Source organism: Flintibacter sp., from assembly GCF_046973065.1.
The window spans coordinates 1-44,666 of record NZ_JBKVXZ010000029.1 but is presented as its reverse complement, the minus strand read 5'-3'; the positions used below and the strand labels follow the sequence as shown (position 1 = coordinate 44,666).

40 protein-coding genes, 5 tRNA genes, 1 pseudogene and 1 riboswitch are annotated in these 44,666 nt (G+C 52.4%); of the genes and pseudogenes, 24 read left to right on the top strand and 22 right to left on the bottom strand.

Going from position 1 to position 44,666, the window contains the following annotated elements; translation table 11 throughout:
- Positions 1 to 181: 181 nt before the first annotated feature.
- Positions 182 to 685, bottom strand: coding sequence for a shikimate kinase (locus tag ACLTXB_RS11255; protein WP_428227040.1), 504 nt, complete (start codon positions 683 to 685; stop codon positions 182 to 184).
- A gap of 161 nt (positions 686 to 846) precedes the next feature.
- On the opposite strand from ACLTXB_RS11255, the gene ACLTXB_RS11250 reads away from it, so the two are divergent.
- The 3 genes from ACLTXB_RS11250 (at position 847) to ACLTXB_RS11240 (ending at position 3,111) form a co-directional block, all read left to right on the top strand.
- On the top strand, positions 847 to 1,218 hold the full coding sequence (locus ACLTXB_RS11250; RefSeq protein WP_428227039.1) for an AEC family transporter: 372 nt from the start codon (positions 847 to 849) through the stop codon (positions 1,216 to 1,218).
- A gap of 15 nt (positions 1,219 to 1,233) precedes the next feature.
- Positions 1,234 to 1,764, top strand: a complete 531-nt coding sequence (locus tag ACLTXB_RS11245; RefSeq protein ID WP_428227038.1) for an AEC family transporter — start codon at positions 1,234 to 1,236, stop codon at positions 1,762 to 1,764.
- A 32-nt stretch (positions 1,765 to 1,796) separates the two neighbouring features.
- A riboswitch (Fluoride riboswitch) is annotated at positions 1,797 to 1,871 on the top strand.
- A gap of 49 nt (positions 1,872 to 1,920) precedes the next feature.
- Positions 1,921 to 3,111, top strand: a complete 1,191-nt coding sequence (locus ACLTXB_RS11240; protein ID WP_428227037.1) for a cation:proton antiporter — start codon at positions 1,921 to 1,923, stop codon at positions 3,109 to 3,111.
- Positions 3,112 to 3,180: 69 nt separating this feature from the next.
- Here ACLTXB_RS11240 and ACLTXB_RS11235 read toward each other — a convergent pair whose 3' ends face one another.
- The 4 genes from ACLTXB_RS11235 to ACLTXB_RS11220 form a co-directional block, all read right to left on the bottom strand.
- Positions 3,181 to 3,750: a chromate transporter gene (locus ACLTXB_RS11235; protein WP_008980047.1), complete on the bottom strand. Its 570-nt coding sequence runs from the start codon at positions 3,748 to 3,750 to the stop codon at positions 3,181 to 3,183.
- Entirely contained in the window at positions 3,747 to 4,361 is a 615-nt protein-coding gene (locus tag ACLTXB_RS11230) for a chromate transporter (protein ID WP_235397203.1), read from the bottom strand. Before ACLTXB_RS11230 ends, ACLTXB_RS11235 begins: the two co-directional genes overlap by 4 nt.
- A gap of 43 nt (positions 4,362 to 4,404) precedes the next feature.
- Positions 4,405 to 6,327 carry an NAD(+) synthase gene (locus ACLTXB_RS11225; protein WP_110441223.1) on the bottom strand — a complete coding sequence of 641 codons (1,923 nt, stop codon included), beginning with the start codon at positions 6,325 to 6,327 and terminating at the stop codon, positions 4,405 to 4,407.
- A gap of 131 nt (positions 6,328 to 6,458) precedes the next feature.
- Positions 6,459 to 7,337 carry an Ig-like domain-containing protein gene (locus ACLTXB_RS11220; protein ID WP_020989486.1) on the bottom strand — a complete coding sequence of 293 codons (879 nt, stop codon included), beginning with the start codon at positions 7,335 to 7,337 and terminating at the stop codon, positions 6,459 to 6,461.
- Between the two features lie 267 nt (positions 7,338 to 7,604).
- Between ACLTXB_RS11220 and ACLTXB_RS11215 the strand changes: the two genes are divergently transcribed.
- The 4 genes from ACLTXB_RS11215 (at position 7,605) to ACLTXB_RS11200 (ending at position 11,971) form a co-directional block, all read left to right on the top strand.
- Positions 7,605 to 9,032 carry an AAA family ATPase gene (locus tag ACLTXB_RS11215; protein WP_428227036.1) on the top strand — a complete coding sequence of 476 codons (1,428 nt, stop codon included), beginning with the start codon at positions 7,605 to 7,607 and terminating at the stop codon, positions 9,030 to 9,032.
- A complete protein-coding gene (gene mtaB, locus ACLTXB_RS11210; RefSeq protein ID WP_428227035.1) occupies positions 9,029 to 10,321 on the top strand; it encodes a tRNA (N(6)-L-threonylcarbamoyladenosine(37)-C(2))-methylthiotransferase MtaB in 1,293 nt (430 codons plus the stop codon). Before ACLTXB_RS11215 ends, mtaB begins: the two co-directional genes overlap by 4 nt.
- Positions 10,322 to 10,407: 86 nt before the next feature.
- Complete coding sequence (gene ychF, locus ACLTXB_RS11205) at positions 10,408 to 11,505, top strand: redox-regulated ATPase YchF (RefSeq protein WP_428227034.1); 1,098 nt, start codon at positions 10,408 to 10,410, stop codon at positions 11,503 to 11,505.
- Positions 11,506 to 11,800: 295 nt separating this feature from the next.
- A complete protein-coding gene (locus ACLTXB_RS11200) occupies positions 11,801 to 11,971 on the top strand; it encodes a hypothetical protein (protein WP_020989485.1) in 171 nt (56 codons plus the stop codon).
- 12 nt (positions 11,972 to 11,983) lie between these two features.
- Here ACLTXB_RS11200 and ACLTXB_RS11195 read toward each other — a convergent pair whose 3' ends face one another.
- Genes ACLTXB_RS11195 through ACLTXB_RS11180 form a run of 4 tightly spaced genes read right to left on the bottom strand, consistent with a single transcriptional unit; the run spans position 11,984 to position 14,339 of the window.
- Positions 11,984 to 12,706 carry a permease prefix domain 1-containing protein gene (locus ACLTXB_RS11195; protein WP_428227033.1) on the bottom strand — a complete coding sequence of 241 codons (723 nt, stop codon included), beginning with the start codon at positions 12,704 to 12,706 and terminating at the stop codon, positions 11,984 to 11,986.
- A 54-nt stretch (positions 12,707 to 12,760) separates the two neighbouring features.
- Positions 12,761 to 13,423 (bottom strand): permease prefix domain 1-containing protein, encoded by a 663-nt coding sequence (locus tag ACLTXB_RS11190; RefSeq protein ID WP_428227032.1) that lies wholly within the window; start codon positions 13,421 to 13,423, stop codon positions 12,761 to 12,763.
- On the bottom strand, positions 13,420 to 13,752 hold the full coding sequence (locus ACLTXB_RS11185; protein WP_008980037.1) for a PadR family transcriptional regulator: 333 nt from the start codon (positions 13,750 to 13,752) through the stop codon (positions 13,420 to 13,422). The genes ACLTXB_RS11190 and ACLTXB_RS11185 overlap by 4 nt, the downstream gene beginning before the upstream one ends.
- A gap of 35 nt (positions 13,753 to 13,787) precedes the next feature.
- Complete coding sequence (locus ACLTXB_RS11180) at positions 13,788 to 14,339, bottom strand: putative ABC transporter permease (protein WP_428227031.1); 552 nt, start codon at positions 14,337 to 14,339, stop codon at positions 13,788 to 13,790.
- Between the two features lie 188 nt (positions 14,340 to 14,527).
- Here ACLTXB_RS11180 and pyrB point away from each other — a divergent pair, with 188 nt between their 5' ends.
- The 15 genes from pyrB (at position 14,528) to ACLTXB_RS11105 (ending at position 27,379) form a co-directional block, all read left to right on the top strand.
- Entirely contained in the window at positions 14,528 to 15,586 is a 1,059-nt protein-coding gene (gene pyrB / locus ACLTXB_RS11175) for an aspartate carbamoyltransferase (protein ID WP_008980035.1), read from the top strand.
- A gap of 283 nt (positions 15,587 to 15,869) precedes the next feature.
- Positions 15,870 to 17,204 (top strand): hemolysin family protein, encoded by a 1,335-nt coding sequence (locus tag ACLTXB_RS11170; RefSeq protein WP_151075485.1) that lies wholly within the window; start codon positions 15,870 to 15,872, stop codon positions 17,202 to 17,204.
- 108 nt (positions 17,205 to 17,312) lie between these two features.
- Positions 17,313 to 17,386, top strand: a tRNA-Gly gene (locus tag ACLTXB_RS11165).
- A gap of 3 nt (positions 17,387 to 17,389) precedes the next feature.
- Positions 17,390 to 17,466, top strand: a tRNA-Arg gene (locus ACLTXB_RS11160).
- Between the two features lie 44 nt (positions 17,467 to 17,510).
- Positions 17,511 to 17,587 (top strand) — tRNA-His (locus ACLTXB_RS11155).
- 78 nt (positions 17,588 to 17,665) lie between these two features.
- Positions 17,666 to 17,740, top strand: a tRNA-Gln gene (locus ACLTXB_RS11150).
- A gap of 9 nt (positions 17,741 to 17,749) precedes the next feature.
- A tRNA-Lys gene (locus ACLTXB_RS11145) sits at positions 17,750 to 17,825 on the top strand.
- Positions 17,826 to 18,324: 499 nt separating this feature from the next.
- Positions 18,325 to 18,831: a hypothetical protein gene (locus ACLTXB_RS11140; RefSeq protein ID WP_428227030.1), complete on the top strand. Its 507-nt coding sequence runs from the start codon at positions 18,325 to 18,327 to the stop codon at positions 18,829 to 18,831.
- Positions 18,832 to 18,907: 76 nt separating this feature from the next.
- Positions 18,908 to 19,372: a hypothetical protein gene (locus ACLTXB_RS11135; protein WP_428227041.1), complete on the top strand. Its 465-nt coding sequence runs from the start codon at positions 18,908 to 18,910 to the stop codon at positions 19,370 to 19,372.
- A gap of 70 nt (positions 19,373 to 19,442) precedes the next feature.
- Positions 19,443 to 19,646 carry an antitoxin VbhA family protein gene (locus tag ACLTXB_RS11130; protein ID WP_428227029.1) on the top strand — a complete coding sequence of 68 codons (204 nt, stop codon included), beginning with the start codon at positions 19,443 to 19,445 and terminating at the stop codon, positions 19,644 to 19,646.
- Entirely contained in the window at positions 19,639 to 20,415 is a 777-nt protein-coding gene (locus ACLTXB_RS11125) for a Fic/DOC family protein (protein ID WP_428227028.1), read from the top strand. The genes ACLTXB_RS11130 and ACLTXB_RS11125 overlap by 8 nt, the downstream gene beginning before the upstream one ends.
- A gap of 6 nt (positions 20,416 to 20,421) precedes the next feature.
- On the top strand, positions 20,422 to 21,345 hold the full coding sequence (locus tag ACLTXB_RS11120) for a DUF3991 and toprim domain-containing protein (protein WP_428227027.1): 924 nt from the start codon (positions 20,422 to 20,424) through the stop codon (positions 21,343 to 21,345).
- Between the two features lie 12 nt (positions 21,346 to 21,357).
- Complete coding sequence (locus tag ACLTXB_RS11115) at positions 21,358 to 22,647, top strand: hypothetical protein (protein ID WP_428227026.1); 1,290 nt, start codon at positions 21,358 to 21,360, stop codon at positions 22,645 to 22,647.
- Entirely contained in the window at positions 22,550 to 25,648 is a 3,099-nt protein-coding gene (locus ACLTXB_RS11110) for a DUF4474 domain-containing protein (protein WP_428227025.1), read from the top strand. Before ACLTXB_RS11115 ends, ACLTXB_RS11110 begins: the two co-directional genes overlap by 98 nt.
- Before the next feature lie 3 nt (positions 25,649 to 25,651).
- The gene (locus ACLTXB_RS11105; protein ID WP_428227024.1) at positions 25,652 to 27,379 is read left to right on the top strand and encodes an ankyrin repeat domain-containing protein; all 1,728 of its coding nucleotides are present in this window, start codon (positions 25,652 to 25,654) and stop codon (positions 27,377 to 27,379) included.
- Between the two features lie 354 nt (positions 27,380 to 27,733).
- Here ACLTXB_RS11105 and ACLTXB_RS11100 read toward each other — a convergent pair whose 3' ends face one another.
- The 10 genes and pseudogenes from ACLTXB_RS11100 to ACLTXB_RS11055 form a co-directional block, all read right to left on the bottom strand.
- Complete coding sequence (locus tag ACLTXB_RS11100) at positions 27,734 to 28,924, bottom strand: IS256 family transposase (protein WP_428227023.1); 1,191 nt, start codon at positions 28,922 to 28,924, stop codon at positions 27,734 to 27,736.
- Positions 28,925 to 29,282: 358 nt separating this feature from the next.
- Positions 29,283 to 29,420 (bottom strand): annotated as a pseudogene (locus tag ACLTXB_RS11095) (IS256 family transposase); the annotation flags it as partial.
- Positions 29,421 to 29,647: 227 nt separating this feature from the next.
- Entirely contained in the window at positions 29,648 to 31,285 is a 1,638-nt protein-coding gene (locus ACLTXB_RS11090; protein ID WP_428227022.1) for a recombinase family protein, read from the bottom strand.
- 77 nt (positions 31,286 to 31,362) lie between these two features.
- Complete coding sequence (locus tag ACLTXB_RS11085; RefSeq protein WP_428227021.1) at positions 31,363 to 31,866, bottom strand: hypothetical protein; 504 nt, start codon at positions 31,864 to 31,866, stop codon at positions 31,363 to 31,365.
- 916 nt (positions 31,867 to 32,782) lie between these two features.
- The gene (locus tag ACLTXB_RS11080) at positions 32,783 to 33,076 is read right to left on the bottom strand and encodes an autorepressor SdpR family transcription factor (RefSeq protein ID WP_298734214.1); all 294 of its coding nucleotides are present in this window, start codon (positions 33,074 to 33,076) and stop codon (positions 32,783 to 32,785) included.
- Positions 33,077 to 33,092: 16 nt separating this feature from the next.
- Positions 33,093 to 33,788 carry an ATP-binding cassette domain-containing protein gene (locus ACLTXB_RS11075; protein WP_298734217.1) on the bottom strand — a complete coding sequence of 232 codons (696 nt, stop codon included), beginning with the start codon at positions 33,786 to 33,788 and terminating at the stop codon, positions 33,093 to 33,095.
- Complete coding sequence (locus ACLTXB_RS11070) at positions 33,772 to 35,187, bottom strand: hypothetical protein (protein ID WP_298734219.1); 1,416 nt, start codon at positions 35,185 to 35,187, stop codon at positions 33,772 to 33,774. The genes ACLTXB_RS11075 and ACLTXB_RS11070 overlap by 17 nt, the downstream gene beginning before the upstream one ends.
- 8 nt (positions 35,188 to 35,195) lie before the next feature.
- Entirely contained in the window at positions 35,196 to 35,522 is a 327-nt protein-coding gene (locus ACLTXB_RS11065) for a hypothetical protein (RefSeq protein WP_298734221.1), read from the bottom strand.
- A complete protein-coding gene (locus tag ACLTXB_RS11060; protein WP_298734226.1) occupies positions 35,476 to 36,642 on the bottom strand; it encodes a helix-turn-helix domain-containing protein in 1,167 nt (388 codons plus the stop codon). Before ACLTXB_RS11060 ends, ACLTXB_RS11065 begins: the two co-directional genes overlap by 47 nt.
- Positions 36,643 to 37,160: 518 nt before the next feature.
- Positions 37,161 to 37,706 carry a PadR family transcriptional regulator gene (locus ACLTXB_RS11055; protein ID WP_008980030.1) on the bottom strand — a complete coding sequence of 182 codons (546 nt, stop codon included), beginning with the start codon at positions 37,704 to 37,706 and terminating at the stop codon, positions 37,161 to 37,163.
- A 186-nt stretch (positions 37,707 to 37,892) separates the two neighbouring features.
- On the opposite strand from ACLTXB_RS11055, the gene ACLTXB_RS11050 reads away from it, so the two are divergent.
- Complete coding sequence (locus ACLTXB_RS11050; protein ID WP_428227020.1) at positions 37,893 to 39,164, top strand: DUF6198 family protein; 1,272 nt, start codon at positions 37,893 to 37,895, stop codon at positions 39,162 to 39,164.
- Positions 39,165 to 39,220: 56 nt separating this feature from the next.
- On the opposite strand, the gene ACLTXB_RS11045 is transcribed toward ACLTXB_RS11050, so the two are convergent.
- From ACLTXB_RS11045 to ACLTXB_RS11035, 3 genes are read right to left on the bottom strand one after another with little or no spacing between them, the layout of a single operon-like run.
- Positions 39,221 to 41,107, bottom strand: coding sequence for an ABC transporter ATP-binding protein (locus tag ACLTXB_RS11045; RefSeq protein WP_428227019.1), 1,887 nt, complete (start codon positions 41,105 to 41,107; stop codon positions 39,221 to 39,223).
- Between the two features lie 17 nt (positions 41,108 to 41,124).
- A complete protein-coding gene (locus ACLTXB_RS11040) occupies positions 41,125 to 42,864 on the bottom strand; it encodes an ABC transporter ATP-binding protein (RefSeq protein ID WP_428227018.1) in 1,740 nt (579 codons plus the stop codon).
- A gap of 16 nt (positions 42,865 to 42,880) precedes the next feature.
- A complete protein-coding gene (locus ACLTXB_RS11035) occupies positions 42,881 to 43,330 on the bottom strand; it encodes a MarR family winged helix-turn-helix transcriptional regulator (protein WP_008980022.1) in 450 nt (149 codons plus the stop codon).
- A 163-nt stretch (positions 43,331 to 43,493) separates the two neighbouring features.
- On the opposite strand from ACLTXB_RS11035, the gene ACLTXB_RS11030 reads away from it, so the two are divergent.
- A complete protein-coding gene (locus ACLTXB_RS11030; protein WP_428227017.1) occupies positions 43,494 to 44,390 on the top strand; it encodes a LysR family transcriptional regulator in 897 nt (298 codons plus the stop codon).
- Positions 44,391 to 44,666 lie beyond the last annotated feature (276 nt).

Sequence of the window (44,666 nt, the reverse complement as noted above, 5' to 3'; positions counted from 1 at the left end):
GGAATGGCCTGCTCCTGGATGGGAGAGGGCTTTTCATAGCCCTCCTCCTTCAGAGCAGCCAGGATTTGGGGACACAGCCCCAGATCTTCAAATGTCATGGTGTTCGTTCCTTCTTTTCATTCGGCAGCGGTGGGGAGACGCCCCGAGGCGGCCGGCCCGCGGTTCCCTGCGGGCTGGGGTGTCACTGCGCCGAGACCAGTTCCAGTACCTGGGCTACACTCTGGGCCAGCTCCTGTCCAGGGAGGGCATCTACAATGTAGTCGGCATAGGTCTCATAGAGAGGGGCGCGGATGGTGAGGATATCGTCCAGCGTCTGACCGGGCTCCAGGGCGATGCCCCGGGAGTCCAGATTGTGGATGCGGCGCTTGAGTTCCTCCAGAGGCACCCGGAGATAAATCACCGGGCCCATGGCCTTCAGATGGGCCATGGCTCCCTCCCGGCAGACCACGCTGCCGCCCGGGGCAATGACGTGGTGGTCACACCGGACCGAGCACACAGCCCGCTCCTCTGCGTCCAGAAAATAGGGTACGCCCCGGCGGTCCAAAATATCCTGAAGCAGGGCTCCTTCCTGCTGCTGAATAACCAAATCGGTATCCAAAAAGCCAAAGCCCAGGGCCTTGGCCAACAAAACACCCACGGTGCTCTTGCCCGAACCGGGCATTCCGATCAAGGTAATATTGTACACAGTCTGTTCCCTCTCTTGGCGAAATTCATAACATTAAAAGTTTACCACATCTTTGTGGAAAAAGGAAGGGGGACACATCCCAGAGGCGTTCCTTTTTTTCCATGTCGGTGCTATAATGAACCAAGAGAGAAGAAAACCGACCGATATGAAGGAGGCAGGCCATGGAATTACTGGAGCTGTTCAACATCCAGGGAACCCTGTTTTTGATGATTTTAGTGGGCGCTCTGGTCAAAAAGCTGGGCATCGTGGATGAGGCGGGTCGACGGTGCCTGACCGATCTGTGCGTCAATGTGATCATCCCCTGCAATATCTTGAAATCCTGTTTGATTGACCTGGACTCCTCCGTACTCCGCGCCTGCGAGATTCTGGTGGTCGTTGCCCTGGCCATTCAGATCATCAGCGTGATTCTCAACAAATTTCTCTACAAAAATTACCCGGAGGCCCAAAACAAGGTGCTGAAATACTGCACCTTGGTATCCAACGGCGGCTTTTTGGGCAACGGCGTAGCGGAAGGAGTTTACGGCACTCTGTGACTGCTCTACGCCTCTATGTATCTCATTCCCATGCGCATTGTCATGTGGTCGGCTGGTACCTCCTACTTTGTGGCCGGAGGCACCGACAAAAAGAAGGTGGTGCGCAACATTCTCACCCACCCCTGCCTGGTAGCTGTGTACATCGGCATGGCAATCATGCTCCTGCACATTCCCCTGCCCACCCTGCTCACCTCCACCATTACAGGCATCGGCAACTGCAATACCGCCATTACCATGTTTATCATTGGCACCATTCTGGTGGATGTGCCTCTGCTTACCATCGTCAACCCAACCACATTGTGGATCAGCGCCCTGCGTCTGGTGCTGCTGCCCGCAGCGGCCTGGGGGATCTCCCTGGCTCTGGGGCTTGAGCCGGTGGCCACCGGCGTGGCTGTGATCATGACCGGTATGCCTGCCGGATCCACCGCCGCCATCTTCGCTGCCCGGTATGGCAGCGATGCAGTGTTTGCCACCAAATGCGTGGTACTCAGCACCCTGCTGTCCATGCTCACCATTCCGGTGTGGTGCTATCTCATCGGCGCTTGACAAAGGGGGGCAGGATATGGTATCCTGTCCCACGCAATAAAGGGAATGAGGTCTCCCTTGTCCTTCGGGACTAAACCGCCTACAAGGCTGATGGCTTCTGCGATTTTTTTGCAGGGGCATCAGCTTTTTTGCTGCCCCGGAAAGGAAGAAAATGGTATGTTAACAAGTTTAGGACTGGTCCTGCTGCTGGGCATGGCCCTGGGCGCGCTGGCAAAACGCCTGAAACTGCCCTCTTTGGTGGGTATGCTCATTGCGGGCATGATATTAGGTCCCTATGCCCTGAATCTGCTGTCCGACAGCCTGCTGAATATTTCGGCAGACCTGCGGCAGCTGGCGCTGATCATTATTTTGACCCGGGCAGGCCTCTCCCTGGATGTGGAGGCTTTGAATCGGGTGGGCCGCCCGGCAATCCTCATGTGCTTTGTCCCCGCCTGCTTTGAAATCTTGGGCATGACCCTGCTGGCTCCTGCGCTGCTGGGCGTTTCCACCCTGGATGCCGCCATCATGGGAGCCGTGGTGGGAGCGGTATCCCCGGCAGTGATCGTGCCCCGGATGATCCGTTTGAGCGAAGAGGGCTGGGGTGTGGACCGGGGTATCCCCCAGCTTATTTTGGCCGGTGCCTCGGTGGATGACGTCTTTGTCATCGTCATGTTCACCGCTTTCACCGGACTGGCCTCCGGCGGCACAGGGCTGACTGCAGGAGCTGTATTGAGCATTCCCGCCTCCATCCTCACCGGCGTAGCGGCAGGCCTGCTGCTGGGGTGGCTGCTGGCCCAATGGTTCCGCCGTGTCCATATGCGGGACTCGGTGAAGGTGGTGATCCTGCTGTCCCTGGCCTTCCTGCTGGTGGCAGCAGAGGATGCTCTGGAGGGGATCTTCCCCTTCTCCGGTCTTCTGGCCGTAATGGGCGCCGGAGTAGGCCTGCAGCGGTGGCGTTCCGTTGTGGCCCAGCGGCTGAGCCTGAAATTCTCCAAGCTGTGGGTTGCCGCTGAGGTGGCCCTGTTCGTGCTGGTGGGCGCGGCGGTGGATCTGCGCTACGCTCTGAGTGCGGGCGTAATGGCCATTCTGGCCGTGTTGGGCGCTCTGTGCTTCCGGGCGGTGGGCGTTCTGGTGTGCGTCAGCGGCGCTCATTTCAGCCCCAAAGAAAAGCTCTTCTGTGTGCTGGGCTATCTCCCCAAAGCCACCGTCCAGGCTGCCATCGGCGGCGTGCCCCTGGCTATGGGCCTGGGCTGCGGACAGATCGTACTCACCGTGGCGGTCATCGCCATTTTGGTCACCGCTCCTCTGGGCGCCCTGGCCATCGACCGCAGCTATCCCAAGCTACTCACCCAGCGTCCTCCCGAATGATGCAAACAGGCCCCGGCACGCTGTGCCGAGGCCTGTTTTTTATGGGCATGTTTCTGTTTCGCTCATTGCTCAGAACTGGAAAATAATCCCCACCACCGCAGCGGCGGCAATGAACAAGATGGGGTGCAGCTTTTTCAGCGGGGTCCACTTCATACACACGAACACCGCCGCTGCCAGCAGCACCGTGCGCCAGCGAATCGCCGGAAAGCTGTCCGGCGCCAGCTGGTTGGTAACGGTAAAGACCGACCAGGCTACGCTCAGCCCTGCTGAGGCGATCAGCGCAGTGGAGGCGGGACGCAGACCGGAGAAGGTAGCCTCCACACCCTTACTGTGGCGGAATTTCTGCAGGAACCCGGCAATGATCAAAATCACAATAATGGACGGGGTAATCAGCCCCAGAGTGGCGATCACCGCGCCGGGAATACCGGCGATTTCAAAGCCCACGTAGGTGGCCATGTTGACGCCCATAGGGCCGGGGGTAGACTCGGAGACGGCAATCATGGTGGTCAGATCTCCGTTGGTAAACCACCCGGTGGTCTCTCCCATATGCTGGAGGAAGGGGATGGTGGCCATGCCGCCGCCCACCGAGAAGAGTCCGGTTTTGAAAAACTCATAAAACAGCCGCAGCAAAACCATCATGCCTTCTCACCTCCCTTGCCTTCTTTGCGGGGGTAGAAGAGAAACCAGCCCAGAACGCCGGAAAGTACGACCAGTACCGCCGGGGAGGTGATGGTGGAGACAATGCTTGCCGCCACACCGGTCAGGGCAAGAGAATCGCTGAACAGCCCTCCGCCCTGAGCCAGCAGAAGCACCCCAACAAAGATCCACGGTGCGATTTTCCCTTTCAAGGTACTCTTGCCAAGCTTGAACACACTCACAGCGATCAGAGCGACCACCGCAGCGTTGATTCCCGCCAGAGCATGAGCTACCACCGGATACTCTGCAAAGTTTTTCAGGAATGCGGCAATGATGGTAATGATGATAAGGGATGGAAATACCACACCCAGGGTTGCCAAAATCCCCCCCAAAACGCCTTTATACTTGTGGCCAATGAAGGTCGCGGTATTCACCGCGATAATGCCCGGGGTGCACTGGCCGATGGCAAAATAGTCGGTGAGTTCCTCTTCCGTGGCCCAGCCCTTCTTTTCTACAACCTCCCGCTGGAGGATGGGCAGCATGGCATAGCCACCGCCAAAGGTACAGACACCGATTTTCGCAAAGGTTAAAAACAGATCCAGATAGATATTCAATCAAAAGCCTCCCAAGACAACAATCTCCCGCTCTATATGTGCTTTATTCCAGCCCCTCCAGCTCATCCAGCCACAAAGAGGCCACTGCATCGGAAGGCATTCTCCAGTCGCCACGGGGACTGAGGGCCACAGAGCCCACCTTAGGTCCGTCGCTGAGGCAGGAGCGCTTGAACTGCTGGGAGAAGAAGCGGCGGTAGAAATTCTTGAGCCACTTCAGGATGGTCGCCCGGTCGTACTGGCTTCCCAGAGCATACAGGGCCAGCCGGAACACCTTCTTGGGCGAGAAGCCCCAGCGGAGAATGTGATAGAGGAAGAAGTCGTGCAGCTCATAGGGGCCTACCAGATCCTCCGTTTTCTGGCTGATCTTGCCCTCAATGGCGGGCAGCAGTTCAGGAGAGACCGGGGTATCCAGAATGTCACTGAGCACATCGGACAGCTGGCGGTCCTCCTGGGCCTTGTCGTCGGAGATAAAGGACACCAGATGACGCACTAGAGTCTTGGGAATACCCGCATTAACGGCGTAGTTGCTCATATGGTCGCCGTTGTAGGTACACCAGCCCAGAGCCAGCTCACTGAGGTCGCCGGTTCCAATAACCAAACCACCGGTCTGGTTGGCGATGTCCATCAGCACCTGGGTACGCTCCCGGGCCTGACCATTCTCAAAGGTGACGCTGTGGTCCTCCATGCTCTGGCCAATATCCTTAAAGTGGACCTTCACCGCGTTGCCGATGTCGATGGTGCGCAGGGTGCAGCCCAGCCGCTCAGCCAGCAAGACCGCATTGGATTTGGTGCGGTCAGTGGTGCCGAAGCAGGGCATGGTAACGGCAATGATGTCGCTGGCCGGACGATCCAGCATCTGCATGGCCACAGCAGTAATCAGCACCGCCAGGGTGGAGTCCAGGCCGCCGGACAAGCCCACCACCGCCGTCTTAGCGTGGGTGTGCTCCAGCCGCTTTTTCAGGCCCAGAGCAGCAATGCACAAAATCTCGTTGCAGCGCTCGGCCCGGTCGCCCTCGTCCTGGGGCACAAAGGGGCTGGGGGAGACAAAGCGGGTCAGTCGGGTCTCCTCCAGGGTGAGGGAGAACTCGCCGCGCCAATATTCCTTGTCCGGGTCGGGAGTAAAGGAGGTCATCCGCCGCCGCTCATAGGCAAGCCGGTCCACGTCGATCTCGCTGATGGTCAGACCGTTGGCAAAGCGCCGCTCAGCCAGCAGAGCGCCATTCTCCGCGATCATATTGTGGCCGGCAAAGACCAAGTCGGTGGTAGACTCGCCCTCACCCGCGTCGGCATACACATAGCCGCACACCTGACGCCCGCTCTGGCCGGTGACCAGCTGGCGGCGGTAGGCGGCTTTGCCCACCGTCTCGTTGGAGGCAGACAGGTTCAGGATAATGGTGGCTCCGCTGCGGGCCAGACCGGCGGAGGGGGGCTCGGGAGCCCACAGGTCCTCGCAGATCTCCACACCCAGAATGAGGTTGGGCATCTCCTGGCAGGCAAAAGTCTCATTGGTGCTCATACACACCTGCTGGCCGCACAGAGTCACCGTGGTGTCTACCCCAGCGCCGCTGGCAAACCACCGGGCCTCGTAGAACTCTCCATAGTTGGGAATGTGGATCTTGGGCACCAGGTGCAAAATCTCACCCTTCTGGATCAGAGCAGCACAGTTATACAGCTTGTTGTCATACTGAGCCCTCACCGGCAAACCCACTGCGGCCACCAGTTCCAGATTGCGGGTGGCCTCCAGGATCGTCTGGAGTCCCTCTTCCGCACCTTTCAGCAGCGTGTCGTGCAAAAACAGATCGCCGCAGGTATATCCAGTAAGACACAGCTCAGGCAGGCACAGCACCTTGACCCCCTGCTTATCCGCCTCCCGCATCAGAGTAAAGATCTGCTCTGCGTTATAGCGGCAGTCGGCCACCCGAATTTTCGGCGTACCGGCAGCTACCTTGATAAATCCATCTCGCATCACGAAAACCTCCTTCGTGGTATTCTCAATAGAGAATATGATACCCCAAACCCCGGCGAAAAGCAAGACAGGGGCAGGAAATCACAAGACCCCCGAAGCCAAAGCTTCGGGGGTCCTCATTGCATCAATCTTTACTTTGCCTGCAGGTAGCTGGTCATCACATAGCCCTCGTCGAAGTTACCTCCGCCGGTGGCATACTTGATCTTGGTCCAGCCGTTGCCCGCATCCTCCAGAACGGTAACCGTAGCGCCGTCTTCCGTGCTGGCCTTGGTTTCATAGTTCGTACCCGGGCCGGAGCGGATGTTCAGGCCACCGGTGGCACCGGTGATAACCGCCTCGGTATTGGGGGCCAGGGACTGACCGTTGGAAGGCGTCGTGGTGCCGGGATCGGTGGTAACACCGGTTCCGGTGCCGTCGCCGGTACACTCCACAGCACACTGAGCGGTCTTGTCCCCTGCCGCAGCAGTAATGGTAACTGTGGCCGTATCGGTGCCGGTATACACGTTGGTCACATTGCCATACTCATCCACGGTGGCAATGTCTGTGTTGCTGCTGCTCCAGGTCACCTTCACGTTCTCCGGATCGGTGGTAGCAATGATCTGATAAGATTCTCCAGAGCGCAGGGCAGCCTCTGTGCGGCTGAGGGTCAGGCTGTTGACCGTTACCTGAGTCTGGGAGTTATCCCCGCTGCCCACGCTGGACTGACCATCCGTCTGGCTGGTGGACACAGAGGAATCTACGGTCTTACCTCCAAACAGGAGGGGAGAGACATATTTAAATACAATCGCCGCTGCGGCAATGATCAAGACCAGGGTCACGATCAGACCGCCTACCTGGAGCGGGTTAGGGCCGCTGCCGCTGGCCCGCTTTCCGCCGCCGGCATAAGAAGTTCGGCCGGGACGCTCATCACAGAAGGGACAACGTTTATAGGTGACGGAATACTCTTCGCCACATTTTTCACATCGGATCACATCTGTGTTCCGACGGGGGGGTGCTTTTTTCGCAGCCATGGACGGATAACCTCCATCATTAGAAAAAGGATGACCACACCGCATGCGGTCTCAGTGTCTATTTTACAAGGAATTAACCACGCCGTCAACGAAAAAATAGACTTTGGGGCGTTTTTTGGCGAAATTATGTAAACACACCTCAAAACCGCCCCCACTTCTTGACCAGGTTCATCCTTTCTTTTATAATGAGTCTAACCCGCGCCGGACTTCGGCGCACAAATAAGATCCCTTTGTCCACCGGACAAAGCCGGAGGGAGGAACCAAGCAGTGAGAGGCACCCTGACCCCCGCCCAGGCCCATAAGCAGTATGACGAGGCGGTAAGTGCATACCGAAAATGGATCCCCGATCCCACTTTGCGCATGGAATTTGGGCGGCAGGCGGATGACTACTTCCGCACCTGCGCCCTGGGCGTTTGGCAGGCGGATAACGCCGCCCAAATCACCCCCCGGCATGTGGAGTTTTACAACGCCATCTACTCCGGCACCAACACCTCCCCCTCTGCCCTGTACTGGGAGGTGGCTACCGGTGTGGCGGGCTATGACCTCTTTCAGCCCCCCGCCTTCTTCCAGTCCCTGCGGGACTACGACCGGAGAAAAGGCACCACCCTCTCCCGTCGTTTTGTGGACCAGTTCACCCTGATTTTACTGCTGTTTGCCGCGGTGGACGATGTGGTCAGCGAGCCGGAGGCCGGTTTTGTCAACGCCTGCGCCGACGCCCTGCTGGCTCTGTGTACAAAGGACGGCCTGTCCGGCGATCGTCCGCCCTTGAAGGCCGATGAGTTTATCACCAAACCTCAGCCTGCCGCTCCTCAGCCTACTGTCCAGGAGGCGCCAAAGGAGGAACCCGCCCAGGAGGAAGAGCCTCAGCCCTCCCTAGAAGAACTGCTGGAGGAGCTGGACAGCCTGTGCGGTCTGGACCAGGTGAAAAAGGACGTGAAGAGCCTCATTAACCTGGTAAAGGTGCGCAAGCTGCGCCAGGAGGCCGGGCTCCCTGTGCCTCCCATGTCTCTCCATCTGGTCTTTTTGGGCAACCCCGGCACTGGTAAAACTACCGTGGCCCGTCTGCTGGCCAAGATCTACCGCAGCATGGGAGTGCTGCCCAAGGGACAGCTGGTGGAGGTGGACCGCTCCGGCCTGGTGGCCGGCTTTGTAGGCCAGACCGCCATCAAAACCCAGGAGGTCATTCAAAAGGCCATCGGCGGCGTGCTCTTTATTGACGAGGCCTACGCCCTGGTCAACCAGGACAGCCCCAACGACTTTGGCCACGAGGCCATTGAGGTGCTGCTGAAAAACATGGAGGATCACCGCAAGGACCTCATCGTCATTGTGGCAGGCTACTCCGAACTAATGGAAAAATTTATCCACGCCAACCCCGGCCTGGAGTCCCGCTTCAATAAATACTTCTATTTTGCCGACTACGACGGCGGCCAGCTCTTCTCCATTCTGGAGTCCATGTGCAAAAAGAACGGCTACACCCTCTCTCCGGAGGGAGCAGCCTGGGCCAAGGAGGATCTGGAGCGGCTTTACCAGGAGCGGGACGAGAACTTCGGCAACGCCCGGGACGTGCGCAACCTGTTTGAAAAGGCGGTCTCCCGCCAATCCGACCGGGTAGCCAAATTGGATGCCCCCACCAGGGAGCAGCTGATGGAGTTGCTTCCTGAAGATCTGAAAGAGAGCGAAGACGAAACAACATGAGAATTGCCTTTTACACCTTAGGGTGCAAAGTAAATCAGTACGAGACTCAGGCTCTGGAGCAGCTGGTCACCCAGCGCGGCCACACCCTGGTTCCCTTTGACGGGGAGGCCGACGCCTACGTCATCAACACCTGCTCGGTAACGGCAGTCAGTGACAAAAAGTCCCGGCAGGTCATCCGCCGGGCCAGAAAAACCGCTCCTGACGCCATTTTAGCGGTGTGCGGCTGTTACTCCCAGACCCACCCCGACGATATGGACAAGCTGGAGGTGGACCTGGTTGCCGGTACCGGCGACCGCACCGGCTTTGTGGATCTGCTGGAGCAGACCTGGCAGAAGCACCAGAGCATCACCGTTCTGGACGACCCCTTCCAGCGCCGTACCTTTGAGAACCTGCCCGCCGGAGGGCTGGAAGGCCGCACCCGGGCCATGCTGAAAATCGAGGACGGCTGCGTCAACTTCTGCTCCTACTGCATCATCCCCTATGCCCGTGGCCGTATCCGCTCCCTGCCCTTGGCCGATTGCGCTGCACAGGCCAAATCGCTGGTGGAGGCAGGCTATCAGGAGATCGTCCTCACCGGCATTGAGATTTCCTCCTGGGGACAGGATCTGGAGGGAAAGCCCTCCCTCATTGACGCGGTGGAAGCCATCTGTCAGGCGGTCCCCTCCCACATCCGTGTGCGCCTTGGCTCTCTGGAACCCCGGACCATTACCCAGGACTTCTGCCGCCGCTGCGCCGCGCTGGAGAACCTGTGTCCCCACTTCCATCTTTCCATGCAGTCGGGCTGTGACACGGTGCTTACCCGGATGAACCGGAAGTATGACTCGTCCCGGTATTATGAGAGCGTGCGATTCCTCCACGAAGTCTATGACCGCCCTGCCATTACCACCGACCTTATCGTAGGCTTCCCCGGCGAGACGGAGGATGAATTCCAGCAGACTCTGGACTTCATTCAGAAGTGCGGCTTTGCCGCCATGCACATCTTCCCCTACTCCCGCCGGCCCGGCACCCCGGCCGCCAAGATGCCCGGCCAGGTGCCCAACGCCACGAAAGAGGACCGTGCCCACCGGGCAGCTGAGATCGCCCAGAGCATGGAACACGCCTATCTAGACTCCTTTGTGGACCAGACCGTTCCGGTTCTCTTTGAGGAGGAGCGGGACGGCGTATGGCTGGGTCACACCACCCGGTACTGTCAGGTAGGGGTAACCAGCACGGACCCCCTTCACAACCAGCTGCGCCAGGTACGCCTTACCGGACGGGAGGGCAGCCAGCTCACCGGAGAACTGGTATAAGTTCAAATCCGGCCCTTGCGCGACAAGGGAAAATCCGATATAATAATATGACCATTTTTGAAGATTAACGGAAAAGAGGAACTGCCGTGAAATTAGGTATTGTGGGTCTGCCCAACGTGGGCAAGAGCACCCTGTTCAACGCCATCACCAACGCCGGCGCCGAGAGCGCCAACTACCCCTTCTGCACCATCGACCCCAACGTGGGCATGGTGGCTGTGCCCGACTACCGTCTGGACAAGCTGAGCGAGATGTACCACCCAAAAAAGACCACCCCGGCTGTCATTGAGTTCGTGGACATCGCCGGTCTGGTCAAAGGCGCCAGCCGAGGCGAGGGCCTGGGCAACAAATTCCTGGCCAACATCCGCATGACCGACGCCATCGTCCATGTGGTGCGCTGCTTTGACGACGAGAACGTCATCCACGTGGAAGGCTCCACCGATCCCATCCGGGATATGGACACCATCGACCTGGAGCTGATCCTGGCCGACGCCGAGATGGTGGACCGCCGCATCGACAAGGCCCAGAAGGCCGCCAAGGGCGACAAGAAGTTCCTCCACGAGGTGGAGGTCTTCTCCGGTCTGAAGGAGTGGCTCAACGACGGAAAGTCCGCCCGCAGCTACCTCTCCGAGATCAGTGAGGACGATGCCGCCCTCATCGGCACCAGCGAGCTGCTCTCTCTCAAGCCCGTCATCTATGCCGCCAACCTGGACGAGGACGGCTTTGCCGATCCTCAGGCCGTCCCCTACTACAAGCAGGTGGAGGAGCGCGCTCAGTCTGAGGGTGCTCAGGTTATTCCTGTGTGCGCCAAGTTGGAGGCTGAGATCGCTGAGCTGGATGCGGACGAGAAGGCCATGTTCCTGGAGGAACTGGGCGTGAAGGAATCCGGTCTGGACCGGCTGGTAAAGGCCAGCTACACCCTGCTGGGCCTCATTTCCTATCTCACCAGCGGTGAGGACGAGTGCCGTGCCTGGACTATCACCAAGGGCACCAAGGCTCCCCAGGCTGCCGGTAAGATCCACTCCGACTTTGAGCGGGGCTTCATTCGCGCTGAGGTTGTCTCCTACGAGGATCTGATGGCCTGCGGCACGATGGCAGCTGCCCGTGAGAAGGGCCTGATCCGCTCCGAAGGCAAGGAATATGTCGTCCAGGACGGCGACATCATCTTGTTCCGTTTCAACGTGTAATTGATTTTCTCGCCGCTCTGGACGACAGGGCGCGATCGCGTCCCGCGCCTTTTGGCGCGTCAATTCGACGCGCAGCGAAGAATTGGGCCGGACGAATTCACTTCGTCCGGCCGGAATGAAAAGATTGGGGGGTTCCCAACGTGCCTGGCACGTTGGGGCGTCCAGGACGGCGACATCATCCTGTTCCGGTTCAACGTGTAATTTCCCCTGCTGAATTTTTCTCTGAGATATTGTATTTTCTCCCGCAATCGTGTACACTATGAACAACCCTAAATCCAGAAGGAGGATTTTAACTATGAAAATCGCCCGTTTCGTGCTGAAGATCGTGGCTCTCTCTCTGGCCGCCGCCGCTGCGGTGTGCGCCGTTATCGCCTACTGGGACAAGCTCTCTGAGCTGGGAGACTGCGCCAAGGTCAAGCTGCAGCAGCGCGCCTGCTCCTCTGAATATGACGATTACGAGGAGTAAGATACTCCTTCCCTACAGCCGTGGAACTTCCACGGCTGTTTTTTTCTGCCCAAATAGGATTCCCAGCAGCAGACTCCCTGCCAGTGTGCCCAGGATGTAAACCGGAGTAAACCACGGCGCGGTGGGGTCTCCGCCTCCGTGGACGCGTGCCAGCAGTTCTGAACATCTCCAAAACGGGATACCGTAGATCCAACCGCTCAGCACCATCACAGCCCCCTTCTCTGCCAGCCAGCCTGCCAGCAGCCCTGCTGTCACCAGCTTTACCCGGTGCCGGCTGGTTGGGAATCCCCGACTCAGTCTTAGTGCCCCGGTGAAAAAGGGAATCAGAAACAACAGCCCTCCATACACGAAAAGCCTTCCAGGATGTCCCTGAATGGGATATGCTCCGCTGTCATAGCGGAAGCCTGCCAGTCCCAGCAGGAACATGGTAAGGACATAGCCGCCCGCCATCCAGCACCACCCTGCCGTCATGGTCTGAAGGACACTGCGCAGGGACTGACTGTGACGAAGCCATGCCTGCCGATACGCTTCTCTCAGCTCTTTGGGGTCTCCCATCTCTTCCAGCGCACGTTCCCGGGCCTCATCCGGACTCAGGTCGCTTTGCTCCAAGTTTGCCGCCAACTCCTCCAGGTGATCGGCAAGCTCTCCTTCCAGCCGTCTGCGGTAGGTGGGATCCGTGATGGAGGCGACACACTGTGAAACAAAGTTTTTCATCCATGGCTCTCTATGACTCATCTTTATGCTACCTCCCAATGTACATAACATGGAGCTACACCGTATGGTTTCCCGTCAGCAGTGTCCCAGGATAGAAAATCGGTTGGAAAACGCCTTTTGATAGCACCCCAGCTGATATCCGTTCATCACGCTCCATACCGCCAGCACACTGTGAGACAACGTCCCGGCAGCACCGGATACCATCATTCCTGAAACTTCAAAGGGTCCACCCAGCGCCATCCAGCACAGGATCGGCAGTACCTGCATGGCCGCATAGATCCAGCAGCTGTATTTGATCAGATTCCAGCTACAGGGCAGACCGGCAATGACCGGAGCTGTTACAAGCACCAATGCCAGCAATACGGATACGATCCCCCAGTATCCCGGATGCGGCTTTCCGAAATTGTGTGTATTGATTATGTAGAGTACGCCAAACCCCAGCATGGCAGCTGCGTAACAAAGGAAAGGTATCAGGAACAAAACCCGCGGAATTCTGTGCCTGGGTGTGTTCATCCGCTGCCTCCACTGCTCCAGGTAGACCGTGGAAAGTGCGCCGGGATCTCCCATATGCTCCAGAGCCCGTTGGCGTGCCTCATCGGAAGACAAACCTTGCCTCTCCAGATCAGAAGCCAGCGATTCTAAATGGTCGGCCAATTCTCTGCTCAGACGCCGTCCATACACAAGGTCTGGAATCTCTGCAACACACGCGTGAACAAAGTGTTCCACCCAAGGCTTCATTCCTGTACACCCCCTAAAATTCGGGCCATGGCCCGGGTGTATATCCCCCATTGATCCTCCTTCTCCCGCAAAGCTCCCTGGCCGGCATGGGTCAAATGATAAAAACGGCGCTCCCTTCCGTTCTCCATCTGGGTATAGGAGGTGATCAGCCCCTTATCCTCCAGGGCATGGAGAAATGGATATAAGCTTCCCTGACTCATGCAGAATACGTCCTCCGACAAAAGCGCCATTTGTTGAATCAGTTGATACCCATACATGTCTTGACGGCTGAGCAATTTCAGAAGGATCAGCTCATGGCTTCCTTTGGCCAGCTGCTTATCTAGCTTCATAACAACACCTCTCTTTCAGAGGCATTATATACCTCTTATCCAGAGGTGTCAAGAAAGGCCTTGCGGCTTTCTCTCCGGTACCATTGCAGGCATTCCCGTTTTCCTGTACGGCGCAGCAGCAGAGCGGATATCAACAGATCCATTCCCACCGCCACTACCGCCGCCGCCGTCACAGGGAGCGGAACGGCCTCCACCCAGCCTGAGACAGCCGGATGCACCCAGTAAACCGCCGCTGGCAGCAGGGCGGACCAGGCCAGCGCGAAGGATAAACACACCCGTCCGTGCAGATTCCAGCGCAGCTCCCGGTAATCCCAAAAGGAGACACCCAACACTTTTTCATAGAAAACTGCGGTGATATACTCCACACCTGTAGCCGCTGTTCCGCCCAGCACCATCAGCAGCAGCGGATGCGTCAAAATCTCCTCGGGCAATGCCAACACCACCAGCGCCCCCAGTCCGTACACCGGGCACAAAGGCAGTACCAAGGTACGCTTCCGGTCCCGGCGGCCTCCAGTACACCAGGCATACCCCACTTCCAACAGGAATCCCAGCGCGCTATATAACACAAAATACCAGAAATACTCCATATTGGTTCTCCTCCCACCAAACAGCAGTCTTCACCGTGCTCTACAGCCAAACCAACAGAGTTAGCATGCCGGAGAGAGAAAAAATCATGCGTTTTAGCGGCAGGAAATCTTGGGCTTACGCTTGAAGGAAAGCTGCACTTTGTGATATAATAACTCGAATACGGACAAAGAGAAAGGAAGGGGCCGCAATGCGAAATCTGATCGACTTTGGTGATATGTCCCGGGAGGAATGGGAACAGCTCTATGCCCGGGCTAGCCAGATCATTGATGCACCGGAGAAATTTATTGACGTTTGTCGCGGCAAAGTATCCTGCAATCTGTTTTATGAACCCTCCACCCGCACCAACTTCTCCTTCCAAACCGCCATGCTGCGGCTGGGTGGATCGGTGTTCGGCTTTGCAGACCCCAATTCTTCCTCCGTGGCCAAGGGCGAGACCCTGAAGGACACCATCAAAATGGTATCCAACTATGCTGATGTTGTGGTTATGCGTACTCCCTGGGAGGGTTCGGCCAAGGCGGCTTCCCTCTATTCCGCGGTACCCGTGGTCAATGCCGGTGACGGCGGCCACATGCACCCCACCCAGACCATGGCAGACCTCACCACCATCACCCGCCTGCGGGGCAAGGTGGACGGGCTGTGTATCGGCCTGTGCGGCGATCTGAAGAACGGCCGCACCGTCCACTCCCTCATCAAGGCCATGGCCAAGTTCAATGACATCAAGTTCTTCCTCATCTCCCCCCGGGAGCTGGCAGTTCCTGAGTACATGCGTGTATTTATGCGGGAGCATAACATGTGGTACACCGAGGTCACCGGTTTGGAGCCCGTTATCCCTCAGCTGGACGTGCTGTACATGACCCGCATCCAGAAAGAGCGCTTTGTGGACCCCCTGGAGTATGAGCGGAACAAGGGCATCTACATCCTCACCCGCCGTAAGCTGGAGCGTGCCAAGCCCGACATGCTGGTCATGCACCCCCTGCCCCGGGTAGATGAGATCACCCTGGACGTGGATGACGATCCCCGTGCGGTTTATTTCCAGCAAGCCCGGTTTGGTATGTTCGCCCGCATGGCTCTGCTGGAGCACCTGGCCCTTCAGCCCCGAAATGACCATCCCGCTCCGGTGGAGATCGGCACCAAGCCCATCTGCCACAATCCCCGCTGCATTACCCAGACGGAAACCTATCTGCCCCCCCTGATCAAAAAGATCGGCGGCGTGGATTGCTGCGGCTTCTGTGACGCAGCCCTTTGATCACCTGTTAAGAAATCCCTTTGCGCTGTAAATAAGCCGTTAAGGATCGTCATAAGCCCTTGACGGTGGGAATCCCTTTTGGTATCCTCCTGCCTAACAGGCCATCTGTGCCTGCAAACGTAAGGAAAAGGAGCCAAACGAACCATGGATTCCGACAGCGATCAAGCCACTGCGGATCATTATCATATTCGTTTTAAAGAGCATAGTCTGCTCTGGTCATCCAGGCAGGCCGTGCTTTTTTACGCTCTTTTTTCCTTCTGAACTTAATTGGGAGGAACAAACTGTGCCGCTTATTGCATTTCAAATTCTGATTCAAATCGTCTTAATTCTTATCAATGCCTTTTTCGCCGCCACAGAAATTGCGGTAATCTCGCTCAGTGCCAACAAGCTCCGTAAACTGGAGGAAGAGGGAGATAAATTGGCCCCGAAGCTGCTGCGTATGGTGGAGGAGCCTGCCGGATTTCTCTCCACCATCCAAATCGGCATTACTCTGGCTGGCTTTCTTGGCTCTGCTTTTGCCGCTGACAGCTTCTCGGAGTACATCGTCCACTGGATCTGTGTGGATCTCGGCGTCACCGCACTTCCCCGCTCGGCCGTGGATACCCTCTCTGTGATCCTGATCACCCTGATCCTCTCTTACTTCACCTTGATCTTTGGTGAGTTGGTACCCAAACGCGTTGCCATGCAGCGTCCCATGGAGATGGCTCGTCTGTCCTGCCGACTGGTATCCACTCTGTCTGTTATCGTCCGGCCTGTCGTCCATCTGTTGTCTCTGTCCACTAACGGCGTACTGCGTCTGCTAGGTATGCGCACCGATGTGGAAGAGGAGCAGGTTACCGAGGATGAGATCCGTATGATGATCGACCTGGGCAACGAAAACGGTACTATTGACGCAGATGAGAAGGAACTGCTCCATAACGTCTTTGAATTCTCTGACCAGCGGGTGGGCGATGTCATGACCCGGGCAGCCGATGTAGTGGCGCTTCCCGTTGACGCCACCGCTCAGCAAGTACTGGATGTGATCCGCACCAGCGGACTGTCCCGTTTGCCTGTCTACGGTTCTAATGAAAATCAAATTCTAGGCGTACTAAACGCAAAAGAATTTCTTCTTTCCTGGGCCGCCCAGGATGGAAAATCCATTTCCTCGCTTATGCGCCCCGCCTACCTGATCCCTGAAAGTCTTCCCGCCGATGATTTGCTGCGGGATATGCAGCTGAAAAAGGTTCATCTAGCCGTTGTCATAGACGAATACGGCGAATTGGCCGGTGTCATTACGGTGGAGGACCTCTTGGAGGAAATCGTAGGTAATATCTATGATGAATTCGATCCTGCTCAACCCCAGGAGTTAGAACAGCTGGAGCCAGACCTCTGGCGGGTAAACGGCGGTCTGAACGTAGAAGATCTGGCCAAAGCGCTCGAATTAGATCTTCCTCAAGACGAAGATTATGATACCGTTGGAGGAATGGTACTCAGCAGACTGCGCACCATTCCTCAAGACGGCAGCACCCCAGTGGTCCATTTCTATGGTCTGGAGCTTCGGGTAGAGCGCGTAAAGGACCACCGTATTCAGCAGATTCTGGTTCGCAAAGAGCGCACCTCCGGACAGGGCGAGAGTTAACCTCTCCCCTGTCCATAACTTTTTTATAAAATTTCAAAAAAGCCATTGACAAAGGCATAAATCCTATGGTATTATTTCATGGCTGACGTGAGAGAACACATCGTCCATGCGGGTGTAGTTCAATGGTAGAATCCCAGCCTTCCAAGCTGGTCGCGTGGGTTCGATTCCCATCACCCGCTCCATAAGCGCCTGTAGCTCAGGTGGATAGAGCAACTGCCTTCTAAGCAGTGGGTCAGGGGTTCGAGTCCCTTCAGGCGTGCCAATCTTATTTGGCTTTTATGCGGTTTCTCCCCGTCATAGTCCATGGTGGGTGTAGCTCAGTTGGTTAGAGCACCGGATTGTGGTTCCGGGTGTCGAGGGTTCGAGTCCCTTTACCCACCCCATACGAAGGCGTTCGGGCCGGAGCTTCGGCTCCGGCCCGCGCTTTTTTCTCCACTGTGACTCAGAATCCAGCCACACACAGGGGTGTAGCCAAGTGGTAAGGCAAGGGACTTTGACTCCCTCACTCGCTGGTTCGAGTCCAGCCATCCCTGCCAATTTTATATGACCCAGTAGCTCAGTCGGCAGAGCACCTGCCTTTTAAGCAGGGTGTCCGGAGTTCGAATCTCCGCTGGGTCACCATATTATCGCAACACTCTAGATGCCGTAGGCTGAACGCCTACGGCATCAAGTGTTTCCGGGCTTTTTAATGTTCGATTTTCTTCTTTGAAACAAAAGATATTTTTGGCGGTTTCGAAGCAACTGCGGAGACTCGAACCCTGCATCGCTCGGATCTGAACGGAATAAGCCGCTGTGCCCTTTTTGAACAATAGAATTTCAAAAAGGGCACAGCTCTCCATAAAGCAAAACAGTTTCATAAGATAAAGTGCTTGGTATCACAAAATGATACCAAGCACTTTTCATGCCGGGATTCCACTCGATGGTCCCGGCTTTATTATTTTCAGAACCAAAAGGAAGGTAACAGCTTATGACAAATGAATTTTTTGCCGAACTCGCAAGATGTCTTCGAAAGCAGGAAATCGACTCGAAGATTAATCAGGATAAGCGACTAGAGGTTTTCCTCCACGGTCAGCCTGTCCTTTTCGTTTCTCCGAAAAACGAGGTTTTCCTCTTGCCAGAGATGAGCGGAAATGATGAAGCTGGCGACTTGTACCACGAAGTTGCCCAGACTGCCGATGAGGTCTGGGACTATGTGGAGGCCGTCCAAACCTCTGATCTTCTGAGCGTCAGCGGCCTAAGTGAAGAGTTCCATCTACTGGCCGATTTCGGCGGCGCATTGCTGGCTGGTCGGGAGCGAGAACAAGGCTCTGGCTACCAGTTTGTCACTTGGATCTGGGACTACTATCGCACCGGGGTATGCTACGGGCACTATTATGAGGATGACTTTACTGCGGCAAAGCAGGACTTTGCTGTCCGCTCCGGACTTATTTCCAAAGCCCAGCTCTTTTCGCCGGAGGAACTAACCGAGCTCTATCGGGGCATCGATTATTTTTTAGAAAATGGACCGGAGCTACAGGAGGAACAACTCAAAGCAACTCAGGCAGCCAGAGAAAAAATCGAGTACACCGTCCCGAATCTCCAGGAGAGACTGAATCACGAACTGGATCAGGGACAGCAGTTGAGCTGATCCCTCACATATCATAGAGAGCCGTATCTTGCAATTAGCAGGATACGGCTCTTTTTTATTTTCTAACGATTTCAGAATGGAGGGTTCAAAAGTGAAAACAAATGGGGGACACACCTGTACAGGAACTGCCGAATTGTCGCCTCCCCGGTGGGACAGTTTTCTGAGCAGGGGATCATTCTATGTATCGCATGCACCAGGCTATGCCCAGTATGCATTGGGAAAACTATACCTGCCGGGAAGGCAGGCGCCGCCCGATCATGAGGCCGCTGTCCGCTGGCTGGAGCAGTCCGCGGCGCAAGGAAATGAGGCTGCCCGCGCAACGCTGGAATGGATGAAGCATCTCCGCAGCCCCTCTGTGCTGTCGGCAGCTACCCGGCTCCTGCACCACATGAGCAGGATCTTTCAGGAGCAGTCGACCAGCGGCTCCATTGCCTCGATTCGGTTCACAGACAGCAAACTCCGCCAGCGTATCCGAGAGAAGAAGATCGCCATGGGTCATAAGCCGGATGACCATGAAGATCAGGAGATCCGTATGAGTTGATGGTGCCAAATAGATCCCACTTCCCTTTTTTCATACATCATGCTATACTGGATCAAGAGGTGATCTCACAATGACGAGCAAACAAATCAGCCGGCGGATCGCTGCGGTAAAAACGGCGGATGCCATCAATGCGATTGAGGGTGTCCCTGTATCCAACTATGCCCGGATGCTTTCGCGCAGTTGGGCCAGAGGTGAGTTGAGCGGTGAGCAGATGAAATCCGCACTGCTGGCCTCGCACCGGAAAATGGCAGAGCAGGTACAGCGCCATGGCTGATCCCTATTTATATACGGATACCCCGGTCCTGAAAAACAAGCTGGACATCCGGGATGAAAAGGTGCTGGATCTGGTAGAGGCTGAACAGTCCCGCGCCAATATGATGCTACTCTATGAGCGTGGGTTCTCTGATTTCACCCCTGCAGGCTTGTGTGAGATCCATCGGTTTCTGTTTGGAGATATTTATGACTGGGCTGGAAAGTACCGGATCATTAATATTGAGAAGCGGGAAAAACTGCTGGCTGGCCGAAGCGTATGGTACAGCAATGATGAGGATATCCCCCGGGATCTGGAGAATGCATTCCAGGAACTTCTGTCACAGGACTGGCCGCAGTTCTCCAGACAGGAGTTTGTCCGCCATCTGACGGCCTGCTTCCCGAAGATCTGGCAGGTACATCCGTTCCGGGAGGGCAACACACGGACGCTGGTTATGATGATGACCTTTTTCGTGGAGCATCACGGATTCTATATGGATCAGGAATTGCTGGCAGCCAGCTCCGGCTATGTGCGGGACTCGCTGGTGATGGCATCGCTGGATCAATTCTCTGAGTATGAGCATCTGGAACGGATCTTGCTGGATGCAGTCTGTGATGAACCGATCTCTACGATGAGTCCGCGTTGGAGGTCACAACTCCCGCTGAAGTTCAGCAGGAGAAGTACAAGAAGTATCAGACCGAAAAATATGTCCCCCAGCCGCACTACCAGCGGGAGGACTGAAGCAACAACGAGCCGTGGGCATAAGCCCACGGCTTTTCTTTTTTGGAGGTGAACAATCATGCCCTACATCCATTTCACCGAGGAGCAGAAACGGCTTGCCGCCTCTGTGGACTTGGTGGAGTTTCTGCGGCAGCGTGGAGAGAAGCTGCTTCCCTCCGGCCATGAGAAGCGGCTGGACAGTGACCACAGCATCACAGTCCGGGGCAATGAGTGGTACGATCATGCGGCGGAAAAAGGCGGAGGCCCGATCTCCTTCGCCCAGACCTTTTACCACCTCAGCTATCCGGATGCCGTCACGCTCCTGCTGGGCGGATCAGCGGCAGGAGCCTGCTTACCAGAAGAAAAGCAGGCTGAGGTAGAAAGAAAGCAGTTTGAACTGCCGCCTGCCAACCACACCATGCGCCGTGTCTATGCCTACCTGCTCAAAAAACGGCACATCCAGCGAGACGTGCTGAACGCCTTCGTCCATGCGGGACTCATTTACGAAGATGAAAAATACCACAACGCCGTGTTCGTCGGGAAGGATGAACACGGCGTTGCCCGTCATGCCCACAAGCGAAGCACCCATGACACAGGCAAGACCTTCCGCATCAATGTAGAGGGCAGTGACCCGCGGTGCAGTTTCCATTGGACTGGTGTCAGTGACCGGCTCTATGTATTTGAGGGACCTATCGATCTGCTCTCCTATATCACGCTCCACCCAGAGGACTGGCGGCAGCACAGCTACGTGGCCTGCTGCGGGACCTCCAGCCTGCCGGTGCTCTGGATGCTGGAACACAACCCCGTCCTGCGGGATGTCTGTCTCTGTCTGGACAACGACAAGGCGGGTCATACCGCCAGCCTCCGTCTGGCCGAACAGATCGCGGAGCAGTTTGGGATCGCCTCAAGCCGCCTGATCCCGGAGAACAAGGACTGGAACGACGACCTGACAGAACGGGCCGAGCAGGATCATACTGTGCAGATGGTCCGGCGGATGGGGTGACGCCATGTCGATATGGGCGGAGTCACTTCCTATACCTATGATGCAGTGGGCAACGTCTTGTCCATCACCGATCCCATGGGGTTTGTGACTTCCTACACCTATACGGCGGATAACCAGCAGGCGACTGCCACGGACGCCGAGGGCCATACGACTTCCTATACCTATAATACCCTGAGCCAAGTGTCCACCGTGACCTCCCCCGGCGGCAACAGCATCTCTTATACCTATGACGCCAACGGAAATCCTCTTACGACTACCGATGCCGAAGGCGGCGTCGTGCGGCATGAGTATGACGCACTGGATCGCCTGGTCGCTTCTACGGACGCCAATGGCAACCGGCAGACCTTCGAGTATGACAATGAGGGGAACCAGACCAAGAATACCGATCCTTTGGACTATGCTACCAGCAGCTCTTACGATGCACTGGGGCAGTTGGTCCAGGAGACCGACCGGAACGGGAACGTGCGGAAGTATACCTATGACGCTGATGGCAATATGATCTCTTCCACGGACCCGCTGGGCAATGTGACACAGTACACCTATGACGAAAACGGGAATCAGCTCTCTGAGACGACGCCGATGGGGCTGACCACCAGCAACGTGTACGACAACATGGATCGGGTCTCCAGCACCACAGACCCCATGGGCCATGCAGTTACCTTCTTCTACGATGCCGCCGGCCAGTTGGTGGGTATGACCAACAAGGACGGCACCAAGGTGGCCTATACCTATGATGCCAACGGCAACAATCTTACCGTAACGGACGAAGAGGGCTATGTGGTCACCTACACCTACGATGCCAACAATCGCATGACTGCCATCAAGAACGCACGTGGGTACACAACCAGCTATGAATATGATCGGGTGGGCAATCTGGTCAAGACCATTAATGCCATGAATGGCGTCTCCATCGTAGTCTACGATGCAGATGGAAACCTGATCTCTGAGACCAACACAGATGGGGCCACCACTACCTATACCTATGATGGTTTGGGACGTGTGTTGACCATGACCGATCCCGTTGGCGCTGTAACGACCACTGAGTATGACGCCAACGGCAACGTTGTAAAGCTGACTCAGGCCGATGGCCACAGCATCACCTATACCTACAATGCCCGCAATGAGTTGACCTCGTATGTGGACGCTGAGGGCTACACCCACAGTTTCACCTATGATGGTAATGGCAATAAGATCTCCGAGACCGATGGCAACGGTAACACCACTTTATTATACCTACGATGGTCTGGACCGGCTGGTGGGCAAGAAGGATGCCGAGGGCGGCGTTTCCTCCAAGACCTATGATTCCGATGGCCGGCTGATCAAAGTTGTCAACGAGGAAGGTGCGGAGACTAACTATGATTACGATGACTGCGGACGTGTAGTGAAGATGACCGACGCTCTGGGCAACGCCACCACCTATACCTATGATGAGATGGACCGCGTGCTCACCATCACCGATCCCAGAGGCGGCGTGACCACCTACACCTACACCGATCGCGGCGATGTGGCCACCGAGACCGACGCTGAAGGCTACACCATCTCCTATGAGTACGACGGTAACCACAACATGGTCAAAAAGACCACTGTGGACGGCGTGACCACCTACGAATACGATCCTCTGGACCGGCTCATCAAGACCACTACGCCGGATGGCAAGAGTGAGACCATCGAATACAATGGCGAAGGCCAGGTGGTTGCCAGCACAGATAAGGGCGGCCATAAGACCAGCTATGTTCTGGATGCCAACGGCAACGTGATCGAGACCATCGATGCCCTGGGCAACTCCGCTCTCTTTGAGTATGATCTGATGGGTAACCTGGTCAAGACCTCTCTGCATCGTGTGGATACTCAGGACGGTGTGGACGAGTGGGAGATCACCCTGTACGAGTATGATGGCCGCACCACCACCTACACTTACGACGGCATGGGCCGCACGGTGAAGATGGAGTATCCTCACGGCTGGGTGGAGGACTACCACTACGATTCCATCGGCCAGCTGCTGAAGGTGGAAGACACCGATCCCAGCGGCAAGGACATGAAGCAGCAGAAGCATGTCTACAAATATGATGACTGCGGCAACATGACCTATGAGTATATGCGGGGCAATGGCACCGGCGAGGCCACGGTAGAGAACTTCTATACCTATGATGCGCTGCACCGGGTGACCAATGCCAAGGAAAACTATGGAAATGCCAGCCGCACCTATCAGTATGACAGCTTGGGCAACCTCACCTGGGAAACCAACTCCAATAACGTCACCACGGACTACAAGCTCAACAATCTGAATCAGATCACGGAGAAGTCCAGCGACGGTTGGAAGACCCACACTACCTTCACCTATGACAAGAGGGGCAACCTGATCCAGGAGCAGTACGGCAAAAACAAGAAGGTCACCAGCATTGGGACGTACACCTACGACGAGACCAATAAGATGGTCAAGGGCGTCAACGCCAACGCCGAAAGCAGCTCCTATCTCTATAACGGACTGGGCGCCTTGGTGGAGCAGACCTGGGTGATCGCGAAGAACAGCTATGGCTACCATGATGTGCTGGCCGAGGCCGTTGATTCTGTCGCCGAAGAACCTGAGACCGCCAGCGATTCTGTTGACAGCCCCGAGGTTCCGGCTCCCTCTGATGACAGCACTACGGAGACAGACGCCGTGCTGGACGAAGCGCCCGCCGATTCCGCCGATTCTGGTATCATGCTGCTGGCCGCCCCGAAGAAGGACGACAGCGGTAAGAAGCCCAGCGACAAGCCCACCGGCAGCGACGTGAAAAAGACCTCCACCGTGGTGAAGGAGTTCGTGGTGGACTACACCACTGAGACCCACGAGCCTCTGATGGAGCAGGAGGTCAACGGCCTCACCTACCGCTATGTCTACGGCAATGACCGCCTGAGCGTGAACATCACAGGCGTAGAGAACGGTTCCAGCAAGCTCATCGAAAATGGGAACCAGATCCGGCTGTACTACCACATGGATTATCTGGGCACCGCCGACTACCTCACCAGTCCCCTGACCGGCAAGGTGGAGAGCTGGACCCACTACAATGAGTGGGGCGAGATCACCCACAACGCCGTCCTCAAGTGCGGCCAGCGGGAACTGGATCTGGTGAAGCGGTATGCGACCCACGACTTCGATGCGGTGCTGAACCAGTACTATGCCAAGGCACGGTTCTATGACGCGGAGAATCGTCACTTTACCGCTATGGACCCCATCCTTGATCCGAGCCAGTACAGTATCAAGGAGTACGTGGATAACCCGATGCAGTTGGTGCAGTATCTGTATGTTGAAAATAGCCCCCTAATCTATATTGATCCGCTTGGCAAATTCCGCAACGGTACGGTGCTGTATAAGGGCATACGTTGGCATTCCTCTGATATAAAGGCGCTCCAAACTGCCCTCAATAGGTACGCCTCTTCTCTGGGATTTGAGCGGTTGGATGTGGATGGCAGCTTTGGGCCCAAAACTGAAATTGCTGTAAACGCCTATAAAGATAAGTATTTGCCTGGTGGAAATACTGGCGAAAACCGAGGAAAAGTAGGGTATTCCACTTGGCTCAAACTTAACCTTCCCATCGATGCTCCTGCAAATCCGATTGAAGCACTCCCAGGTTTTCCCTTCTTCTTTAAATGGAATGAGGATGAGGGTATCTGGTACACACCAAATGACGAATTTGTTGCCCAGAAACCATTCGGATATAACGACGTTTATGACTTCGTATTCCAACTTACAGATTATCGGTATTTTGAATCTCGCTTCAACTACAATGGTATGGATTGGATGATCGAAGGTTGGAAGGGATTCTATCTCAATATGGGCGTCGGTGCAGAAATTGGTGTCTACTATCGTCTCCCCCAAAATAGCACCAAAAACACAGGCTATTTTGAGAGTGCAGGGATTTGTATTGAAGATGCCATTGGTCACTATTGGGTTGTCGATGAAGAAGATATGCTTTTAATGTCTTATAAGGTTTATGATGGGCCTGTAAGCAGCGGCAAATTAATCTTTAGCCGGCCGCTTCAACGGCATTGGTGGCTCAATGGTTTTAGACCGAGCATCGGGCATATTCCTGCTGAAGATTTAACCTTAAATGGTTATATTTATTTCCCAGCAGATGCTAACGGGAGCGGAACAATGGCAACTCGCTTCAAAAATGGTATTTCCTCTACTAAAGCAGGAACGGGAAGTGGTGGTAGATTTGATAACAGCAATTTTACTATTCACTCGACTACCAAGGTCTATTATTCTTCCGCAGGCTCTAGTGGATGGTACTATAAAGTAAAATTTACCTGGGGGAAATAAAGCATGAAACTACGCGTTATCGTTATCACGCAGGTGATCGTTCTTGCTTTTATCACTTGCGGTTGTAGCGTGCTTTTAGAGAAAGGGGGTGATTACATCGAACACGCAACAACTCCAACGCCGTTATTTGCAGCTATTGATTTTGGGTCACTCGAATGGGTAAAAGAAGAGGTTGACAGCGGTGCAAACTTGAACGAAGAGCAAAGTAGCAACCTACTGTCTCGGAAAATGCGTCCGATACAATATGCATATGATGAATGTTTTAATGAAGCAATCCCAAACTACCTCATCGAGGCAGGCACCGACCTCACGTTTTGCGATAGTCAAGGAGATACTTTGCTTTTTTCTGCTGCACTTCGCCCAGACGGCGTGGAATTGTGTCGGCAATATCTTGAGCATGGCATTGATATAAACCATGTGAACAATAATGGGGATACTGCTTTAGATATGGCAGCCAAAGAGGGGTATTACTCTACCGCAGAATTCCTGATTGATAATGGAGCAACTGTATCCCAACATACATTAGAAGAGGTAGTACAAGGAGTAAATGGCCAAGGATATGAACATCTTGATTTAGTCCAGCTCATTGTAAACAACTGCTCACCAACGAATATAAACAATGTATTGCCTCCATTGATCGTAGAAGCCATTAAAGGAAACAGTCCGTATTTAATTTGCGCCGAATCCAAAGATATCGCAAATTTGTCTGCCGAACAGAAACGAATGCTCGGGTATAGTTTAGTTGCTTTCTGCAATAAAGATGCATTAGCGCATTGTTTTGACATTGGATTATCATATAATGATTGGGACTTAGCTCCTCTGGACATTGCAGCTCAGTATGGTAATATTAGCACTCTTTCTTGGCTTCTTGAGAATAAATCTATATTTTCAGAGGGTGATTTATCGATAACAAGTGCTCTTTATTCTGCAGTAAGCGCAGGGCAATACCAAACATCTGAGTATCTACTGGATAATGCTATTACTGTCAGTTTTGCTTCACCCCAAGGAGAGAGTTTCTCGTATTTGGATCTTGCCGCCATGAGTGGAAATATTCAACTCTTTGAACTTTTAGTTGAAAGAGGTTCTCCGATTTGCAACCAAGTAATAATATCATCTTTTGGAATTGCTGTTCAAAAAGGTGAATATGAAATGGGCGAGGCAATTTGGGACCATATAGATTTTTCGTCTATCACTGATTCTGAGAAAGAAACCATATGGAAGGATAGTTTCCCTTGCCTCAGTCTCTTAGAGCGGTGTTCTCAGGCAGGACTCTCAAAGCACGATAATGAAATGCTCTTAAATGCCGTTCAGCTCAATCGCACAGATATTTTGCAATTTTTATTAAAAAACGGAAATAAAATCTCATATGAAGCATTATCCTCTGCAGTTTCTCTTGGTTACCTTGATGCGGTAAAACTTATGGTAGCTTATGGCGCTGATGTAAATCAAAGAGATACTGATGGAGATTTGCCAATCATCTCCATTGCGGCAATGTCTAGTGCACACATCACAAAATACCTTATTGAATCTGGCGCAGATGTTAATTCCAAAAGTGAAGATGGAACAACTGCGCTAATGTTCGCAGTTATGCGTGACCGTGTTCCCTGCGTGCAGCTATTACTTGAAGCTGGAGCTGATTTGTCCAGCACAAACAGCGAAGGTAATAGTGTTTTTGACATAGCTGAAACAAAACAAAATCCTGATATCTTAGAACTATTGTCCGCATTTTAAAATGTGTAGATTCTTAAAAATCAGTAGTTGGTTGAAGCGAATCATTCAGGGACACAATAGTAGCAAAAATCGCAACTACTCAAAAGGTAATATGGATGGTACGTTCTAAGTATATTTAGATCAGATTTTCACAAAGAGGTGCCGGCACAGCTTTTGGGGACTTGTCCAAGATCCAATACTGAATCTACCCCACACAAAAACCGCAGCCACCCCAGTCTGGGGTGGCTGCGGTTTTTTTAAGGTAGTAGCGGCAAATGTGGATTTTAGCAGTGGAAATTCGACTATCAGAATCAAAGGTCGGGTCGTGTCAAGAATTTTTCGCACTTTAGTTCGCAGCCTCTGTTGTAAATGAAGTCAGCCAGCAATGGAGGTATCCTCAACGGCAGCCTCCAGATGCTTCATGTTCATGTATTTCTTGTTGCCCCACTGTGTGCCGGCCACATGGCGGAGCCGGGCACAGACCAGCATGAGAGCAGAGTTGCCGTCCGGGAAGCTGCCAACAACACGGGTGCGGCGGCGGATCTCCCTGTTTAGCCTCTCAATCACGTTGTTGGTACGAATACGGGTCCAGTGTTCGCTGGGAAAATCGCAATAAGTCAGGGTTTCTTCAATGCCACTCTCCACCTTCTTAGCGGCCTCCTTCAGTTTCATAGAGCGCAGTTCCTCCACTACGGCCTTAGCTTTTTCACGGGCAGCTTTCTTGCTCTCTTGAGCATGGATCGCCTTGAGCATCTTAGCCACCAGTTTCACTTTGGAGCGAGGCGTGACTGAGAATACATTGCGGTAAAAGTGGACGGTACACCGTTGGTATTTGGCCTCAGGAAACACCTCTCCCACGGCTTCCAACATACCAAGACACTTGTCGCCAACAATGAGTTTCACTCCGTCCAGGCCACGCCCGCGGAGCCATTGAAAGAAGCTGACCCAGCTGGCCTTATCCTCCTTCATACCCTCAGCGGCGCCCAGAACCTCACGATATCCGTCCTCATTGACTGCAATTGCCACAAGAATGGCTACATTTTCAAATTCTCCGCCCCAGTTGCGGCGCAGATAAATCCCATCCACATAGACATACGGATACCGCCCACCTTGCAGAGGACGGTTCCGCCAATCTTCAATGTGGACATACGCTTTCTTATTCAGCTCACTGATGGTGGAGGGAGAGACCTTGCTGCCCCACAGGGCCTCGGTGATGTCCTCCACACGCCGGACGGATACACCTGCCAGGTACATTTCAATAAGAGCCTCTTCCACACTGCTCTCCCGGCGGCGATACCGTTCAATGATGGCAGTTTCAAAGGATATTCCTTTGAGCTTAGGTACCTTGAGAGTGACATTCCCGGAAGTGGTGGTAAGGTTACGGTTGTAGTGGCCGCTGCGGTAGCCCTGGCGCTGCTCGTTACGCTCGTACCGGGCCGCCTGGGTTAGCTTCTCCGCCTCGGCCTCCAGCAGTTCGTTGAGGGTTTCCTCTACGCTTCCGCGTACAAGTTCCTTGAGCTGCCCCTTGATTACTTCCTCGTTTAGCTGTACAATCTTTTCCGACATGGTTTGCTATCTCCTTTCGAATGGTGGTGTCGCGACTTCATTCTACCAGAGATCTGCAAACCATGTCGCTTTTTGTTTTTGCGAAACTTATTCTACATGACCGAATCAAACTGTGACCATCAATGTGGTACAACTGAAAATGATGTGAAGCAATAAGTTGACACTTGACGCACAGAGCCTGCTTTTCCCCAACAAAGGGGATCAGCAGGCTCTGTTTTTATTTTATATGGTCATCTGATTTCCACGATGTTCTTTGCCGGAATGCGGCAATAACGGATTACACAACTTGGATCAGTGCTTCAGTCTCCTGTTCACTGTATTCTTCCCTTACTAAATGAAACTGCTGGAGCATTAGAGCGTACCGTGCCGCTTGGGTCAACTTCTCTGCTTCGGCCTCCAACAGCTCGTTGAGCGTTTCTTCTACACTTCCACGCACAAGTTCCTTGAGTTGGCCCTTGATAACTTCTTCGTTTAGCTGTACAATCTTTTCCGACATGGTTTGCTGTCTCCTTTCGAATGGTGTGTCGCGACTTCATTCTACCAGAGATCTGCAAGCCATGTCTCTTTTTGTTTTTGCGAAACTTATTCTACCTTATCTGCTGAACGTCCTCAAAACGGTTTCCTGTTTCAAAAAGAGGGACACGACATTGCTCGGTGGTCGTAAAACAGTAAAATTCAAAAAATGCGAGAACCTGTGGTTCTCAGAGAACGGCGTGACTTCGGTCACGCCGTTTTTCCGTTTATAAGCTCGTCCAGAGGGATGAATCCGATACCATCATACTTAATGTGGATGCTTTGTCTGCGCTTGCCGGAGGACTTGTCCGGGGCTTCCACATAGATTCCCTGGATCAGCTCTCGCAAGGCGTAAGGCGTCAGCTTCTCGATGCCCACATACTTATCAGCCTTCTGGATGAAGAGCTCAATGTTCTCATGCTGTCGTTCCTGTACTTCAATTTCCTGCTGTAAGGTCTGTGCCTCTTCTTCCAGCTGTTTCTGCTCCGCTTCGTAGCTCTGACTCATCATATCAAAACGGTCATCGCTGAGCCGTCCAGCTGCATTATCCTCATATATTTTGATGAACAGCCGTTTTAGCTCTGTGATGCGCTTCTGGCTGCGTTCCAGCTTCTTCCGACTAATCTGGATCTTTTCAGTGCTCTCCAGCCGCATTTGCTGACCCATGGCGGACACGAAGTAGTCCCTATGGTGCAGGATATATTCGGTCACCATCTGGATGTGGTGCAGCACCAGGCGCTCCAGAACAGATTCCCGGATATAGTGGGTACCACACTTTTCCTTATCCTTCCAGTGCAGGGAGCAGTCGAAGAATGCATTCTGCGGCTTGTAATTGTTGGTGGCACCGTAATACATCTTTGCGCCGCAGTCGGCGCAGAACACCAGACCGGAAAACATACTGGTTCTTCCGCTGCGGGTCATGCGGTGACGCTGCTGCCGGATCTCCTGCACCTTTTCAAACACATCGTCCTCAATGATGTGCTCATGGGTGTCTGGGAACACGGCTTGATTTTCCAGCGGATTTTCCCTTTGCTTTTTGTCCCAGATGGAATTGGTGAAGGTCTTGAAATTCACCGTGCAGCCGGTGTACTCCCGGCGTTCCAGGATGTTGACCACAGAACTGTCAGACCATTTGTAGGGATTTTCCGGCAGGGGATGAGGTGTTTCACGGCCCTGCTGCTTCTTGTAAGCGGTGGGAGTAAGCACCTGATCCGCTCGCAGTTGATTTGCAATCTGAGACGGGCCACGGCCCTCCATGCACATAGTGAAGATATTCTTCACCACAAGTGCGGCTTCCGGGTCGATGATCCAGTGGTGAGGGTCATTGGGATCTTTCACATAGCCATAGGGAACATTGACTGTCAGAGGGATACCTTTTTCGCCTTTGGACTTCTGAACAGCACGGATCTTGCGGCTGGTGTCACGGGCGTAAAACTCGTTGAACCAGTTCTTAATCCCGGCAAAATCGTTGTTCACGCTGTTGGGATCTGCGCTGTCAAAGTTATCGTTGATAGCGATAAAACGGGTTCCATACTTAGGAAAGGTTAAGGTGGTGTAAAGGCCCGTCATGGCGGAGTTTCGGCCCAGGCGGGACAGATCCTTGACGATGCAGTTGGCTACCTGGCCCGCCTCGATCTGGGTCAGCATCTCCTGAAAGCCGGGGCGCTCAAAGTTGGTGCCGGAATAGCCGTCGTCCACAAAGAACACCGGGTTCGTCATGTGGTGATCTCGGGCATACGAAAGCAGGATGCTTTTTTGATTCTCAATGGAGAGGGATTCGCCGGCCCTCTCATCTTCCTGGGAAAGTCTGCAATACAGGGCTGTAATTTTATCGGTTGCTCCAAACATTTCCGTTTCCTCCTTTTGGGGAGCAACTGCCAGTACAGGGTTGGTTGCTATGATATTAACATAACTTTTCTCGTTTGTCATGCTTGTGCCTCCCACTCTTCCGCCATCTGCTTCGCAGAAATTCGTTCCAACTTACGCAGCAAATTTTGTGTTCCCTCGAAGCTGCCAGTGACTGTGTAAACCGTTCCGGCAATTTCTTCCGTAATGCACAGCTCAGGAATCTGATAAGCAGAAATATTCCAGCTGTGCAGAGCTCCATTCTCGTCAACTGTGTAGGAAACATTTCTTTGGTTTTCGGTTGTGCAGTCGATTTTACAGTAGAGTTCAGACTGGACATAGACTTTTCCCGAATCGTCCTGCTTCATCTGGTGCATCCATTCTGCAACATCATAAGGAGGTTCCAGAGAATCCAGCCAGGCTTGCAGTTCCTCCATATTGTCAGGAAATTTCTGCTGAGTCATCCAGGTATCCCATTCTTCTTCGGTCATGTACTGAAACCACTCAGGCAGTACGAATTTGTCTGAAAGTGCATCCAGTCCTTCTTTTGAAACATCAAAGTTCAAATCTTTTTGTTCATTCATATTTACTTCCTCACTTTCATTTTTTGAAGGAAGGCAGCAAAAAAAGGCTGCCACAAAACGCACCTGTCTTGCAAACGCAGCAGATGTGTTATGTAACAGCCTTATACTCAAATGGTAAAAGCAAATACTCTGATTTACGATCAGAGCCAAGCGGGATGGTACCCACAATATGTTTGAAAATTAAACTATTCAATTTTGACTTTATTCTACACGATACGGAAGGATTTGGCAAGTATTTTAATTTCTGAGAAAGCGGCCGTAAGCTAAAATTCGTTTATATTTCCTGACAACTTGTCGGGAAAATTCATGTTCTGCTTTAGAAAAAGCAATCGAAACGATTGCGTAGCCGACACCATAAGGTGTCGTTCAAGGGGATTGGGATGCTTCCCCAACAAGCAATTTACAAAAATGTGCAACGCAAGATTTCTGTAAATTAGCAAAGTGGTACCACTTTGCATTGCTTGCCAATAACTGAACCGTTTTAATAAATTCCCAAGTTGGAAATAATTTTGTAGTTCCACTTTATACTCGATTGGGATAAAGCTATTTGAATAGCTGAGTGGATGAGCAGGCATAAAAAAGAGGGCCTCCGAAAAAACGGAAGCCCTCTACCCATTTACTTTGCCGCAACTTGCGGCGAAGTAACCGGAAACAACTTGGTATTAACTTGGAAGCGAATTCTCATGCAGATGGTTTCTCACAAATTGGCAAGCAATGCAAACCTGTACAGGTTTACTGAATTTTGCACATCTGCCTATTCGTCAGCTGCGCAAAATGCTTGTTGGGGCAACATCCCCAAACCCCTTCGAACAACAACTGCGTTGTTGGCTTAGTTCTCCTGTAATCTTTGGCTGATATCGAATCAGGATCTATTAGGGCGATTTGGTTAAGTCCACCGAATTTTCCCTACGCCTTTTCAAATATCAGTATTCTTTGATTCATATGAAGTGCTATGGAGTACATCTTCGAGCCAGCCTATAATTTCATCCAAAGACGATGTATTTAATTGGTAAAAGATATGATTACCTTGCCTTGTCCGTTGGAGAAGGTTTGCTGAGTTTAAGACAGCTAAATGCCTGGAAACAGATGCGTCCGTAACGGGAAAATGATTGCAAATTTCTCCCGCAGACATTCTGCCGTTTTTGAGCATACAGAGTATCTCTGCTCGTATAGGATCGGCAAGCGCTTTTAATTTGCATTGTAGCGACATTCTGTGCTCCTCTATTTTACTCTACACACTTTTCAAAAAAGAGCTTTTCCAGTTCTTCAAAGTTTTTGGCGTTATCTGTCATGGAGATTTTTCTATTCTTGTCGAGGAAAATAATCCGATCACAAAAGTTTGACACAAGATCCAGATTGTGAATTGAAAATAAAATCATACTTCCCCGATCTCGGTACTCCGTCAGCAGTCTTTTTAATACGGCTGTGCTTTCTGGATCCAGTCCATTAAAGGGTTCATCCAAAATCAAATTCTTCGCACCTGATAGGAATGCCGCCATCATATAAATTTTCTGCTTCATTCCAAGGGAATAGTTTGCAATATAGTCATGTAAGCTATCCTCCATATGAAGAGCTTGCGATAATTCCTCTATCTGGGGGAGAATATTGTCTTCTGTCCGATGATAAAGCTTTACAATAAATTTCAGGTATTCTTCACCGGTGAGGTTCAAAAACATTCCTTTATCATCCGGCACATAAAATAAATGCTCTCTTGCCTGCATTTGGTGATGAGGAATTCCATCAATTTTTACAATACCGAAATCCTTGAAAGATGCCTCGACCATAGATGTCAGCAGCGTCGTTTTACCAGTTCCATTTCTGCCAACCAGAGCGTAAATACAGGAATCCGTCAGCGAGAAAGAAACCTTTTCTAAAATCTTTCTGCGAGAATAGGATTTCCCGAGCTCAATCACTTCTATCATTCAGTTCACCTCCTGTACGGCACGAATAAGCGATCTCAAGAAAAATAAGAACGACCCCGCACAGAGTAACAAAGAGTATCAGGGAGATCCCCGTACAATATTTTTGCCATAGATTAATCTCGATCACCGTCAAAACCAAAACCGCAATCAAAACATAAAACTTGCTGAGATTTCCGTGTAACAGCTCATTTGTGCTATTGGCGGTTCGGGGCATTTTGAAGTCAAACAGAACGCCGAGCCAGACACATACATAGTTTATGATCGTTCCATACAGCAATAACAGAATTGCATCTGGGAGTGAGATCTTTCTGAATATGAGGGTAGCGGCCCAGAACAGCAAGATCGTCACCTCTCCCCATAGAAAACCATGAAGCGTTTTCCAATAGAACATCTTCTGGGAAGAAATCGGAAGGAACGCATAAAATGTACGATTCCCATCGCTTGAATACGCTGTACTGGACACTGTATTGACGGCTGCGCAGGACACCAGCAAAAGAATCTCGATCTGATACGGGACAAGAAGCTCAGCCCCCAGAAGTTTTTTGGACAGCAAGCCTGTCAGCAGCAATACCGTTATGATATTTTTGATGTTTGAGAAAAATAGCAGTGCCTTATTTCTGGTAACACGCTTCCACTCAAGGAAAGAGTATGGATTTCGCACAAGACAATTTCTGCTATGAACCATACTGTTTTTGCGCTGAAATCCTTGTACATTCTGGTATGCAAGCAGATAGCAAGCGTTGATCTTTGTCCGCAGTCGGGCAGCGACGAAAAGTGTACCTGCGGCTATGGTCAGTGAACTGCATAGAATCAGTGTAACAGAACGGCTGGTCAGCATAGGGACCATAGTCATTCCCGCACCGGCATCCAGCAGCAAGACAATAGGTCCTGCAAATTGGAGAACAAGAAAAACATATCCAACAGACCGATGTGGGGTAATTGTTCCAATCGCTACAGACAGTAAAAATACAAGCAGATTAAGAGAAACCAACATTATCAAGCAATAAAGAACGGCGAAACTGACAGCCAGAGCGTTTCTGAAACAAAAGAGAAATCCTGCCCAATAGACCGCTATGCAGAGTTCTGCCTGTAGGCAGATCACTTTTTTCAAAAGCACAAAAATCACCGTACCGCTGTCGATGGGAAGGGGCAGTACATGCTCAATCTTCTCATTGGCAAACAGAAGATCGGGAATTTGATAAACCGCAATAAATGCACTGATTCCAAGCACGATTACGGCAAGATAAGAAAGATGTGTATGGAGTGGACCGGGAATATACGTCTTCAGGGCATACCAAACCATAAATCCTGCATAGATTCCTGCAATCAGCCCGGAGACAGAGAAAATAATAGATGGCTTTCGTTTGGTAAGGATTTTCAACAGTGTTTTGTCCGTCATAAGACTTCTTAAAGATTCATGCAATATGCAGCCATCATCACAACAAAGAGCAATGCAAAGATGACCGTATTCATCTTAGATAATCTTTTCTGCTTGATGAGAAGCATATTGATCAGAAGTGAAATCACGGGAAACAGCCATACGCCCAGGACACTTGGGATGGGATAATAAGTACCTCCAGACTGTAAAATAGAGATTTCCGGAGGCAGAACAAACAGCATGATCCCTGAAACCACGAACATCAAGATTACAATCGCAAAATTCAGGATAGCAAGTTTTTCATTGTTTTCAGTATAATTCCCACCGAGAAGTTTCTTTAATGCGTTGCGAATCATTTTTTACTTCCTTTCTAAGTTGGCTCAATTTATGTGAGATTTCAAAAAAGCGGTTATCATCTTTTAATTCAGCGAATATCGGATTGTCTAAAACTGAACTCGCTATACTATCTTTAATTGCCTGCTCACTGCGAACCATCATGTGCCCAAGCGTCAGATTTTCGTCGAACCACAAATCCATCAGGTCAAAATAGGGATCGCCATGAAACTGAATCGGATAGATTTTACTTGTGGCTAAATGAGTGTATTTTTTTAATACTTCTATCGTTTTTTCAGAATTTCTCTGTTTTGCATAGCATTGTGCAACTGCCAGATAGAATGGGAACACAATAGCCGGATGCAGTGTTTCAAGAGAAAAAGCATCAATCAATGCATATGCTTTTGATTGTGTTTCGTTAAACTTTTCGGGTTCATCCGCAACCACACCAAGATAACTGGCAAGAAGGTTCATCATCACCACAACATGCTGATACAGGCCAACCTGCAAGATTCCTTTGGCCTTTTTTATTTCTCCGGAACGTCGATAGGCACTGGCAAAAATCGGTTCATCCGAAGTAAAAGAAAAGTCAGGCTCACCCAACAATTCGAGTGCTTCATCAGAGCGATTCAGATATAACAGACACATGGCTTCCATACTGCGTGCCTGCTTTTTAAGGTCAATTTCATCTGCATGCTTTTGTATGCGCCTAAATAGGTCGATTGCATCGGTCAACAGTATGGATGCGCATTTCTGATCTTGAACCATGCCGCTATGCGACATATACAAACTACCAATTTGATACAGCAGGGGAAAACAAGAATAGTATTTTTGTGTCAGCTCAACACATTTTTGCTTTGCTGTTACAAAGGGTTCTGACAAAAAATTCTGCGATAATTGCTGAATACTGGATCGAATCTGCCGTTTAGACATCTGCGGCTCATATCCGAGTAGTTCATCAACCGTGATACTGAAATACGAGGCAATCCGTGGCAGCAATGTAATGTCAGGATATGAAGTTGAAGTTTCCCATTTTGATACTGAAGCTTTGGAAACGCCCATATATTGGGCTAAATCATCCTGCGTAATGCCCTGCTGACGTCTGCACTCGATGATCTTCTCGCCAATTTTTAGTTCTTTCAATGGCTCCGCCCCCTTTCGCTATTATTATACGAATCAGAATTTTGTAAAACAATGGAATCATAAGCAACATTGGTTGATTAAGTTGCTTGCTGAGAAACATTTTGTTTGTCATTCCACAGAAAGACCGGGCTCACCAATGATGATAAGCTGGTCTTTCTGTGTAGATTAGTTCGGTAAAGATGATTTCTTCAGCCTACGCCTTGACCATGTTCATGTGTTGTGCCCAAGCCATCTGATTTGTTGCCTTGTCTGGAGCTGGATTGCTCTCAAGAAGTTGCTTCTGGATCAGTTCCAACCTTATCCCAACGGAAGTTTGTTGATTACAAATGAAAAACAGGCACCGCCAAGATTTTCACCTTGGTAGTGCCTGTTCATTTTTAACCAATCCTGCCTGACAGATGCCATAAGTAGTAATTTTCGTGGATTACTGTTTTATGGCCACCCATCTATACGTCGTGTCCCTCTTTTTCCTTCTATGTGTCAGCACCACATATTTCGCTTTTGCTTGGTAATTCGGATTATTCTTCTCTTTGCCGGCATAGCTCCAGACAGGTCTCCAACCATTGGCAGGCGGCCTGTTCCCGGAAAATTCCCCCTAACAAAACCAGATAGTCGTTGAACGCTTGGTCATCCTGAGGCGGGATTCCATCAAACTTGTCTTGATCCTTCTCGAGCCGTTCCAGGCGCTGCCGATGCTGTGCCAGTCGGTTCTCCAACTGCTGTCTGCGATTATTTGCAGAGGCACAGTCAGAGAAAAACAGCCGCAGCCGAAATTCATCCTTCGGGGTCTGAGGTGCAGCACTGGAGTCCTGTACCCATTTCCGGAGCATCTGCTCTCCGTCAGAGGTAATGGTATACACTTTTTTCTCCAGTACTGTGCCGGATATCTCCACCTGATAGTCGATAAGCCCAGCTTCATACAAGCTCTTGAGTTCAGGGTATATCTGGCTGTGCTTAGCACTCCAAACCTCAAACAAGCCTGACTCAAACTCCTTGGACAGCTCGTAGCCTGTCATGCTCCGGCGATGGAGTAACCCTAAAATGGCATAACCCAGAGTTCCCAAGGCAGATCACCTCAATTTCTTAAAAATCACACTTGCCAGTATCATACCACAAACATAAAAAAAGGCAAGAGAAAACACTCCTGCTCGAACATGTCAATATTGACATGTTCGAGCAGGAGTGTTAATCTGGAATGGCATTGTGTTGTTGCCAAAGCAGCACACAAAATTAAAACGGGAGAAATGCGCATGGAAAAAGCAAAGCGATATCTGGTTTTTCTTATTGGATTATTTATCAACTCTTTGGGTGTGAGCCTGATCACAAAGGCGGATTTGGGCACCTCCCCTATCTCTTCTATCCCCTACGTATTCAGCCTGAACTTTCCCCTCACACTGGGCGAGTTCACAATTATCTTCAGTCTGCTGCTGATCTTTCTGCAGCTGGTTATCCTACAACGGAATTTCAAGCCAGAACACTTGCTTCAGATCCCGGTGTCCATTGCCTTTGGCTACTTTATTGATTTGTGTATGGCACTACTTGCCTTTGTTCAGCCTCAAGCCTATCCGATTAAGGTGGTAGATTTGCTCATTGGCTGTGTCATTTTGGGGTTTGGCGTATTCTTGGAAGTCATCGCCGACGTAGTAATGCTCCCCGGAGAATCCTTTGTTCGGGCCGTGGTATTCCGTTGGAAGACGGAATTTGGTATAACCAAGGTCGTATTTGATGTCTCCATGACAGTCATTGCTGCCGTACTATCCTTTGTATTCCAGGGCCAGCTTAACGGTGTACGGGAAGGCACTGTGGCAGCTGCTATCCTGGTGGGCTTTATTGCCCGTCTCATGGGACGAAAGCTGGAAATTTTACCTCGAGTGCTGTTTGGTAAAACCAAAGCCCCCCAGGAGGATACGGCAGCGCCGGAACAAACCGTATGCGTAGTCATTGACCGGCAATATGGCAGCGGCGGCCACGATATCGGCCAGGCCCTGGCCCAGCAGCTTGGTCTCCCCTTCTATGATCGGGAAATCATCCAGATGGCGGTAGGTTCCACCGGCTATTCCCAGGAATTTATATCCCAACGGGAGGAAAAAATCTCCGGCGCTCTGCTCCACGACCTGGCCAGCGAGATGTACGGTTACTCCGAGCAGACCCCCGCTCCTACCGACACCATTTTTGAAGCAGAGGCTCAGGTCATGCGCCAGGCAGCCGAGAAAGGAAACTGTGTTATTGTGGGCCGATGCGCCGACGTGGTACTGAAAGGTCGGGCTCGCTGCCTGCGCATCTTCCTTCACGCTCCGTTGGAGTATCGGGTACAGCGTCTGATGCGCACCGAGGGCTTTGAGGAAAAAGAAGCCCGCCGTCGTCTGCGTCAAACCGACCGTACCCGCGCAGCCTACTACCAGTACTATACAAACCGCACCTGGGGTGTAGCCTGGAATTATCATCTGTGTATCGATACCTCTTTGGGAGAAGCTCGGGCTCAGGAACTGATTGCCCAATCCTTTCAGCAAATGCAGAATTAAAAAAGAACCCGTGGCCGTCCCAACTGGGACAACCACGGGTTTTGGTTTTATTCTGCTTAAGCGGGCTCTTCCGCAAAGTTTCCGGTGTACAAACGGTAGTAGGTACCCTTCTTTTCAATGAGTTCATCATGGGTGCCCCGCTCGATAATGCGTCCCTGGTCCATGACCATGATGCAGTCGGCGTTGCGCACGGTGGACAAACGGTGGGCAATGACAAAGGTGGTACGCCCACACATCAGAGCATCCATACCGTCCTGCACCAGCTTCTCGGTACGGGTATCGATAGAAGAAGTTGCCTCGTCCAAAATAAGCACCGGCGGGTCAGCCACGGCTGCACGGGCAATGGCGATAAGTTGCCGCTGGCCCTGGGACAGGTTGGCGCCATCTCCGGTGAGCATGGTGTCATATCCATCCGGCAGACGGCGGATAAATCCGTCGGCGTTGGCCAGCTTCGCCGCCGTCTTACACTCCTCATCGGTGGCATCCAGGTTGCCGTAACGAATGTTTTCCAGTACTGTACCGGTAAACAGGTGGGTATCCTGAAGAACGATGCCCAACGAGCTGCGCAGATCCGGCTTTTTGATCTTGTTGATGTTGATGCCGTCATAGCGGATCTTACCGTCGGCAATATCGTAAAAGCGGTTGATCAGGTTGGTAATGGTCGTCTTGCCTGCACCGGTGGCGCCGACAAACGCGATCTTCTGCCCCGGTTTGGCCCACAGACTGATGTCATGGAGGACCAGTTTGTTTTCGTCGTAACCGAAGTCCACTCCGTCAAAGACCACGCCGCCCTCCAGGCGAGCATAGGTGATGGTGCCATCCGCCTTGTGGGGATGCTTCCAAGCCCAGACATTGGTGCGCTGGGTGCTCTCAGAGAGCTGTCCATTGGCATTCTCTTTGGCGTTGACCAGCTCCACATAGCCCTCGTCCTTCTCCGGCTCTTGATCCATAAGATCAAAGACACGGGAGGCACCGGCGGCAGCAGTGACCACAAAGTTGATCTGCATGCTCACCTGGGTGATCGGCTGAGTAAAGCTCTTGTTCAGGCCCACAAAGACAATCACTGTGCCCAGGGTAACTCCGGCCATCCCGTTGATACCCAGAATCGCACCTATGATTGCTACCAACGCATAGCTCAGCCAGCCAATATTGCCGTTGACCGGCATAAGGAGGTTAGCATAGCGGTTGGCCTTATCTGCACTCTCCCGCAGAGCCTCGTTGATCTTGTGGAAATCTTCTTTGGCAGCCTGCTCGTGGCAGAACACCTTGACCACCTTCTGCCCGTCCAGCATCTCCTCGATAAAGCCGTCCACAATACCCAGATTTTTCTGCTGCTGGACATAGTATTTGCCGGACAGCTTGGAAAAGTTGGTGGTCACGGTGATCATGACCACGGCGGTCAGAACAGAAATAATGGTGAGCGTCGGATTCAGGCGCAGCATGACAACCAGCGTGGCCAACATGGTAACGACAGAGTTAATTACCTGAGGGATACTCTGGCTCATAAGCTGGCGCAGCGTATCAATATCATTGGTATATACCGACATAATGTCGCCATGGGAATGGGTATCAAAATATTTAATGGGCAGTGCCTCCATGCGGTGGAACAGGTCATCACGCAGGTGCCGCATCGTGCCCTGGCTGATGGTGACCATGATGCGGTTATAGCCGTAGGATGCAACCACGCCCAGCGCCAGCAAACAGCTCAGCCGGACAACTGCCTGCCACAGCCCGCTGAAGTCGGTAGAACCGCTGTTGAGCATGGGAACGACATAGTCATCGATCAAGGTCTGAGGAAAGCTGGTGCCGCTTACATTGGCCGTGGCAGAGACCAGGATACACAGGACCACCAGCAGAAATTGGAATTTATAGTAGCGAAGCATATACCGCAGCACCCGGTTGAGCACCTGGGTCGGGTTGCCTCGGTTCATTTTAGGATTCATAGCAGGGTGTCCTCCTTTCACGCAGGCTGGTCGAAGTCGCCGCCGCCCTGGACCTGAGAGTCATAGATCTCCCGGTAGATGGCATTGGTCTCCAACAGGCGTTCATGGGTATCAAAGCCGTCGATGTGGCCGTTGTCCAGCACCAGAATGCGGTCGGCATGCTCCACGCTGGAGATGCGCTGGGCAATGATGATCTTGGTTGTGCCCGGAATGCGCTGGGCAAAGGCCGCGCGGATCTTTGCGTCGGTGGCTGTGTCCACCGCAGAAGTGGAATCATCCAGGATGAGAACCTTGGGCTTTTTCAGCAGAGCCCGTGCAATACACAGCCGCTGCTTCTGACCGCCGGACACATTGGCGCCGCCCCGCTCAATATGGGTATGGTAACCGTCAGGGAAGCGGTCAATAAACTCATCGGCACAAGCTGCCTGACAGGCGGCGACGCATTCTTCTTCCGTAGCATCGGGATTGCCCCAACGCAGGTTATCCAGAATGGTACCGGAGAACAGGGTGTTTTTCTGCAGCACTACTGACACCTGATTACGAAGAGCTTCCATGTCGTACTGCCGCACATCCAGGCCGCCTACTTTGACCGCACCATCATCCACATCGTACAGCCGGCAGATAAGGTTTACCAGGCTGCTCTTGCCGGCACCGGTACCGCCGATGACACCGATGGTCTCATCGGCCTTGATGTGCAGATCAATGTCGGACAGCACGCTCTTTCCGCTGCCGTGCTTATAAGAGAAGTTGACATGGTCAAAATCGATAGAGCCGTCAGCCACTTCCATCACAGGCTTTTCCGGGTTGTGCAGGTCGGGGGTCTCCTCCAGCACCTCACTGATACGGCGGATACTAGCCATGGACATGGAGATCATAACCACCACCATGGACAGCATCATCAGGCTCATAAGAAGGGACATGACATAGCTGAACAGGCTGGTGAGATCGCCGGAGCTCATGCTGCCTCCCACAATGAAGTGAGAGCCCAGCCAGGAGATCATGATGATACAGAAGTAAACGGCGGTCATCATAGCGGGGTTATTGAATGCCAGCAAACCCTCAGCCTTGACAAACATGCGGTAGAGGTTGGAGGATGCCTTGGAGAACTTCTCGTTTTCATAGTCCTCCCGGACAAAAGCCTTTACCACCCGGATGGCAGAGATATTCTCCTGCACACTGGCATTCAGATCGTCGTACTTACGGAATACCTGGTTAAAGATCTTCATCGTCGCCACCATGATGCTTCCCAGGACCACGATCAAGAAAATAACGGCCAGCAGGAAGGTAAGGCTGAGCTTGGGGCTGATGATCAGACACATAATGTAGCTGAACACAAAGGACAGCGGGGAGCGTACCGCCACGCGGATAATCATCATAAATGCATTTTGCACGTTGGTGATATCGGTGGTCATACGGGTAACCAGTCCAGGCACGCTGAACTTATCAATGTTGGAAAAGGAGAAGGTCTGAATGTTGGAATAGATGGATTCCCGTAGGTTAGCAGCAAAGCCAGCGGATGCGCTGGCCGCAAATTTGCCCGCGGTTGCACCGAAGATCAGACTGAAAAAGGCCATGACCACCATCAATGCCCCGTAGCGGTATACCACGGAGAGATTGGCCTTTTCCAAACCCTCGTCAATGATGATCGCGGTAATAAAGGGGAGAAGGATCTCCATGATCACTTCCAGACTGGTCAATCCAATGCAGAAAAATGCATCTCGCTTGTATTGGCCAAGCTGGCGCAGTACCGTTCTCATAGCTTTTGATACCTCCTTATGGTTGTTGAATTAGTAGGGACAGGTTGCCCAGCATCTTTTTTTGCAGGCGATCCAAAGTGGCTAACTCCTCCTGGGAAAAACAAGCGTACAGCCTCTGCCGAATCTGGCGGGTGGTGCGGCAAAGAAATTCTTCCGTTTTCTTTGCCTTCTCCGTGGCAAACAGGAGCTTGCGCCGGTCATCCCCGGCACACTGCTCTACCCGCACATACCCCTTCTCCTTCAGCCGCTTTACCATGCTGGACAGGGCGGCCATGGAGCCTCCGAACTCCTGGTGGATGGCTGTCAGAGAGGTCCCCTGCTCCGAACGGCTTAAGATGTACATCAGGATCTGAGCCTGTATGGCGGTCAGCTCTCTGTGCGCCAGAGAAGCATTGGCCCACTGCTCCATTTGAATGCAGATGCGGCGATTGTCTCTCAGGATTTGTTCCCGATCAAGTTCTGCCATAATGTTGCCTCATTTCATTTGTTTGAAGTGAAACTGTTTCGCTGCGTAATGTTTATACCATAAATGTGCTTGCGTGTGAAATTCAAATATGCTATATTTAATAAAAAATTTTTATAGATTAAGTTTGTTGAACAACAAGAAAATTTTTAAGGGAGCTGATTTGGTGAATACGACACAACTGGAATGTTTTATGGAAGTAGCCAATGTTTTGAACTTCTCTCGGGCTGCAGAGCGGCTTCGTATCACCCAGCCTGCCGTCAGCCACCAGATCAACACCCTGGAAAATGAGCTGGAGGTCAAACTGTTTCACCGCACCAGTAAAAGCGTGCGCCTGACCCAGGAGGGGTTTCTGTTTACGCAGTATGCCGGTGAGATCTTAAAACTGAGCGGGTTGTCCAAAGCCCGGATGAAGGAATCCAAGGAGGAGGTGTTCCGCCGCATCGCCATCGGCTGCCGGAACACCACGGAACTCCACATTCTCTGCCCCGCCCTGGAGCAGCTGCGCCAGCTTCAGCCCCAGGCTCTGCCTGTACTGCGGCTGCTGCCCTTTGACTCCATCGAAAATCTGCTTACTGAGCGAAATGTCAATTTGATGTTTTCCTTCCGCAAGTCTGTACCAAAAAAGCTGAAGTATTACCCTCTGGTTCAGTGCCCGGTAGTCTGCGTGTGCAGCCAGAGCCACCCTCTCGCTGACAAAAAAGAGGTGTCGATTGAGGAGCTTCAATCCGCAGGCCGTATTGCGACTTGCCGCCCTCCCGCCTATCCCCCGGATCTGTTTGCTTTCCAGGGCCAGGTAGTGGGAGGCCGGGCTCCCGGCGAGGTGCTCTTCTGCGACGACCAGGAGGTGGTGTCCGCCCTGGTGGAGACCGGCTACGCCTTCGCAGTCATGGCTGACCTGCCCCATGCCAGACTGTCCAAACTGCGATACATCCCCATGAAGGATGCGCCGCTCCTCTCCTTCGGCGCGGTTTGTCTTCCCGGAGATCACAATCCCATTCTGAAATACTTTTTGAACTTGCTTGGTCAGAGCATGCAGCCAGAAACCCGTTCCGATTCCTGACCACTGGTGCTGCAATCATCCCGCCCATGCAGCAGGCATCAACAAAAAACAGGCATCCGTCTCAGTTTTTTCTGAGAACGGATGCCTGTAATTGTTTTGTGTTGAATTTTCCAAACAAAGATGCGCAGCTGTTCCGCTTTTGAACATCAACTCAGACAAATCACAGCAGTGCCAATACCTGCTCCCGCTCCGGCATGGAGCGGATCGCCCCACGGCGTGTGGTGACCAGATAGGCAGCCGCATTGGCAAAGTGCAGCATCTGAGTCAGATCGGCCG

Coding starts and splice junctions, on each gene's coding strand:
- ACLTXB_RS11250 (WP_428227039.1), top strand. CDS start 847: ATGGAATTACTGGAGCTGTTCAACATCCAGGGAACCCTGTTTTTGATG.
- ACLTXB_RS11245 (WP_428227038.1), top strand. CDS start 1,234: ATGTATCTCATTCCCATGCGCATTGTCATGTGGTCGGCTGGTACCTCC.
- ACLTXB_RS11240 (WP_428227037.1), top strand. CDS start 1,921: ATGTTAACAAGTTTAGGACTGGTCCTGCTGCTGGGCATGGCCCTGGGC.
- ACLTXB_RS11235 (WP_008980047.1), bottom strand. CDS start 3,750: ATGATGGTTTTGCTGCGGCTGTTTTATGAGTTTTTCAAAACCGGACTC.
- ACLTXB_RS11225 (WP_110441223.1), bottom strand. CDS start 6,327: ATGCGAGATGGATTTATCAAGGTAGCTGCCGGTACGCCGAAAATTCGG.
- ACLTXB_RS11220 (WP_020989486.1), bottom strand. CDS start 7,337: ATGGCTGCGAAAAAAGCACCCCCCCGTCGGAACACAGATGTGATCCGA.
- mtaB (WP_428227035.1), top strand. CDS start 9,029: ATGAGAATTGCCTTTTACACCTTAGGGTGCAAAGTAAATCAGTACGAG.
- ACLTXB_RS11200 (WP_020989485.1), top strand. CDS start 11,801: ATGAAAATCGCCCGTTTCGTGCTGAAGATCGTGGCTCTCTCTCTGGCC.
- ACLTXB_RS11195 (WP_428227033.1), bottom strand. CDS start 12,706: ATGAGTCATAGAGAGCCATGGATGAAAAACTTTGTTTCACAGTGTGTC.
- ACLTXB_RS11190 (WP_428227032.1), bottom strand. CDS start 13,423: ATGAAGCCTTGGGTGGAACACTTTGTTCACGCGTGTGTTGCAGAGATT.
- ACLTXB_RS11185 (WP_008980037.1), bottom strand. CDS start 13,752: ATGAAGCTAGATAAGCAGCTGGCCAAAGGAAGCCATGAGCTGATCCTT.
- ACLTXB_RS11180 (WP_428227031.1), bottom strand. CDS start 14,339: ATGGAGTATTTCTGGTATTTTGTGTTATATAGCGCGCTGGGATTCCTG.
- pyrB (WP_008980035.1), top strand. CDS start 14,528: ATGCGAAATCTGATCGACTTTGGTGATATGTCCCGGGAGGAATGGGAA.
- ACLTXB_RS11140 (WP_428227030.1), top strand. CDS start 18,325: ATGAGCGGAAATGATGAAGCTGGCGACTTGTACCACGAAGTTGCCCAG.
- ACLTXB_RS11135 (WP_428227041.1), top strand. CDS start 18,908: ATGGAGGGTTCAAAAGTGAAAACAAATGGGGGACACACCTGTACAGGA.
- ACLTXB_RS11130 (WP_428227029.1), top strand. CDS start 19,443: ATGACGAGCAAACAAATCAGCCGGCGGATCGCTGCGGTAAAAACGGCG.
- ACLTXB_RS11125 (WP_428227028.1), top strand. CDS start 19,639: ATGGCTGATCCCTATTTATATACGGATACCCCGGTCCTGAAAAACAAG.
- ACLTXB_RS11120 (WP_428227027.1), top strand. CDS start 20,422: ATGCCCTACATCCATTTCACCGAGGAGCAGAAACGGCTTGCCGCCTCT.
- ACLTXB_RS11115 (WP_428227026.1), top strand. CDS start 21,358: ATGGGCGGAGTCACTTCCTATACCTATGATGCAGTGGGCAACGTCTTG.
- ACLTXB_RS11110 (WP_428227025.1), top strand. CDS start 22,550: ATGGCAACGGTAACACCACTTTATTATACCTACGATGGTCTGGACCGG.
- ACLTXB_RS11105 (WP_428227024.1), top strand. CDS start 25,652: ATGAAACTACGCGTTATCGTTATCACGCAGGTGATCGTTCTTGCTTTT.
- ACLTXB_RS11100 (WP_428227023.1), bottom strand. CDS start 28,924: ATGTCGGAAAAGATTGTACAGCTAAACGAGGAAGTAATCAAGGGGCAG.
- ACLTXB_RS11090 (WP_428227022.1), bottom strand. CDS start 31,285: ATGTTTGGAGCAACCGATAAAATTACAGCCCTGTATTGCAGACTTTCC.
- ACLTXB_RS11085 (WP_428227021.1), bottom strand. CDS start 31,866: ATGAATGAACAAAAAGATTTGAACTTTGATGTTTCAAAAGAAGGACTG.
- ACLTXB_RS11080 (WP_298734214.1), bottom strand. CDS start 33,076: ATGTCGCTACAATGCAAATTAAAAGCGCTTGCCGATCCTATACGAGCA.
- ACLTXB_RS11075 (WP_298734217.1), bottom strand. CDS start 33,788: ATGATAGAAGTGATTGAGCTCGGGAAATCCTATTCTCGCAGAAAGATT.
- ACLTXB_RS11070 (WP_298734219.1), bottom strand. CDS start 35,187: ATGACGGACAAAACACTGTTGAAAATCCTTACCAAACGAAAGCCATCT.
- ACLTXB_RS11065 (WP_298734221.1), bottom strand. CDS start 35,522: ATGATTCGCAACGCATTAAAGAAACTTCTCGGTGGGAATTATACTGAA.
- ACLTXB_RS11050 (WP_428227020.1), top strand. CDS start 37,893: ATGGAAAAAGCAAAGCGATATCTGGTTTTTCTTATTGGATTATTTATC.
- ACLTXB_RS11045 (WP_428227019.1), bottom strand. CDS start 41,107: ATGAATCCTAAAATGAACCGAGGCAACCCGACCCAGGTGCTCAACCGG.
- ACLTXB_RS11040 (WP_428227018.1), bottom strand. CDS start 42,864: ATGAGAACGGTACTGCGCCAGCTTGGCCAATACAAGCGAGATGCATTT.
- ACLTXB_RS11035 (WP_008980022.1), bottom strand. CDS start 43,330: ATGGCAGAACTTGATCGGGAACAAATCCTGAGAGACAATCGCCGCATC.